The organism is Citrobacter sp. RHB35-C17, assembly GCF_013816795.1.
GTDB classification, from domain to species: Bacteria; Pseudomonadota; Gammaproteobacteria; order Enterobacterales; family Enterobacteriaceae; genus Citrobacter_A; species Citrobacter_A amalonaticus.
Genome location: NZ_CP057150.1, coordinates 4,491,482 through 4,549,152, shown reverse-complemented (window position 1 = coordinate 4,549,152; position 57,671 = coordinate 4,491,482). Strand labels below are relative to the sequence as shown.

Annotated in this window: 55 protein-coding genes and 2 pseudogenes (2 of these 57 running past the window's edge); 30 read left to right on the top strand and 27 right to left on the bottom strand. The window is 53.8% G+C overall.

What is annotated here, in order from left to right:
• Positions 1–487: the 5' portion of an alpha/beta hydrolase gene (locus HVZ37_RS21605; protein ID WP_181627961.1), read on the bottom strand. 440 nt of this gene lie to the left of the window's left edge; the window shows 487 of its 927 coding nt (coding positions 1–487); it begins with the start codon at positions 485–487; its stop codon lies off the left edge, out of view.
• A 207-nt stretch (positions 488–694) separates the two neighbouring features.
• On the opposite strand from HVZ37_RS21605, the gene HVZ37_RS21600 reads away from it, so the two are divergent.
• Positions 695–937 (top strand): CopG family transcriptional regulator, encoded by a 243-nt coding sequence (locus HVZ37_RS21600; protein ID WP_161215612.1) that lies wholly within the window; start codon positions 695–697, stop codon positions 935–937.
• Positions 937–1,323, top strand: coding sequence for a type II toxin-antitoxin system VapC family toxin (locus tag HVZ37_RS21595; protein ID WP_044328134.1), 387 nt, complete (start codon positions 937–939; stop codon positions 1,321–1,323). Before HVZ37_RS21600 ends, HVZ37_RS21595 begins: the two co-directional genes overlap by 1 nt.
• Before the next feature lie 30 nt (positions 1,324–1,353).
• On the opposite strand, the gene fdhE is transcribed toward HVZ37_RS21595, so the two are convergent.
• From fdhE to fdnG, 7 genes are all read right to left on the bottom strand, one after another.
• Positions 1,354–2,283, bottom strand: a complete 930-nt coding sequence (gene fdhE / locus HVZ37_RS21590) for a formate dehydrogenase accessory protein FdhE (protein WP_042998866.1) — start codon at positions 2,281–2,283, stop codon at positions 1,354–1,356.
• A gap of 144 nt (positions 2,284–2,427) precedes the next feature.
• A complete protein-coding gene (locus HVZ37_RS21585; protein WP_042998867.1) occupies positions 2,428–3,114 on the bottom strand; it encodes a response regulator transcription factor in 687 nt (228 codons plus the stop codon).
• Positions 3,115–3,118: 4 nt separating this feature from the next.
• The gene (locus tag HVZ37_RS21580) at positions 3,119–4,615 is read right to left on the bottom strand and encodes a HAMP domain-containing sensor histidine kinase (protein ID WP_181627960.1); all 1,497 of its coding nucleotides are present in this window, start codon (positions 4,613–4,615) and stop codon (positions 3,119–3,121) included.
• Between the two features lie 17 nt (positions 4,616–4,632).
• Positions 4,633–5,970, bottom strand: coding sequence for a VWA domain-containing protein (locus tag HVZ37_RS21575; protein ID WP_155985523.1), 1,338 nt, complete (start codon positions 5,968–5,970; stop codon positions 4,633–4,635).
• Between the two features lie 173 nt (positions 5,971–6,143).
• Positions 6,144–6,779, bottom strand: coding sequence for a formate dehydrogenase cytochrome b556 subunit (fdoI, locus tag HVZ37_RS21570; protein ID WP_181627959.1), 636 nt, complete (start codon positions 6,777–6,779; stop codon positions 6,144–6,146).
• Entirely contained in the window at positions 6,776–7,681 is a 906-nt protein-coding gene (fdoH, locus tag HVZ37_RS21565; protein WP_042998870.1) for a formate dehydrogenase O subunit beta, read from the bottom strand. The genes fdoI and fdoH overlap by 4 nt, the downstream gene beginning before the upstream one ends.
• Positions 7,682–7,693: 12 nt before the next feature.
• The gene (gene fdnG / locus HVZ37_RS21560; RefSeq protein WP_090050648.1) at positions 7,694–10,744 is read right to left on the bottom strand and encodes a formate dehydrogenase-N subunit alpha; all 3,051 of its coding nucleotides are present in this window, start codon (positions 10,742–10,744) and stop codon (positions 7,694–7,696) included.
• 193 nt (positions 10,745–10,937) lie between these two features.
• Here fdnG and fdhD point away from each other — a divergent pair, with 193 nt between their 5' ends.
• Together fdhD and HVZ37_RS21550 are read left to right on the top strand one after the other, a co-directional pair.
• A complete protein-coding gene (gene fdhD, locus HVZ37_RS21555) occupies positions 10,938–11,774 on the top strand; it encodes a formate dehydrogenase accessory sulfurtransferase FdhD (RefSeq protein ID WP_181627958.1) in 837 nt (278 codons plus the stop codon).
• Between the two features lie 128 nt (positions 11,775–11,902).
• Positions 11,903–12,115 carry a DUF1471 domain-containing protein gene (locus HVZ37_RS21550; RefSeq protein WP_042998873.1) on the top strand — a complete coding sequence of 71 codons (213 nt, stop codon included), beginning with the start codon at positions 11,903–11,905 and terminating at the stop codon, positions 12,113–12,115.
• Between the two features lie 54 nt (positions 12,116–12,169).
• On the opposite strand, the gene HVZ37_RS21545 is transcribed toward HVZ37_RS21550, so the two are convergent.
• The 4 genes from HVZ37_RS21545 to HVZ37_RS21530 are packed head-to-tail and all read right to left on the bottom strand — an operon-like array spanning position 12,170 to position 16,880.
• On the bottom strand, positions 12,170–13,918 hold the full coding sequence (locus HVZ37_RS21545) for a putative frv operon regulatory protein (RefSeq protein ID WP_181627957.1): 1,749 nt from the start codon (positions 13,916–13,918) through the stop codon (positions 12,170–12,172).
• Positions 13,918–14,988 carry an aminopeptidase gene (locus tag HVZ37_RS21540; RefSeq protein WP_181627956.1) on the bottom strand — a complete coding sequence of 357 codons (1,071 nt, stop codon included), beginning with the start codon at positions 14,986–14,988 and terminating at the stop codon, positions 13,918–13,920. The genes HVZ37_RS21545 and HVZ37_RS21540 overlap by 1 nt, the downstream gene beginning before the upstream one ends.
• Positions 14,978–16,423, bottom strand: coding sequence for a PTS fructose-like transporter subunit IIBC (locus tag HVZ37_RS21535; RefSeq protein WP_156595527.1), 1,446 nt, complete (start codon positions 16,421–16,423; stop codon positions 14,978–14,980). Before HVZ37_RS21535 ends, HVZ37_RS21540 begins: the two co-directional genes overlap by 11 nt.
• A gap of 10 nt (positions 16,424–16,433) precedes the next feature.
• Entirely contained in the window at positions 16,434–16,880 is a 447-nt protein-coding gene (locus HVZ37_RS21530; RefSeq protein ID WP_181627955.1) for a PTS fructose transporter subunit IIA, read from the bottom strand.
• A 483-nt stretch (positions 16,881–17,363) separates the two neighbouring features.
• On the opposite strand from HVZ37_RS21530, the gene HVZ37_RS21525 reads away from it, so the two are divergent.
• From HVZ37_RS21525 to HVZ37_RS21495, 7 genes are read left to right on the top strand one after another with little or no spacing between them, the layout of a single operon-like run.
• Positions 17,364–18,344, top strand: a complete 981-nt coding sequence (locus tag HVZ37_RS21525) for a 6-phosphofructokinase (protein ID WP_044257191.1) — start codon at positions 17,364–17,366, stop codon at positions 18,342–18,344.
• Positions 18,345–18,355: 11 nt separating this feature from the next.
• Entirely contained in the window at positions 18,356–18,670 is a 315-nt protein-coding gene (locus HVZ37_RS21520) for a PTS sugar transporter subunit IIB (RefSeq protein ID WP_042325486.1), read from the top strand.
• On the top strand, positions 18,663–20,030 hold the full coding sequence (locus tag HVZ37_RS21515; RefSeq protein ID WP_042998879.1) for a PTS sugar transporter subunit IIC: 1,368 nt from the start codon (positions 18,663–18,665) through the stop codon (positions 20,028–20,030). Before HVZ37_RS21520 ends, HVZ37_RS21515 begins: the two co-directional genes overlap by 8 nt.
• Complete coding sequence (locus tag HVZ37_RS21510) at positions 20,017–20,859, top strand: class II fructose-bisphosphate aldolase (protein WP_042998880.1); 843 nt, start codon at positions 20,017–20,019, stop codon at positions 20,857–20,859. The genes HVZ37_RS21515 and HVZ37_RS21510 overlap by 14 nt, the downstream gene beginning before the upstream one ends.
• 59 nt (positions 20,860–20,918) lie before the next feature.
• Positions 20,919–21,188 carry a hypothetical protein gene (locus tag HVZ37_RS21505; protein ID WP_042998881.1) on the top strand — a complete coding sequence of 90 codons (270 nt, stop codon included), beginning with the start codon at positions 20,919–20,921 and terminating at the stop codon, positions 21,186–21,188.
• A gap of 32 nt (positions 21,189–21,220) precedes the next feature.
• Positions 21,221–21,658, top strand: coding sequence for a PTS sugar transporter subunit IIA (locus tag HVZ37_RS21500; RefSeq protein ID WP_044257193.1), 438 nt, complete (start codon positions 21,221–21,223; stop codon positions 21,656–21,658).
• On the top strand, positions 21,655–22,215 hold the full coding sequence (locus HVZ37_RS21495; RefSeq protein ID WP_061069455.1) for an AAA family ATPase: 561 nt from the start codon (positions 21,655–21,657) through the stop codon (positions 22,213–22,215). The genes HVZ37_RS21500 and HVZ37_RS21495 overlap by 4 nt, the downstream gene beginning before the upstream one ends.
• Positions 22,216–22,261: 46 nt before the next feature.
• Here the strand turns inward: HVZ37_RS21495 and HVZ37_RS21490 are convergent, their stop codons facing one another.
• Both HVZ37_RS21490 and HVZ37_RS21485 read right to left on the bottom strand, forming a co-directional pair.
• Complete coding sequence (locus tag HVZ37_RS21490) at positions 22,262–22,585, bottom strand: AzlD domain-containing protein (protein WP_061069456.1); 324 nt, start codon at positions 22,583–22,585, stop codon at positions 22,262–22,264.
• The gene (locus tag HVZ37_RS21485; RefSeq protein ID WP_042998885.1) at positions 22,585–23,244 is read right to left on the bottom strand and encodes an AzlC family ABC transporter permease; all 660 of its coding nucleotides are present in this window, start codon (positions 23,242–23,244) and stop codon (positions 22,585–22,587) included. The genes HVZ37_RS21490 and HVZ37_RS21485 overlap by 1 nt, the downstream gene beginning before the upstream one ends.
• A gap of 98 nt (positions 23,245–23,342) precedes the next feature.
• On the opposite strand from HVZ37_RS21485, the pseudogene HVZ37_RS21480 reads away from it, so the two are divergent.
• The 3 genes and pseudogenes from HVZ37_RS21480 to HVZ37_RS21470 all read left to right on the top strand — a co-directional run.
• Positions 23,343–23,888 (top strand): annotated as a pseudogene (locus HVZ37_RS21480) (XRE family transcriptional regulator); the annotation flags it as partial.
• A gap of 339 nt (positions 23,889–24,227) precedes the next feature.
• Positions 24,228–25,617 (top strand): annotated as a pseudogene (locus HVZ37_RS21475) (carbohydrate porin).
• Positions 25,618–25,692: 75 nt separating this feature from the next.
• Positions 25,693–27,056 (top strand): IS3 family transposase gene (locus tag HVZ37_RS21470; protein WP_249033498.1). Its coding sequence is split into 2 segments (ribosomal slippage): positions 25,693–26,197 and positions 26,197–27,056, totalling 1,365 coding nucleotides; the frame shifts between segments, so codons are not numbered across the junction.
• Between the two features lie 54 nt (positions 27,057–27,110).
• Here the strand turns inward: HVZ37_RS21470 and rhaM are convergent.
• From rhaM to rhaB, 9 genes are all read right to left on the bottom strand, one after another.
• Complete coding sequence (gene rhaM, locus HVZ37_RS21465) at positions 27,111–27,425, bottom strand: L-rhamnose mutarotase (RefSeq protein ID WP_042998889.1); 315 nt, start codon at positions 27,423–27,425, stop codon at positions 27,111–27,113.
• Positions 27,422–28,570, bottom strand: a complete 1,149-nt coding sequence (gene fucO, locus HVZ37_RS21460; protein ID WP_042998890.1) for a lactaldehyde reductase — start codon at positions 28,568–28,570, stop codon at positions 27,422–27,424. The genes rhaM and fucO overlap by 4 nt, the downstream gene beginning before the upstream one ends.
• Before the next feature lie 60 nt (positions 28,571–28,630).
• Positions 28,631–29,635, bottom strand: coding sequence for an ABC transporter permease (locus tag HVZ37_RS21455; protein ID WP_042998891.1), 1,005 nt, complete (start codon positions 29,633–29,635; stop codon positions 28,631–28,633).
• The gene (locus HVZ37_RS21450; protein ID WP_042998892.1) at positions 29,632–30,636 is read right to left on the bottom strand and encodes an ABC transporter permease; all 1,005 of its coding nucleotides are present in this window, start codon (positions 30,634–30,636) and stop codon (positions 29,632–29,634) included. Before HVZ37_RS21450 ends, HVZ37_RS21455 begins: the two co-directional genes overlap by 4 nt.
• A complete protein-coding gene (locus HVZ37_RS21445) occupies positions 30,636–32,141 on the bottom strand; it encodes a sugar ABC transporter ATP-binding protein (protein WP_044265190.1) in 1,506 nt (501 codons plus the stop codon). Before HVZ37_RS21445 ends, HVZ37_RS21450 begins: the two co-directional genes overlap by 1 nt.
• 119 nt (positions 32,142–32,260) lie before the next feature.
• Entirely contained in the window at positions 32,261–33,247 is a 987-nt protein-coding gene (gene rhaS / locus HVZ37_RS21440; RefSeq protein WP_042998894.1) for a rhamnose ABC transporter substrate-binding protein, read from the bottom strand.
• 99 nt (positions 33,248–33,346) lie between these two features.
• Positions 33,347–34,174 (bottom strand): rhamnulose-1-phosphate aldolase, encoded by an 828-nt coding sequence (gene rhaD / locus HVZ37_RS21435; protein WP_042998895.1) that lies wholly within the window; start codon positions 34,172–34,174, stop codon positions 33,347–33,349.
• A 110-nt stretch (positions 34,175–34,284) separates the two neighbouring features.
• Positions 34,285–35,544: an L-rhamnose isomerase gene (rhaA, locus tag HVZ37_RS21430; RefSeq protein ID WP_042998896.1), complete on the bottom strand. Its 1,260-nt coding sequence runs from the start codon at positions 35,542–35,544 to the stop codon at positions 34,285–34,287.
• Positions 35,541–37,010, bottom strand: a complete 1,470-nt coding sequence (rhaB, locus tag HVZ37_RS21425) for a rhamnulokinase (protein ID WP_181627954.1) — start codon at positions 37,008–37,010, stop codon at positions 35,541–35,543. Before rhaB ends, rhaA begins: the two co-directional genes overlap by 4 nt.
• A gap of 300 nt (positions 37,011–37,310) precedes the next feature.
• On the opposite strand from rhaB, the gene rhaS (HVZ37_RS21420) reads away from it, so the two are divergent.
• Both rhaS (HVZ37_RS21420) and rhaR read left to right on the top strand, forming a co-directional pair.
• Positions 37,311–38,147, top strand: coding sequence for an HTH-type transcriptional activator RhaS (gene rhaS / locus HVZ37_RS21420; protein ID WP_044328282.1), 837 nt, complete (start codon positions 37,311–37,313; stop codon positions 38,145–38,147).
• A gap of 140 nt (positions 38,148–38,287) precedes the next feature.
• On the top strand, positions 38,288–39,136 hold the full coding sequence (rhaR, locus tag HVZ37_RS21415) for an HTH-type transcriptional activator RhaR (RefSeq protein WP_042998899.1): 849 nt from the start codon (positions 38,288–38,290) through the stop codon (positions 39,134–39,136).
• Here the strand turns inward: rhaR and rhaT are convergent.
• Complete coding sequence (gene rhaT, locus HVZ37_RS21410) at positions 39,133–40,167, bottom strand: L-rhamnose/proton symporter RhaT (RefSeq protein WP_061069461.1); 1,035 nt, start codon at positions 40,165–40,167, stop codon at positions 39,133–39,135. The two genes, rhaR and rhaT, sit on opposite strands and share 4 nt — an antisense overlap.
• 286 nt (positions 40,168–40,453) lie before the next feature.
• On the opposite strand from rhaT, the gene sodA reads away from it, so the two are divergent.
• Both sodA and kdgT read left to right on the top strand, forming a co-directional pair.
• Complete coding sequence (gene sodA, locus HVZ37_RS21405) at positions 40,454–41,074, top strand: superoxide dismutase [Mn] (protein WP_044257452.1); 621 nt, start codon at positions 40,454–40,456, stop codon at positions 41,072–41,074.
• Between the two features lie 193 nt (positions 41,075–41,267).
• Positions 41,268–42,251: a 2-keto-3-deoxygluconate transporter gene (kdgT, locus tag HVZ37_RS21400; protein WP_042998902.1), complete on the top strand. Its 984-nt coding sequence runs from the start codon at positions 41,268–41,270 to the stop codon at positions 42,249–42,251.
• Between the two features lie 85 nt (positions 42,252–42,336).
• On the opposite strand, the gene HVZ37_RS21395 is transcribed toward kdgT, so the two are convergent.
• Positions 42,337–43,227 carry a dihydrodipicolinate synthase family protein gene (locus tag HVZ37_RS21395; RefSeq protein ID WP_044257454.1) on the bottom strand — a complete coding sequence of 297 codons (891 nt, stop codon included), beginning with the start codon at positions 43,225–43,227 and terminating at the stop codon, positions 42,337–42,339.
• 152 nt (positions 43,228–43,379) lie between these two features.
• Here HVZ37_RS21395 and yiiM point away from each other — a divergent pair, with 152 nt between their 5' ends.
• A complete protein-coding gene (yiiM, locus tag HVZ37_RS21390) occupies positions 43,380–44,054 on the top strand; it encodes a 6-hydroxyaminopurine reductase (RefSeq protein WP_042998904.1) in 675 nt (224 codons plus the stop codon).
• Positions 44,055–44,170: 116 nt separating this feature from the next.
• Here the strand turns inward: yiiM and cpxA are convergent, their stop codons facing one another.
• Both cpxA and cpxR read right to left on the bottom strand, forming a co-directional pair.
• Positions 44,171–45,544, bottom strand: a complete 1,374-nt coding sequence (gene cpxA, locus HVZ37_RS21385) for an envelope stress sensor histidine kinase CpxA (RefSeq protein WP_044257455.1) — start codon at positions 45,542–45,544, stop codon at positions 44,171–44,173.
• Positions 45,541–46,239 (bottom strand): envelope stress response regulator transcription factor CpxR, encoded by a 699-nt coding sequence (cpxR, locus tag HVZ37_RS21380; protein WP_001033731.1) that lies wholly within the window; start codon positions 46,237–46,239, stop codon positions 45,541–45,543. Before cpxR ends, cpxA begins: the two co-directional genes overlap by 4 nt.
• Before the next feature lie 150 nt (positions 46,240–46,389).
• Between cpxR and cpxP the strand changes: the two genes are divergently transcribed.
• The 11 genes from cpxP to HVZ37_RS21325 form a co-directional block, all read left to right on the top strand.
• Entirely contained in the window at positions 46,390–46,890 is a 501-nt protein-coding gene (cpxP, locus tag HVZ37_RS21375; protein WP_043001792.1) for a cell-envelope stress modulator CpxP, read from the top strand.
• A gap of 148 nt (positions 46,891–47,038) precedes the next feature.
• On the top strand, positions 47,039–47,941 hold the full coding sequence (gene fieF, locus HVZ37_RS21370; protein WP_042998907.1) for a CDF family cation-efflux transporter FieF: 903 nt from the start codon (positions 47,039–47,041) through the stop codon (positions 47,939–47,941).
• A 184-nt stretch (positions 47,942–48,125) separates the two neighbouring features.
• Positions 48,126–49,088: a 6-phosphofructokinase gene (pfkA, locus tag HVZ37_RS21365; RefSeq protein ID WP_042998908.1), complete on the top strand. Its 963-nt coding sequence runs from the start codon at positions 48,126–48,128 to the stop codon at positions 49,086–49,088.
• Positions 49,089–49,290: 202 nt separating this feature from the next.
• Entirely contained in the window at positions 49,291–50,280 is a 990-nt protein-coding gene (gene sbp / locus HVZ37_RS21360; RefSeq protein WP_061069489.1) for a sulfate/thiosulfate ABC transporter substrate-binding protein Sbp, read from the top strand.
• Between the two features lie 102 nt (positions 50,281–50,382).
• Positions 50,383–51,138: a CDP-diacylglycerol diphosphatase gene (locus HVZ37_RS21355; protein WP_042998910.1), complete on the top strand. Its 756-nt coding sequence runs from the start codon at positions 50,383–50,385 to the stop codon at positions 51,136–51,138.
• A gap of 265 nt (positions 51,139–51,403) precedes the next feature.
• Positions 51,404–52,738, top strand: coding sequence for an MFS transporter (locus tag HVZ37_RS21350; protein ID WP_042998911.1), 1,335 nt, complete (start codon positions 51,404–51,406; stop codon positions 52,736–52,738).
• 10 nt (positions 52,739–52,748) lie between these two features.
• The gene (locus HVZ37_RS21345) at positions 52,749–53,699 is read left to right on the top strand and encodes an aminoimidazole riboside kinase (protein WP_044265202.1); all 951 of its coding nucleotides are present in this window, start codon (positions 52,749–52,751) and stop codon (positions 53,697–53,699) included.
• 18 nt (positions 53,700–53,717) lie between these two features.
• A complete protein-coding gene (locus tag HVZ37_RS21340) occupies positions 53,718–54,758 on the top strand; it encodes an ADP-ribosylglycohydrolase family protein (RefSeq protein WP_042998913.1) in 1,041 nt (346 codons plus the stop codon).
• A gap of 62 nt (positions 54,759–54,820) precedes the next feature.
• Positions 54,821–55,543 (top strand): GntR family transcriptional regulator, encoded by a 723-nt coding sequence (locus HVZ37_RS21335; protein ID WP_043001793.1) that lies wholly within the window; start codon positions 54,821–54,823, stop codon positions 55,541–55,543.
• A gap of 85 nt (positions 55,544–55,628) precedes the next feature.
• Positions 55,629–56,933, top strand: a complete 1,305-nt coding sequence (locus HVZ37_RS21330) for an SLC13 family permease (protein WP_042998914.1) — start codon at positions 55,629–55,631, stop codon at positions 56,931–56,933.
• A gap of 112 nt (positions 56,934–57,045) precedes the next feature.
• Positions 57,046–57,671, top strand: partial view of a DASS family sodium-coupled anion symporter gene (locus tag HVZ37_RS21325; protein ID WP_090050662.1) — the beginning only. It continues 847 nt past the right edge of the window; 626 of the gene's 1,473 nt are visible here — the first part of the coding sequence; it begins with the start codon at positions 57,046–57,048; its stop codon lies off the right edge, out of view.

The window sequence follows — 57,671 nt, the reverse complement described above, 5'->3', positions numbered from 1 at the left end:
CTGTCACCAGCGCCAGGTGTCCGCCCGCACTGTCCCCGGCAAGCGTGATGTGCTGGCGTTCAACGCCAAGCTGTTTCGCATATTGCCAGATCAGGTTGGCCCCTTTTTCAGCATCGTCATGCGCCGCAGGAAACGTGTGTTCTGGTGCGAGGCGGTATTGTACGGCAATCACCCGGCAACCGCTGGTATACGCCAGTTGTCGCAACTGATTATCATGCGTGGCAAATCCGCCGCTCACGAAACAACCGCCGTGATAGTAAATAACGCAGGGCAGAGCACCCGAAGTATGGCGCGGTGATACGACGCGCAGCGTCATCCCCTCCAGCTCAACATCACTGACCTCTACGCGCGTTTCGGTCTTTCCGGCCAGCGCGGTACTGGCGATATAGCCTGCTCTCCGGTCATCAATGTGTTGCCGACGAACAGAAGGACGTCCCGCCGCGATAAATTCCTCGACCCGTTGTGCAATCCCGTGTTCAAGCGCCATTTTCTTAATCCCTGAAATCTGTATGAATATACAGTGTTATAACCTGGTTTTTCATGAAAGAGAATGGTGGATTTAGGGCAGAGTAAAATTCTGGAAAGCGCCTCGCAAAAGGAAAAGTCACTACGGAGATCGCTTTTTTTCTGCTTGCTGACGGTGTATGTTGTTTGAAAATTATTCGCCAATGATATACTGGAGGTATATGTGAGCATAATGGCTGGAATGGACATGGGCAGAATATTACTCGACTTATCCGATGAGGTGATCAAGCGCCTTGACGATCTCAAGCAGCAGCGCAACCTGCCGCGTGCGGAGTTGTTGCGCGAAGCGGTTGAACAGTACCTTGAAAGGCAGGGCCAGGCTGAAACCACGATTTCCAATGCGCTGGGGCTCTGGCAGGGCTGTGAGGAAGACGGCGTTGAGTATCAGAGGACGCTACGCGAGGAATGGTAATGCAAAAGGGACCCGTGCTGTTCGATACCAATATCCTGATTGATTTATTCAGCGGGCACCAGGAAGCACAGCATGTACTGGAAGCGTATCCGCCGCAGAATGCCATCAGCCTGGTTACCTGGATGGAAGTAATGGTGGGGGCAAAAAAATACCATCAGGAATATCGTACACGTGTGGCGTTGAGTGCGTTCAACATCATCGGCGTTTCACAGGAAATTGCTGAGCGAAGCGTGAATCTCAGGCAGGAATATGGGATGAAACTTCCGGACGCGATCATTCTGGCTACCGCGCAGATTCATCGGTTTGCGCTTGTGACGCGCAACACCAGAGATTTCGCGGGGATACCTGGCGTCATTACGCCTTATCAGTTGCAAGCCGGACGATAAGCACCGCCCGGCATCACCTGTTGAAGGCGTTTACTCCCCTTCTCCCGGGAACAGGAACGGGTTGATGGAACTGCGGGCGAAGCCTTCTTGCTCCATGCGCGCGTCCAGTACCAGCGACGCGAGGTCGTCGGCGACGGCTTCCACTTTCGGGTCTTTTTCCTGATAGAGGATCTTAAGGTAGGTTCCACAGTCACCGCAGCTTTCGGCTTTGATTGCCGCCTGCTCATTGTCCAGTGACCAGTAGTGCAGATCGCGGCTTTGCTCGCAGTTGCTGCATTTAACACGAACCACATGCCACTCGGTTTCACAAAGGTTGCAGTGCAGATAGCGCAGTCCCTGGGTGGTGCCAATTTGCACCATGCTGGAGACCGGCATCGAGCCGCACACCGGGCAGTACTGACGTTGTTCGCCGTATTCCGCGCGGGCTTTACCCGGGATAAGGCTGGCCATTTGCGCCCAGTACAGCGACAGCGCGGCCCAGATGAACGGGGCCTTATCGCTGCTGACCGCGGCGAAATCGGAGGCAAACAGAGCGCTGGCCATCTGTTCCAGTTCCTGTTCGGAGGCTTTTTCCAGATTTTCGATCACCGCCAGCGCCGGGCCGCTCATCTCCGGTTTCAGTTCGGCGATCAGCGAGTGCAGCAGTTTCTGCCAGTGCTTATCGCGTGGCAGAACGTGGATATCCAGCGGCGGCTTACCCTGATCGTTGGCTTCTTTGATGCGTGCAGTGAGATCCATCTGCAACGGATGGTCATACAGCACCACTTCCTGGGCATGGGCGATCAGCGCGGCAAAGCGCAGGTAATCTCCCAGCGGGTTATTCTCAGCCAGTTCGCGCAGACGCTCGGCGCGACGGTTATACAGATTTTTGAGCCGGGGGAATAATAACGGTGGAATCATATCCGTCGCGCGTTTCTCGCTCTTTTCCAGCTCATCTTGCGGGATGATACGAATGCTCATTCAGTCACTTCCTGGTTAGGCAGATTTAGCTAGGTGTAATCCGCTCTGTGAATTGGCGGGCATTTCGCGCCCGCGCTGGTGAATGTCATTAATGATAACCGCAATCGGCCTGCGGGTTATAGCGGTGACATCGCAATGTGTGCGTTACGATACCTGATATCGATACCCCAGACCATGCACCGTTCGGATTAGCTGCGGCTGATTGGCATCCTGTTCGATGACTTTGCGGAGCCGGGAAATGTGCTGATCCAGCGTACGGCTATTGGGCAAATAGTCGTACCCCCACGCCGCATCGAACAACATATCTCGCGTAACCACCTGATTTTTATGACGCTCAAGACAGCTTAAAATGCGAACTTCCCGCAGCGTCAGCTCCAGCTTTTGCTCGCCGCGCCAGGCGCACAGTTCATTCGGGAACACCGTCAGGTCGCCAAAAGCAAAACTGAGGTTAGGCTGCGTGGCGCTATGGTTTAAACAACGACGGGCGATGGTTTTTATCCGCGCCCGCAGTTCATGAATACCAAACGGTTTGCTGATGTAGTCATCTGCACCCAGTTCCAGCCCCACGACACGGTCGATCTCCTCATCTTTGGCGGAGAGAAACACGATGGGAATATGTTCGTTCTGGCGGCGAATTTCCCGGCAGACCGTATAGCCATCCATTTCGGGCATCATGATGTCTAACAGCACAAAGTCCGGTTTGTCGCGGTGATAACTCTCCAGCGCCGCGCGCCCGTCCGGTGCTGCTATGAGCGAATAACCCTCGCGCGACAGAGCATCCACCAGACCCTGACGGATGTTTGCATCATCTTCGGCAATCAGTATCTTCATATTCTCATCCCTGCGGCAGCGTAAGGGTAAAGCGGACGCCGGGTTCTTGCGCCGTTACCTGAATCTTGCCGTGCAGGCGTTGCGCCAGTTGGCAAGCGATGGTGAGCCCAATACCGGTACCTGAAACACCCTCGGTAATGGAGGATTTGACCCGATAAAACGGGCGGAAGATCAAGGACATCTCATTTTCCGCAATACCGGGGCCATAGTCGCGAACGGCGATCTCCACGTTTTCCGCAACGTGTTCAACGGTCAGATCCACGCGCTGGCCCTGCGAAGCGTATTTTTCGGCATTACTGAGAAAGTTGCTGACAATTTGCGTGATCACGTCGCGATCGCTGTGCAATATCAGATTCTCAGGGCAGGACATGTGAATCGTCATGCCTTTAGCCTGCAACGCAGGCGTAAAGATCTGCGTAATTTCTGTCATCAGACGGCGGAGATTGACTGGCTGAAGATGCAGTTTCGGTGCGCGCGTAAAGGTCAGGATATTCTGGATAAGCCGTGATAACCGCTGGCCTTCCTGAGTGATCACATCCACATAGCGTCTCTCATGCGTTTGTTCATCATCCAGCCCTTCGCGCAGCAGTTCGGCATAGAGCGTGATGTTGGTCAGCGGTGTTTTCAGTTCGTGTGACACCTGGCTGACAAAATCGACCTGCTGGCGCGCCTGACGCGCCGCGCGGGTATATTCCCGCCACAGCGAGACGCCCAACAGTGCGACGGCGAGAAGCAGCAGGACGATTAATGCGCCGCCCCACAGCCAGATATGCCAGAGTGGTGCGTTGACGCCGTAAGCGCTGACCTGCCACGTTGTGAGTGGATACGCCAGCGTGCGGGCGTCCAGTAAAGTGAGCCGCCGCAGATCCGCCTGCGCGTTCTGATAAAGCTGACGGCCGTTTTCCGTCACCCTGACAATCTGCTGCGGATCCCCCGGGTTCACCTGTATGCCGTTCGCCATATCCATCATCAGCTGTACCCAGGAGAGGCGAAAGCCGATGATCGCCCCGTCTTTCTGCCGCCAGTAGATCAACAGCGGTTCCGGAGTCTCAAAACTAATAAACCAGCCGGCCTGCGGCGTGTCCTGCTCGCTTTGCGTCATATGACTGGCAAGTTGGCTGGGATCGTTGACCAGCGGGCTGAGCAGGCGTACCCACTCTTTATCCTTGTTGCTCAACGGCTGACGCTCATCGGGGTAAAGGAGATGATTTTTCCGCAGCATAAAGACGTCGGCAATGTCGCTGTCGTTCTCTTTAAGCGCGCTGAGGGTGGCGACCTCTGCGGGGTCGATAAAATCGCCAATCGCATGCAGGCGGGAGGCTTTTTGCTGCAGAATATTTTCGATCCCCCTGGCGACGCTGGCGGTTTGCGATTTCGCCAGGGTTTGGGTCTGGTACTGACGCAACAAGACTTCATGTTCCAGAGTGCGAACGCCCAGGTAAGCAAGCAGAATAAAAAACATCAATGTAATGACGAGATAAATCGGCTTGCGTCTGAACATCCAGCACTCCTTGTGGATCAGTTCGATTTCGAACTCTGGTTTTTGGTTTTATAACTCTGTTCTTTCAGCGACTTGCGCGACGCTTCTTTGCTTTCGCTTTCCATCCTGTCCAGCAACTTAAGATTTTCCTCTGCGCTCGCCTGTGCCTTCATTCTGGCGGCCGGTGCGCTAAGCGGTAACGCGCTGAGTGTACTGGAGTTTTCGCGCAGGATCGCTTTCGCCTCGTCCATTTTGCCTTCATCGATGAGCTGTAACGCCTGCTCATTCTGAATGGCGGATTTCTGAATGGCGGAATCGACGATCACATCCTCCACCTGCGCTTTCTGAACCTCGTTGGCTGAGGCGGTATAGCTGACGGCCATCTTGTCATCCCAACGCTCTTTCTGCCCGGTGGCGAGGTTGTTATAGCTGACGTTGACCTCAGCGAGCGGCTTGCTTTGTGCGGCCTGGCCTTTCGCCGGCAGCACTTCCAGCATGACATATTTCTCCTGATTGGCGTAAAGCTGGTTCAGTTTAACGGTCACCGTGTTGTCGCGGATTTCACCTTCACGCCCCAGCAGGCGAAGTGGCTTAACGTTGTCGGCGACGTTAATTTGCACCACCACATCCTGAGCGACGACGGACATGACATCGCCAAATTCATGGGCAAATGCCTTCTCCAGGGCATCGGTGTTTTGTACAAACACGTGGTTGCCATCGCTGTACTGGGCAATCGCCGCCATCAGATCTTCATTGTAGCCTTCGCCAATACCCATCGTGGTGATGGCAATCCCTTTGCGGGCGGCAATCTTACCCAGTTCTGCCAGCTCGCTGGTGGAGGAAGGGCCGATGTTCGCCTGACCATCAGACAGCAGGATGATGCGGTTAACATGGGCCTTATCGAGGAATTTACTGTTTTCTTTGATACCGCGGCTGACACCGGCAAACAGGGCAGTACCGCCGCGTGCGGTCAGTCGTTCACGGATTTGGCTGATAAGTTTCGCTTTATTGTCGACTTTGGCCGCCGGCACAATGACATCCACGACGTCGTCGTAAATCACCACCGAGAGCGTGTCCTGGGCGCTTAAAGTGTTCACTGCCATTACGGCAGCTTCTGTGGCTTGATCGATACGCTCGCCGCCCATTGAGCCGGAGCGGTCAATCACCAGCGCGAGGTTGATCGGGCTGCGTTTGGTTGCATGCAGCGGGAAACCCGTCAGTGACACTTTGAGGTAGTTTTTGTCCTGGCTGTTTTCCAGCACCAGAGGGGAAGCCAGTTCGGATTTAATCGTCACTTTCGGCGCGGGCGGTTGTGCCGCCGTTGTTGTCGCAAGCAGTCCCATTGCCAGGGCTGCGAAGAGGTGTTTGAGATTCACGGTACGTCTCCTTGTCTTAAGAATCGACTCCATTCTTATGCGACCGTAACGTCGGTTGGTCTGTAATCTGTATAAAGTTGTCAAAACGGCCTGTCAGGCCAAAAATATCCCTTAAAAAAACGCCGGAAACTCAGTCTCCGGCGTTATCTTATCGGTTCACGAACAGCCTTTGCTTACGACTGGGTCTTATCCTGCTTTTCGCGAACTTCACGGTACCAGCGCGGGTGATGCTTCTTCGCCCAGGAGCGGGTTACCCAGCCCTCTACCATCGCGGTAATAGTACCTTTTACCCACAGCGCGGCGTAAATATGCACCATGATAACCACAATCAGCGCGACGGCGGCAAATGAATGCAGCATTAACGCGAAGCGGATCACCGGAATGGAGAACGCTGGCGCAAAGTACGGACGCCAGATGATCACACCGCTCACCAGCAGCAGCACCAGGAAGATAATCGCCGCCCAGAACACGCATTTCTGGCCGAAGTTATACCGCCCGGTGTCACCCACCTCTTCGTTGACGACAATCTTGCGAATGTTCTTCGCCCAAAAAATGTCATCCCGGTTAATCAGGTTGTGGTGCCAGTAACGGAAGAACATGATGATGAACGAGGCAAACATGATGATGCCCACAAACGGGTGCAGAATACGCGCCAGTTGCGGTGTGCCCATGATTTGCATCAGCCAGTTGAAGGACGGGAAGAAAAAGCCCAGTCCGCTCACCGCCGCCAGCACGAAGCAGAAGGCGGTGACCCAGTGGTTGATGCGTTCCGGCGCGGTGTAGCGCACGATGGTGTCACGTCTTTTCATTTGCGCACCTCATCGTCTTTCTCTTCATGCAGGTTGTTCTCTTCCTCATCCGCACGGTTTGGACCGACACCGACGTAGTGGAAGATGCTGGCCGCAAAGGTCGCGGCAAAGCCGACCGCTGCAAGAGGCTTCCAGATCCCTTTCCAGAATTTCACGGTGGCGCTGATTTCCGGGTTCTCCGGCAGACCGTGGTACAGATTCGGTTTGTCGGCATGGTGCAACACATACATCACGTGCGTCCCACCTACGCCCGCCGGATCGTACAGGCCAGCATTGTCGTAACCACGGGTTTTCAGTTCTGCCACACGCTCGCCAGCCAACGTTTTCATGTCCTCTTTGGAACCAAAGTGGATAGCACCCGTTGGGCAGGTTTTCACGCAGGCCGGTTCCTGGCCGACGGTCACGCGGTCAACGCACAGCGTACATTTATAGACGCGGTTGTCTTCCGGGTTGAGTCGCGGCACGTCGAACGGGCAACCGGCGATGCAGTAACCACAGCCGATGCACTGCTCGGACTGGAAGTCGACAATCCCGTTGGCATACTGAATGATAGCGCCTTCTGCCGGACACGCCTTCAGGCAGCCCGGATCGGCGCAGTGCATACAGCCATCCTTACGGATCAGCCATTCCAGTTTGTCGTTCTGCTCCACTTCCGAGAAACGCATCACGGTCCAGGATTTAGCGGTTAAATCCGCCGGGTTATCATAGACCCCGACGTTGCTGCCGATCTCATCACGGATGTCGTTCCACTCTGAACAGGCCACCTGACAGGCTTTACAGCCGATGCAGGTGGTGACGTCAATGAGCTTCGCCACTTCTTCCTGGAAGTCCCGCGCCTGAGGCGCGGGGGTGAGACCGTTAGTCGCGGAACGACGGATAATGTCTTGCGATTGATAAGCCATAAGTCGTCTCCGTTACACCTTTTCCACGTTCACCAGGAAGGACTTAAATTCCGGCGTTTGTGAGTTGGCATCGCCCACCGATGGCGTCAGGGTGTTCGCAATAAACCCTTTCTTCGCCACACCTTCATAGCCCCAGTGAATCGGAATACCGATAGTATCGATATCCTTACCGTCTGCCTTCAGCGTGCGAATACGCTTAGTCACCACTGCTTTGGCTTTGATATAGCCGCGGTTAGAGGAGACTTTAACAGTGTCGCCATGGGCGATACCGAGCTTGTTCGCCAGCGTCTCGCCGATCTCCACAAATTGTTCCGGCTGCGCGATAGCGTTAAGCAGCGCATGCTTGGTCCAGTAGTGGAAGTGCTCGGTCAGACGGTAAGTGGTTCCGACGTACGGGAACTTATCGGCTTTACCCAGCGCTTCGGCGTCGGCCTTAAAGATACGGGCGGCAGGGTTGGAGATCACGTTCGGGTGCAGCGGGTTGGTACCCAGCGGCGTTTCAAACGGTTCGTAGTGTTCCGGGAATGGACCTTCCGCCATCTTGTCGAGAGCGAACAGACGTCCCATCCCTTCCGGTTGCATGATGAACGGCCCGACGTCGCTGCCTGGCGCGGCGGCGCTGTAGTCCGGAATGTCCATCCCGCTCCATTTTGCGCCGTCCCATTTCAGGATCTGACGCTTTGGATCCCACGGATTACCCTGCGGGTCAGCGGAAGCACGGTTGTACAGGATGCGGCGGTTCAACGGCCATGCCCATGCCCAGCCCAGCGTATTGCCCAGACCGGACGGATCGGCGTTATCGCGACGCGCCATCTGGTTGCCTTCCGGCGTCCAGCTACCGGCGAAAATCCAGCAGCCACTGGAGGTGGTGCCGTCGTCACGCAACTGAGCAAACGAGCTGAGCTGTTGGCCTTTCTTGACGATCACTGCGCCCGTAGCCGGGTCGATGAGATCGGCCAGCGCTTTCCCGTTACTCTCCATCGCCACTTCTTCCGATGCCGGTTCATGTGGGGTGGAGTAGTTCCAGGTCATGCTCAGCACCTGTTCCGGGTTGGCACCGCTCTGCTCAGCATACATTTTGCGCAGGCGCAGGAAGATACCGGCCAGGATTTCGCCGTCGGTGACCGCGATCCCCGGGGCGTCTGCGCCTTTCCAGTGCCACTGCAGCCAGCGACCGGAGTTCACGATCGAGCCGTTCTCTTCGGCGAAGCAGGTGGACGGCAGGCGGAACACTTCGGTCTGGATTTTCGACGGATCCACATCGTTCGACTCACCGTGGTTTTGCCAGAAGGTGGAGGTCTCGGTGTTGAGCGGATCGATCGTCACCAGGAACTTCAGTTTGGACAGTGATGCGATCGTCTTGTTTTTGTTCGGGAATGAGGCAACCGGGTTGAAGCCCTGGCAGATATAGCCATTGACCTTACCCTCTTTCATCATCTCGAAGTACTGCAGCACGTCGTACCCTTTGTCCCACTTCGGCAAGAAGTCAAAGCCCCAGCTATTTTCCGCTGTCGCTTTATCGCCGTAGAAGGCCTTCATCAACGAGACGAAGAATTTCGGGTAGTTGCCCCAGTAGTTGACCTGGTCTTTCAACAGCGGTTTTGGCGTGTTCGCGGCCAGATACGTTTGCAGGTCCGGCTGTTTTTCATTCGGTAGCGTCAGGTAACCCGGCAGGCTTTGTGACAGCAGGCCTAAGTCTGTCAGCCCCTGAATGTTGGAGTGGCCGCGCAGGGCGTTAACGCCGCCGCCTGCCATCCCCATGTTGCCAAGCAGCAACTGGATCATCGCCATGGTGCGAATGTTCTGCGAACCGATGGAGTGCTGTGTCCAGCCGAGGGCATACAGGAACGATGCGGTTTTGTCTTTCGCGCTGGTTTCCGCAATGTACTCGCAGACTTTCAGGAAGTCGGCTTTTGGCGTACCGCAGATATTTTCCACCACGTCCGGCGTGTAGCGGGAGACGTGCTGTTTCAGCAGGTTCCAGACGCAGCGCGGGTGTTGCAGGGTGGTATCGCGTTTGGCAAAGCCCTCTTCGTCCAGCTCATAGTTCCAACTGGTCTTGTCGTACTTGCGTTGATCCGCGTTATAGCCAGTGAACAGGCCATCTTCGAAGCCGAAATCTTCACGCACGATCAGGCTGGCGTTGGTGTAGGCCTCGGTGTATTCGCGGTTATATTTTTCGTTCGTCAGCAGGTACAGCATCACGCCTGACAAGAAGGCAATGTCAGTACCAGAACGGATTGGGGCATAGAAATCGGCCACCGACGCCGTACGCGTGAAACGCGGATCGATCACAATCAGCTTCGCGCCGTTGTGAATCTTCGCTTCCATCGCCCAGCGGAACCCGACCGGGTGTGCTTCAGCGGCGTTACCGCCCATCACCACGACGAGGTTGGCGTTCTTAATGTCGACCCAGTGGTTGGTCATCGCACCGCGACCAAATGTTGGAGCAAGACTTGCTACCGTTGGTCCGTGTCAGACACGCGCCTGGTTGTCGACCGCGAGCATACCGAGCGCGCGGGTGAATTTTTGCGTTAAAAAGCCGGTTTCGTTACTGGACGCGGAAGCACACAGCATCCCGGTAGACAGCCAGCGGTTAACGGTAACGCCTTCAGCGTTTTGCGCAATGTAGTTGGCATCGCGGTCTTCTTTCATCAGTTTCGCGATGCGGTCAAATGCCTCATCCCAACTGATTTGTTGCCATTTATCCGAGCCTGGCGCGCGGTATTCCGGGAATTTCAGGCGACTTTCGGAGTGGATGAAGTCCACCAGACCGGCCCCTTTCGGACAGAGCGCACCACGGTTGACCGGATGGTCCGGGTCACCTTCGATATGGAAGATTGACGCTTTGGCGTTTTTTGCACCGTCGCCGAGGCTGTACATCAACAGCCCACAACCAACGGAACAGTAAGTGCAGGTATTACGGGTTTCGCGGGTGCGCAGCAGTTTATATTGCCGGGTTTCCGCGAGCGCTACGCCGGGCGCGAAGCCCAGTGCTGCCGCCGTGGTGCCTGCCATACCGCCAGCGCAGATCTTAAAGAACTGCCTTCTGCTGACCTGCATGGTTTGCTCCTTTTTCGACATTGTCACATCCCTTTCACATTCATATTGGTGAGCGCTCAGGGTGTGGTTGTTATTTTTCTTTGCGGACGGGACCGCAAAGGTCCAGAATTGGGTTAATTCCCCCCCATCCAGGAGGGGCTTGCGACAGAATACCACAATGTTGGTACGTGTGTTCTTATACGGTTAAAAGAAAGTGAATAAGATACATCCAAAAGAAGTCGGAAATGTGATTAATGTCACAAGCTCTCGCCAGGTTAACCTTTGGAAGCGTGAGGATTTGCATCACCCTCAGCCGGATGAGGTAGCTGAAGAGGTGCCCGTGGCGCTGGTTTATAACGGCATTTCTCATGTTGTCATGATGGCCTCGCCGAAGGATCTGGAACATTTTGCAGTCGGTTTTTCCTTGTCTGAGGGGATCATTGACAGCCCGCGCGAGATCTATGGCATGGATGTGGTTCCCTCCTGTAATGGACTTGAAGTCCAGATCGAGCTTTCCAGTCGCCGTTTTATGGGGCTGAAAGAACGCCGTCGCGCGTTGGCCGGACGCACCGGCTGTGGCGTGTGCGGGGTTGAGCAGCTCAATGACATCGGTAAACCGGTGCAGCCGCTGCCGTTCACCCAGACTTTTAACCTCTCCAGACTTGATCACGCATTAAGACATCTGAAAGATTTTCAGCCTGTGGGGCAGCTCACCGGGTGTACGCACGCTGCGGCGTGGGTGATGCCATCGGGTGAACTGGCGGGCGGACATGAAGATGTCGGTCGGCATGTTGCGCTGGATAAACTGCTGGGGCGCCGTGCCGCCGAAGGCGAAAGCTGGGGGCCGGGAGCGGCGCTGGTTTCCTGTCGCGCAAGCTATGAGATGGTGCAGAAGTCTGCGATGTGCGGCGTTGAGATTCTGTTTGCGGTCTCTGCTGCCACCACGCTGGCGGTGGAAGTCGCTGAGCGCTGCAATCTGACGCTGGTGGGGTTCTGTAAGCCAGGCAGGGCGACCATTTATACTCATCCGCAGCGTTTAATCGCTGAGTGATTTTGATTCAATTAATTTGAATGAGACGGGCAAATCCTTCCGCTTTTAGTTGTCTGAGTAACGGCCTATTATTTATCACATCAAGGCACGGTGCCTTACTTAAACAACTAAGTTAAAGGGTTTATATCATGAAAAGCATCAAAACTTTTGTCGCAGTTATCGCTCTCGCTACCTCTTTCGGTTCTTTTGCTGCCCAGTCTGTGACCGCGACCGGTTCTACTCTGGAAAGTGCTGAAGCAAAAATCGCCGCTCAGGCTGAACAGGCTGGTGCAAGCTCCTATAAAATCACTCAGGCTTACACCGGTAACCGCGTGCACATGACGGCGGAACTGCTGAAATAAGTTCATCTCCATTGTCGAAAGAGCGCCCTTGAGGCGCTTTTTTTGTGTCTGTCATTATTGTTTTAACAACGACATAAACGCGTCATATCCCGTTAACTCACAAATGGTTTCGGCGGGATGCTGACACAGCACGCTGGCCAGATAGCTGAAGATCTTTAATTCGTGACGTGCGTCAGCGGCAGCGCAAGCAATCAGTACATGGCTGACCGGTTCATTATTGACCTGTACGGGATGCGCCAGAGTAATAAAGAACCCGCGAAAGTGACGCTTCTGTTCGCTCCAGCAGTGGGGGATCGCCAGATGATTGATAATCAGGTTTTCGCCTTCATCTTCGCGGGCGCATATCCGCAGTGCTTCATCACGGGTGATATGTTCCTGCGCCACGAGTTTGTCGCAAATCTGATGGGTAATGTGATGCCAGGTTTCGTCGGCGAGATTCATATAGTGAAAGCTGCCCGGCTCAGAGAAGAAGCGCTCCGGTTGCTGACGAATAAACGCCGTGGCAAGAAAATTTTTGATTTGTTCGGACCCGACTGCGGAAATAATATTTTTAATAGTCAGGACATTTTTTAATGAGTCATCCAATAAATAGTGGCTGTTATTGACGATCAACAGGGGATCAACTTCTTGTCTTATCGCGTACACATCACTGGGAGTGCGTGCAATGATCACCCGACAATTCAATACATCACGTTCAATAGCCTGCTGATTTATGGTGGCAATCGCATTTTGATCGGATAATAAAATGATGGGTTGACGCTCATTTTGGTGCCGCTCCAGCGCACAGGCGAAATAGAGCCCGATCAGATCACTGTCAAACAGCGGAATTTCTAACTGTTCCCGCAGTAGCGCAATGAAGCGCAGGCTCATGTCAAATGCAGCGGGCCAGGCCGCTTTCAGGTTATTCATGCTGCTCTGGCGATGTTCCGGTACCCAAACGGGGGCCGAAACGCATCTCAGCAGGTGACCCGTGATATTTTCAACCAGTTGCGTATCGATAAGGTTCAAAGTGGCGACGCCAGGTACGCGTTGTAGTAAAGCAATCACGGTATCGGCAGACAGGGTCATGGCCTGTTGTTGCTGTTTATCCAGCAGTCCGTGCAGCGTTTTTAACGCGTTCTCGCCAAGATAGATCCCGCCTTGTTCTACGGCATTTTTTAACATTGTATGTCGACATTCCGGCCATGTGTCCGAGAGTTGATTACGCAGTGCATAGACCGCCAGCACCAGACTGGCGAGGTATTCTCCCGACATCAGTGGGAACTCAGCAAGAAGATGTTCACATGCGCTGGTAAGTCGTTCGACAGTGTCTCGCGTCACGCCGGGGAGAGGAATTAACAGCGGGTCTTTTTTGAGCAGATTCGCCAGCAGGACAATCCGTTTTTCTTCTGGTTCATCAACGAAATGGCCCACACCGGGGCGGCTGGAAAGACAAAATGCACGCTCATAGCGTTGCTTCAGTCGCGACAGACGGTCTGCGACCCAGGTTTCCGGCAAATTAAGCGAAGAAGCCAGTTGTACGCGGGGGGTAAAGGTATTGAGCAGCAGAAGTGCCAGCAAACGATCGTCGTTATCATGGCGTTGTAAAAGCTGAAAAAAGCTGCGCCGGTCGATAATGTCCAGTTGGTAACCCGCACTGCCACCAGGCTGAATGCGCGCTTTCCCGCTGAGGGTGAAATTGATGTAATCAATATCGCGCAGGATTGTTCTACCCGAAACGCCAGTTTGCCGCGCCAGCTCGCTGAGTGAGTTAGGCCGTTGTTCAAGAAGGTCGACAAGCGTTAACTGGCGTTCACTGAGCATCAGATCACCCGGCGAAAGTCGGTGAAAGTTTTGATCTGATCTGCCGTCAATGAAGTCAGCAGCTCACGGACTAACGTAAACAATGCATCATAATCTTTTGCAGAAATCATGCCGCTATTGGCATGCAGATAGCGGGTGGGCAAACAGAGTGCTGCAACGGGGCGCCCGCCACCCATCACATTGTAGCGTCCACCGTCTGTTGCTCCGGTTTTCATGGTACAGAACTGTAAAGGGGCGCCACTGTTTTCTGCACTCGTCCTTAATGCAGCGACCAGCTGTTGATTTGGGAAATAACGTTTATCAAACAGCATGAGCCCTGGACCTTCACCCAGTTTCAATGGGTATTTGGTGTTGTCGATTCCAGGGACATCACCAGCAACAGCAGTATCCAGGACGATAACCACGTCGGGCCTGATGTGTTCTGCTGAGGTTTGCGCGCCGCGCAGCCCCACCTCTTCCTCCACACTGCCCACGCCATAGAGGGTGATATTAGGATTATCGACGGACTGCAAAAGTTCTGCCATCAGGGCGCAGCCGACACGATTATCCAGTGCTTTGCCGACGATTTTGTCGTCGCCCCAGCAGGCAAAGTTCGCCTCTGGGCTAATGAAGTCACCGATCGCAATACCGCGCTTTTCTACCTCTTCGCGGCTGCTCGCGCCAATATCAATGAACATTTCGTCAAATGTCAGTGGTTGATGTTTCTGTTTTTCGGTGAGGGCATGCGGTGCAACGGAACCGATAATACCAGGGATTTTAAATCGCTTGCGGGTACAAATAGTGACCCGGTGGTTCAGCATCGACTGACTCCACCAACTCCCAATTGTCGTAAAATGCAGAAAACCGCTATCGTCGATATGTGTGACCATAAAGCCGACTTCATCCATATGACCGACGACTGCCACCTTTGGCCCACAATGACCTTTACGAGCAACAAAACTGCCGAGGCCGTCAAACGTCATTTCATCCACGCAGGATTCCAGCTCATTGATGAGAATTGCGCGCACTTCTTGTTCATCGCCACTGACCGCGCTGGCTTCGCATAATTGCTGAAGTAACTTAATGTTCATGTGCATGTTCCTGTTGCGCGGTCTTGCGTCTCAGCCACAGCCCTTTCAGGATGATAATCAACGCAATGTTCAGTGCGAGGCCAATAGCCAGCACCAAGTAAAAGGAGCCTACCGGCGACATCAGGCCAATCAGCGGATCAAAAATACCTAATCCCGGCGCGAGGCGTTTGATTCCGAAAGCGATCACCAGCATTCCGGTAATACCACCGGAGAGTGTATTGGCGGTAATCATTGGCAGCGGTGCGGCCAGGGCATAAGGAATTGCGGGTTCGGTGGCGACAGTGGCGCCGACCACAATCGCGCTGCTCGCGGCGGCCTTCTCCTGTGAGGTAAACAGTTTGGGTGTCAGATACGTGGCAATGCCTGCCGCGACGGGAGGCATTAGCGCCACTACGCCGACGATGGCGTACCAGTCATAGATATGTTTTTCCAGCAGTGAGAAGCAGAAAAACCATGCGGTTTTGTTGATGGGCCCACCCATATCAAATGCCAGCATCGCGCCAACGAGGAAGGCGGCGCCCATTTTCATGGACGGGGGGATCGTGTTCAGGAAGTGCAGCAGGCTGCTCATCAGATCCGACATCACCGGACCAATAACGTAATACGTCAGCACGCCAAACACCAGCAAAGTGGCGAATGGGATTAGCATCGAGCCAAGCAACGGCTGGAGCGCTTTGCCGAGACGGACTTTGCGAAACCACAGCACGAAATAGCCGATTGCCAAACCCAGTACCACCGCGCCGAGAAAACCAGCACCAGACTGGGTGCCGAGCAATCCTTTGTCGTTAGCCAGATAGCAGACCAGAAACGCCGGGGCAAATGCGGGTTTGTCGGCAATCGACCACGCGATATACGCCCCCATAATGGGGATCATAAAGGTGAAGCCCAGATAGCCGATGGATTCGATAATCCAGGTAAATGACGGCGCACCCTTCGACATATCGGTATACGGCAAGCCGAACTGCACCAGCATATTCGCGATGGCGACCAGGATACCGCCACCGATCACAAACGGGAGCGCAGCGGAAACCCCCGCCATCAGGTGGCTCATTACACTGCCTTGCTGGACATCCTGTTTACCGAGTTTAACGCTACTATCTGCGGTAAACATCTGCGAATGAGAAGGCAACTGTGTGAAAATCTGGTCGATATTTTTTAGCGCCTGGGAAATGGCGATCTCATAGACTTTTTTCCCGGCAAATCGCGCCCGATCGTCACCACTTAAGCCACGCCCGGTGGCTAAAATCACGTAATCGGCGGCGGCAATGTCATCCTGCGTCAGGCGGTTTTCTACACCACTTGCCCCCTGGGTTTCGATTTTAATCGTATGACCGAGCGAGCGTGCTTTTTGCTCAAGCGCTTCGGCCACCATATAAGTGTGGGCGATGCCGGCAGGACAGTTGGTGATTGCTACTAAACGTAAGGATGACTCCATAGCCGCTTCCTTATGAAGTTAAGGTCTGATTGAGCAAAGTCAGTACCCGAGTGGCGTCACCTTGCTTCAGTTGATTGATGAAATCCTGATGGATAAGTTTGCGACACAGGGTGCCGATGATTTTGACCTGATCGTCTTCGCCGGTTTGCGGTATGCCGAGGCAGATCCAACAGTTAACGGCTTCGCCATCGCTGGACTGCCAGTCCACTCCGTGAGTTTTACGGGCAAACAGTACAAAGGGGTGTTCTACGCAGGCGCTTTTGCCATGGGGCACAGCGATACCTGATCCGAATCCGGTAGAATGCAGTTTTTCCCGCATCAGCAGCGTTTGTAAAAACAACTGGCGATCGGTGATCGCGCCATTCCGAAACGCCATTTCCGCGAGTTGTTTCAGAATGGAATAAGTGCTGTTGCCCTGAATATTCAGGTCAATACAACGTACCGTAAGCTCTGACATAGAGAGACTCCGTTAAAACCTCTTTTCTACGATTTTAACGATGCTTTCGTATTGAGATGAGCGGCAATATGTCTGAGCGGAGTGACATAATGTGGGCTAAGCATCAACAGGCTTTGTGCACGAGGCCACATTTTGCAACGCGACGCAGAAAGAAATAATGCGCTGATAAACCTCCCGGACGCAAAAAAATGCGATATTTCTCACATTTCTCTCTTTTTATAAACTCGATATGACGTACAGAATAGGGGCGCGTAAAAAGGATGAGGGGGGCTTCAATTAACTAAATGATAATTAACGGAATTAAAAAATCACGCTTTGATAAATTTCATTTTTATATGTGATTGGCATCACAAAAATTGACCATGCAATCAGTCTGTCAATATTACTCGCCTCTGAATTTATCAGCATAATGTGATCTTCGTTGCAAATAGCAGACTTGAAGTCAGGGAAAAATGTTTCCACGGGTGCTTCGGAGGAAACGCAATGAAAATTGGTATTGTCATTAGTGGGGGCGATGTGTCTGGAATAAATAATTTCATATTCCAGATTGCCCGACTCGCGGATGCAAAAATTACCTTATTCAATGGTGGTATTCCCGGCTTGCTGGAGAAAAATCATCATGACGTGGCATGGCGCGATTTGGTCGATTTTTCTATCGCGGCAATACCTCTCATTACCTCGGGAAGAACGACCCGTAAGTTGCAGCGTAGCGAATATGAAACGATCGCCAGAAAACTCAAGTCGCTGCACATTGATGTGTTAATTATGGCGGGCGGTGACGGCAGTTTACAGTTTCTCAATACCCTGAGCGAATTTGATATTAATTGTTTTGGCGTGGGGATGACTATCGATAATGATGTTTATGGCAGTCATTATACGATTGGTTTTTCGACCGCCTGTGAACAGATTATTAAGGAGGTTTCTCGTTTACGAAATACGGGCAGAGCGCTACCTGGTCGCGTGTTTATGGTGGAATTATTGGGGGGATATTGTGGTGAATTAACGCTGCAATCCGCAATTAAATGCAATGCGGATATCGCCCTGATTCCGGAATGCCAGATGTCGCTTGATGCCTTAGCGGAACGGGTAAGGCAAAAACTGACCGTCCAGAATAGCGTGATTATTCTGTGCTCAGAAGGCTACACCAGAGAATATTCTCCCGGTTTTCAGGGGGCGATTGACACCATGATAAAACAGCTCGAACCACGTATTGGCGAGCGCATTCGTAAAACGATTGTTGGTTACGGTTTACGTAATGGCGATCCGACCTGTGAAGAAATTTATCAGGGCACCATCATGGCGAGCGAAGTGGTTCGATGCATCCAGTCAGGGATGAAAAATAAAGCGATTATTATAAATCAAAGCAATAAACCTATTCCGATTGATCTCGTAAGTATGAAAAAACGTCTGGTCGATACAGAAGGACATCATTACAAACTTGCCAAACAACTCAATATTATTTGAGGAGACCTTACATGCTGAAAATTCTTTGCGTATGTGGCTGCGGCCTCGGTTCAAGTTTTGCTATTGAAATGACGGCGAAAGCGGTTTTAAAGAAACTGGAAATTCCTGCGCATATCGAACATACCACGGTATCTGAAGCAGGGGCGTTTAAATCTGACATGATCCTGACGCAAAAAACCTTTGCTGACATCTTAACGGCGGATGCCAGTGAAGAAGAAATTAAACGGGTCGTGGTTCTGAATAAGCTCACGGACAAAGACGAAATTGAAGCCAAAATCGTCGCGTTTTTAAAAGAGCGGAATCTGAAGGTAGCTCATTATGAATAGCTTCGTTGAATTCATCGTTAAAGATTTGCTCGGTCAGGCGTCGATATTAATCGCCTTTATCGCGATGCTCGGACTGATCCTGCAAAAGAAATCACCGGGAAAAACCGCAGAGGGGACTTTTAAAACGCTGCTCGGTTTTTTAATCATGATGGCCGGGATCAATATTATTGTCGCCACACTGACCTTCCTGAACGATATTTTTACTCAGGGATTTGGTATGAAGGGCTACATTACCGATGTGGCTGCCATCGCTGGGTTAGCTAACCGTGAGTTGGGCTCAGAAGTGGCGTTAACCCTGATGGTGATTTTTGCCGTCAATATCATCATCGCGCGTCTGACACCGCTGAAATACATCTTCCTGACCGGACAAGCGTTGTTGTGGATGGCGACCATTGGCGCGGTCATTGGCTATAAATCGGGGCTCACCGGACTGCCGTTGATTCTGACCGGCGGGGTTTTTGGCGGCGTGATGGCGGTGCTGATGCCTGCGCTGGCGCAACCGGTGGTCAGGCGCATCACCGGCTCGGATGATGTGGCGCTGGGGCACTTTTGTACTATTGGCTATCTCGTGCAGGCGGCGGTGGCTAAAGTGGTGGGCAAAGGATCTCGCTCCACGGAAGACCTTGAATTACCCGATAATTTCAAGTTCTTACAGGATACCTATCTCGCCATGGCGGTAGTGATGGTGCCGATGTACCTCATTCCGGCGCTGGCGGCGGGTCCGGAATATATCGCCCAGTTCTCCGGCGGCGTGAACTATCTGATGTATGCCTTCATGCAGTCCATTCAGTTTGTGGCCGGTGTCTTCGTGCTCTACAGCGGCGTGCGCTTACTGCTCAACGAACTGGTTCCGGCATTTCGCGGTATCGCTATGCGTATCGTGCCGGATGCAAAGCCCGCGCTGGATTGCCCGGTTCTGTTCCCTTATGCCCCCAACGCGGTGATTGTTGGGTTCCTGGCGACCACTGTCGGTTCCATCATCGGTATGCTGGTGTTCCCGATGTTTGGTCTGGCGATGATCCTGCCGGGTCTGCTAACTAACTTTTTCGCCGGGGGGACCGCGGGTGTCTTTGGCAACGCGCTGGGCGGCCGTCGTGGCGCGATGATCGGCGGCGTAGTTCACGGGCTGTTCATCACCTTCCTGCCTGCGATTCTGGTGCCGATGCTGGAAACCTACGGTTTCACCGGCGTCACGTTCAGCGATTCTGACGTCATCAGTTCCGGCCTCGTTTTAGGCCACGCCTTCCAGAATAACTGGCTGTTTGTCGCGTTGTTCATTGTTTTTGTTGCCGCACTGGCATGGTTCGTAAACGGTAAATCCGCTAAGCCAAAAGGGGAAAATGTTCATGAGTCTGTATAATTTCAACGAGATCCTAAAAATCGGCCAGGAAAGAAATTTCAAAGCGATTGGATCCTTTAACCTGCACTGTATTGAAATGCTGCCTGCGTTTTTTAAAGCGGCGCAAAAAACGAATAGCCCGTTAATGATTCAGATTTCAACCGGGACGGCAGAATATCTGGGTTATCGCCTGCTGGTTGATGCGGTGCGTTCGCTGGCGGAGAGCGAGAATGTCCCAACCTGTCTGCATCTGGATCACTGCTCTGATATCAGCGCCATTGAGACGGCGATGAATGCCGGATTTTCCTCGGTCATGTATGACGGCTCGCACCTGGAACTGGAAGAGAATATCGGTAATACCCGCATCGTGGTGGAGATGGCCAGACCGCGCAATATTACGGTGGAAGGCGAGCTTGGGGCTATTGGTGGCTCAGAGGATGGTAAAGCAGTGGCGGCAGAGGATATCTGCTTTACGACGGTAGAAGATGCCAAACGCTTCGTTGAGGAAACGCGAGTCGACATGCTGGCGGTGTCGGTGGGGACGGTACACGGCTTGTATACCGGCAAGGCACAGATTCAACATCAGCGGCTGCAAGAGATCAGCGCCGCGACCGGTGTTCCACTGGTATTACACGGGGGAACGGGGGTGAGTGATGACGATATGCGCCTGGCCGTCACTGAAGGCATTAATAAAGTGAATGTCGGCACGGAAATGAACGTACAGTGGGTCGACCAGTGTAAAAATACCTTTGAGAAAGGCAAAGTGAATGACAGCGTACGTAAGTTTTTAATTCCGGCAAATAATGCCGTCACCCAGGTATTAATGGAAAAGATCGCGTTATTTAAATAACTCCGTTATTAATAAATGATGTTTTGTTGCCCTGTTGTCCATCAGGGCGGGGGATCGCTATGTTTGAATCTTTGAAATCGTTATGGAAAAAAGAAACACGCCCGCCGGAAGATTATGATGAACAGTCCCGTGTTCTGGCAGGAGAAATCGCCAGGCTGGAAGGTGAACTGCAGGGCAACCCGGGTAATGGTGAAATACAGAAAGCATTAATGCTGATCTATAACCGGGCGCTGTCGGTCTATGCCAAAAGCCAGACGCACCGGCAGGATATTGATTCGCTTTTTGTGCGTATAGATGAGTTGCGTAATGTTATTCGCCGGAATATTTAGCGTCGGGTTTATTAAGCGCTTAGGGAGTCGTCATGACGATAAAAGAATTACTGATCGAGGCCGATGCCATTCAGGTTGGCGTCGCGGAAAACGACTGGCAGAAGGTGATTCAACTGGCGGCCAGACCGTTGGTCGCAAAAGGGTATATTTCAGCGGAATACGGTCAGGCAGTTATCGACAACACCCTCAGTCATGGGGCGTATTATGTATTTGATGAAGGGGTTGCGATCCCCCATGCCCGTCCAGAATGTGGGGTGAAGCGCAACTGTTTTAGCATGGTGCTGTTGGATAAGCCCATTCAGTTTGCCGACAGTGAAGCCGCCGACATTGTCATTATGTTTGGTGCACAGGACAGTAATGCGCATATTGAAGAGGGCATCCGCGCCATTGTCGCCTTACTCGATAACGATGAACGCATGGCGAAGTTGCGGGCGGCACGTTCCCAGGAAGAGGTGGTCGCGTTGCTATGAAACGACACCTCTCGCCGGACTGTAAAACAGTGATTCTGATTAACGGGATCCCCGCTTCAGGTAAAAGTACCATTACTCATCAGCTCTCCAGGACCTTCAGTCTGCCATTGCTGACGATTGATGGGATCAAAGAGCCGTTTATGGCGCGCTTTACGGATATCGACCGACCTTTCAACCGGCAGTTGGGCTGTGCGGCCTATGAGGTGATCTGGTCTATTATCGGCCACGCTCCGGCGAACGTTGTCTGGCTGGTTGATGCCTGGTTTGGCTTTCAGCCTCGCGAGAGGTTGCAACAACTCTTGCAGCAGGCGGGCGTTGAGAAGGTGTTGGAAGTGTGGAATCAGATCACGCCTGAGCTGGCCGTGACGCGCTATGCCACCCGCTTACAGGATCGCAAACCGGGTCATCCCGGTGAGGAGTATCTACCCGAACTGGCGCAACTGGCAGAACGCGCCGAACCGATGCGGCTCGGGCCGGTGTTTACGGTAGATCAACAGCAAACGCTGGATATTGAATCCGTTATCGCCTGGATAGACGAACAGATAGACAAAACCTGAACGGTAGAGTGTCGTTACCCCTTCAAGGGCGCCCGCGGGCGCTTTTTTAGTGTATCCCTACCATTCGCAGCAGCGCGGTCACCACGGCGGCGGCGACGATCACCACAATCAATGGCATCTTACGCCAGGCGAGAAAGACCGCGAACGCCACGCCGAGAACGCGTGCCATGCCAGCAAAATGCACGCCTTCATAAAAGGTGGTGGCCAGGGCGACGGAAAACAGCAGTACCGTGGCGGCATCGGATAACAGTGCCTGAGCGCGTTCAGAGAGCGCCAGGCGACTGCCCAGTCTGGCGCCGCCGAGGCGCATTAAATAGGTGCCTGCCGATAAAATGGCGATACCGACGATAAACAGCGTCATGTTACCCATTACTTTTTCCTCGTCAGTAAGCCCAGCAGGGAGAGCAGAACTGGCAGCCCGACCGGCGCGAAAGGCACGGCGGCGAGCGACACGGCGGCTCCGCTCAGGCCCCGAATCAGAGTGGTACGGTTTTTAAACGCCGGGACGACGAGAGCCAGCAGGATAGCCGGGAACACGGCGTCCAGCCCGATGGTTTCCGGGGCTGGCAGCAATTGACCCACCACGGTGCCCAGCAGGGTCCCCAGCGGCCACAGAATGGCAACGCCGAGGCCACATAGCCAGTAGGCGGCTTTGCGCTGCTCTGGGGTTTTCTGCGACAGGCCGAACACGACGCTTTCATCGTTCATAATATGGCAGCCGAAAAAACTCGCCGCGCGGGTGCCGACCAGATCCCGTACCGTCACGCCAAACGGAACATGGCGGGCGTTAACCAGTAAACCGGCTGCGGCAGCGGCTAACGGATTACCGCCGCTGGCGACAATGCCGATAAACATAAATTCGGATGCCCCTGCCAGCACACAAATAGAGAGTACAAACGGCACCCACACCGGGAAGCCATAAGCCATCGCCAGTGAACCGTAGGACATCCCAACCACGCCTACCGCCAGGCAGACCAGAAAGATTGCTTTTATCGTGTCTGCCTTCAGACAGGAGAAGAAGTGCGCCATGATTTAGCCATATCGAACGAATTTCCATTATAATGAACGCAACATCAGTGTTTGACAAGATGAACGATTCGTTCGATATAAAAAACATGGAGTCGGGTATGACACAACCCATCAGCGTGATCGCCAAAAGTCTGGTTCGCGAGCGTCAGCGGACGGGTCTGTCGCTGGCAGAAATCGCCCGACGGGCGGGGATCGCCAAGTCGACGCTTTCCCAACTGGAGGCGGGGAACGGTAATCCTAGCCTGGAAACTCTCTGGTCGCTTTGTGTGGCGCTGGATATTCCCTTTGCGCGACTGCTGGAGCCGCAGGTGCAAAAAACGCAGGTGATCCGGTGCGGTGAGGGTACGAAAGTAGTGGCTGAACAGGCGCACTATCAGGCGATTTTACTGGCTGCCTGCCCGCCTGGCGCACGGCGTGATATCTATCTGTTGTTGACCCAGCCAGGAGCCGACCGCATTTCTCAGCCGCATCCACCGGGCTCGATCGAGCATATTATTGTCACGAAGGGAAAAGCGCTGGTCGGGCTGACAGAAGCGCCAGAAGTGTTAGGTGAGGGCGACTATATTTGTTATCCCGCCGATCAGGAGCATATCTTCCAGGCGCTGGAAGCGGATACCCAGGCGATTCTGGTGGCCGAGCAGAGTTTAGCGAACCTGGAATTTCACCGTTATGGTATGCAAAAGGCTCCCCCGAATGATTACTTCTAATTATTTTTTCTCTTAATGCATATTTAATTGTTTTTATGATATTTCGTTTATTTTAGCCCTTTTGTTATATTCCTCACGAACTGAAAGCTTTCTGCGTTTACACAAAGAAAGCTGCATGTTAGTAATTGCTGGCCTGCGGCGCGGTAACAGTTGATTATTATCGTCAATTGTAGCCGTTATTAAATATAAAAATAACACATACTATTTTGTTATTCATTTTGCGTATTTCTCAAAGAAATACGCTGTCCATTATTTATTTTCAAGGAGCGCAAATAAATGAGGAAATCGACGCTGGCTTTAGCAATAGGTCTGTTATTAATCGCTAATAATGGTTTTGCTAAAACGCAAAAAATGACGCTGGAACAACGGCTCGAACAATTGGAAGCGCGACTGGAGGCCGCAGAATATCGGGCGGCAAAGGCGGAAAATCAGGTTCAGCAATTACAGACCCAACAGGCAACCGAAATCCGTGAAATTAAGGCGGCACAGGGCAACACGCCAGTTAACGGCCAAACCCCTCCTGATGAGACGAAAAAGAATGCCGCGACACCGAATCTGCTGCTTTCCGGTTATGGCGATCTGAAAATCTATGGTGATGTTGAATTCAACATGGATGCGGAAAGTAATCATGGCTTGCTGGCAATGACCAATGCCAGTGTTGACCATGACCCGACTAACGAACAGTGGAATATTAATGGCCGGATTTTACTGGGCTTTGATGGTACACGTAAGCTGGGTGAGGGTTATTATGCCGGATTCTCCGCCCAACCGCTGGGGGATATGACCGGTACGGTGAATATCGATGATGCCGTCTTCTTCTTTGGTAAAGAGAATGACTGGAAAGTGAAGGTGGGGCGCTTCGAAGCCTACGATATGTTCCCACTGAATCAGGATACCTTTGTTGAACATTCGGGGAATACCGCCAACAATCTGTATGACGACGGCAGCGGTTACATCTATATGATGAAAGAAGGCCGCGGTCGTTCTGATGCTGGCGGTAACTTCCTCGTCAGCAAGCAGGTGGATAACTGGTACTTCGAGTTAAACACTCTGCTGGAAGAAGGCACTTCACTCTATAACGATGACGAATTCCACGGTCGGAGAATGGATCAACAGAAAAACGTTGCCTATTTGCGTCCGGTTATTTCATGGTCGCAGGATGCGTTCTCGGTAGCTGCCGCGATGGAGTCGAACGTCGTCAATAACGCCTATGGCTACACCAACTCAAACGGTAAATTTGTCGATCAGTCGGACCGTACCGGTTACGGTATGACGATGACATGGAATGGTTTAAAGAGCGATCCGGAGAATGGCATGGTGGTTAACCTGAATACCGCTTATCTTGATGCCAATAATGAAAACGATTTTACCGCCGGGCTGAACGCGCTTTGAAACGTTTTGAATTAGGTTATATCTACGCGCATAACAAAATTGATGACTTTGAAGGGGTGTGTGTGATGACGGCTGCTGGATTAATAATAAAGGCACCTATGACATTCATACCATTCACGCGTCGTATCAGTTTGCTAATGTGATGAATATGCAAAACTTCAATATTTACCTTGGCGCATATTACTCAATTCTGGATAGCGAAGGCGATAACGTGAACGGCGACGATTCTGATAATCGTTATGGTGGTCGCGTTCGCTTTAAATATTATTTCTAAACGAAAAAGGCCCGGTAGCGCCGATGGACTGCCCCCCAAAAGTTGGACACTCAACTGAGTAAGGTGCAGTTTTTTATGGCAAAGCCAAAATATTCCCCTGAAACAAAACTGGCTGTGGTTAATCATTATTTGTCCGGAAAAGACGGAGAAGAGCGTACAGCCGACCGTTTTGGTGTTGAAAGAACTTCCGTCCGTCGCTGGGTCAGGGCGTGGCAACTCCACGGTATGGAAGGGCTGTCAGGGAAAAATAAACATCATTCAGCTGAATTTAAACTCGTCGTCGTCCGGGCGGTTATCCGTGACCACCTGACGATGCGTGAAGCAGCTGCCCGGTTTAATCTCTCTGCAGAAACGCTTGTCCGACACTGGGTCTGCGTGTACAACGATGCCGGAGCGGAAGGACTGCTAAACATTCAACGCGGACGGCCTGGAAAAATGACAAAACAAAAAATCCCCCCATCCCCTACAGATAAAGAACTGGAAAAACTCTCCCCCGAAGAACTCCGGGCTGAACTCCGTTACCTGCGGGCAGAGAATGCCTATCTAAAAAAGTTGAAGGCCTTGGTTCAGAGCGAAAAAAACGGCAGCAAGCCCTGATAATCAGTGAACTGAGGCATAAGCACGCTCTGCGAGACCTCCTGCGCGCGGCAGGCATGTCCCGCAGTACATGGTATTACAATATGAATGCCCTGAAGCAGGTGGACAGGCATGCCGGGCTGAAAGATAAAATCCGTGAGATATACGCCTGGCACAAAGGCCGTTATGGCTACCGCAGGATCACGCTTTCGCTGAGAAAGCAGGGTCTGCTGGTGAACCATAAAACCGTGCAGCGGCTGATGACAGAGCTGTCGCTCCGGTCTCTGATAAGGGCGAAGAAATACCGCTCATGGAAGGGGGAAACAGGCAAGGCAGCCCCCAATATCCTGAGCAGGAACTTCAGTGCATCAAAAGCCAATGAAAAATGGGTTACGGATGTTACAGAGTTCTCGCTGCAGGGTAAAAAGCTGTACCTGTCGCCGGTACTCGATCTTTTTAACCGGGAAATAATCTCCTACAGCCTGTCGGAAAGGCCGGTGATGGAGATGGTTAATACCATGCTGCGGGATGCGTTCTTAAAGCTCGGACCAGACGACGCCCCCTTGCTGCACACAGATCAGGGCTGGCAATATCGGATGGCAGGCTATCAGGCAAAGTTAAAGGCGCAGGGCATGACGCAAAGTATGTCCCGAAAAGGAAACTGTCTGGATAATGCCGTGATGGAAAACTTCTTCGGGACGCTGAAATCGGAGTGTTTTTACCTGAGTCAGTTCAGCAATATCAGCGAACTGAGGAAGGCGATAGAGGATTATATCCGTTACTACAACAACGAGCGGATAAGCCTGAAACTAAAAGGCCTGAGTCCGGTAGAGTACCGGGCCCAGGCTCTGAAGGCCGCTTAATATAAACTGTCCAGATTTATGGGGTCAGTCCACGAGGTCTACCGGGCTCATCGATTACTCCAGATAAAACACGTTTTTCAGCTCTGCGCTCACCGGGCTGTTATCCGGATTTGCGGGCATGACGTCGCGCATATGCTTCCACCAGCGCTGACAAACGTCAGTGTTGGCAACGGCGTTCCAGCGTTCTTCGGACTCAATCTCTACGGTCGCAAACAGCAAATTACGCGGCGCATCGAGATAGATCGCGTAATGATGCGCCCCGTGCGCTTTCAGCACAGCTTCCAGCTCCGGCCAGATGGGATTATGCCGACGCTGGTACTCCTCATGTGCGTCGGCATTCACCTGCATCACGAACGCTTTGCGGATCATAATGCCTCCAGATACAGCTCGCGTACTTCGTCACGGCTGGCAGTCCGCGGGTTACACGGCGCACAAGGATCCGCCAGCGCTTTGTCCAGCCAGCCTTCGATATCCTCTTTAGTGACGCCAAGCTGGCTGAAACCAGCCGGAATACCGACACGTTTGCTTAATGCGCGGATGGCGTTGATCGCTTCCATACTTGCTGCTTCATCGCTCATACCACGGGTATCGACACCCATCGCCTGCGCGATGCGGGCAAAACGCGCCACTGCGTTCGGGCGGTTAAAGTTTTCGATAATCGGCAGCAGGATGGCGTTACAAACGCCGTGCGGCAGGTTATGCGTGGCGCCCGGCTGGTGCGCCAGGGCGTGAACCAGCCCCAGGCCGGCGCTGTTGAACGCCATCCCCGCCAGATACTGACCAAACGCCATTTGCTCGCGTGCTTCCAGGTTGTGGCCATCATCGACCGCTTTTGGCAGCCACAGGTTGATCAGGCGAATCGCTTCCAGCGCATTGGCGTCAGTCAGCGGGTGTGCACCAACAGAAACATATGCTTCCACCGCGTGGGTCAGCGCGTCCATACCGGTTGCTGCCGTCACGGAGGCCGGGATTTCCAGCATCACGCTGGCATCGTCCACGGCGATATCCGGGATAATGTTCGGATCGATGATAACCTCTTTCACCTGGCGTCCGGAGTCGATGATCACGGCGTTGCTGGTCATCTCGGCAGCGGTTCCGGCAGTGGTGTTAATGGCAACCAGCGGTACGCCTGGGTTTTTCACTTTCCCCACGCCGGAGTAAGCGGTGGAAGGCCCCGGGTTCGCGGTGAGGATTTTCACGGCTTTAGCGGTATCGATCGGGCTGCCGCCGCCAAAGGCGATGAGGTAATCACAGTTCGCGTCCTGATAAGCCGCGTAGCCTTTTTGCACCAGCGCTTCGGTCGGGTTCGGGAACACCTCATCGAACAGGTGGTACGACATTTTGTGCTCATCCAGCGCCGCAAACAGACTGTCGAGCAGGCCCAGCTTAACCAGTTGACCGTCGGTGACGATCAGCGCTTTTCCCCATTGCTTATTCGCTACGAGGTTCACCATATCGCCAATCGCGCCCGCGCCGTGCAGACTGATTTTCGGAAGTGCCAGCATAAAGCTCATGTTGTTTCTCCTTAAAGTGATGATATTTCCGGCGGCAAAACTCCATGTCGCCGGAGGGATTCAGATTCGTCGTCGTTGCATCATTCGGCGGGTAAGAATCGGCAGCGAGATCACCACGATCAGCATCGCGCCGATAATGATCGACATCACGATGCCCGGCACGTTGAGCAGGCTCAGGCCGAAGGTCACCAGCCCCATCAGGAACGCTGCGATGATGACGCCAGTCATGCTGCCGGAGCCGCCGAGAATATTGACGCCACCCAGCACCGCCATTGTTACCACGGCCAGCTCCCAGCCCATCGCGATGGTGGGACGCGTACTGCCGAGTCTGGAGGTGAGCAACACGGCGGCCAGTCCCGCCATGAGTCCGACCAGAGCGAATAAAATCAGGTTGTGACGTTTCACGTTAATGCCGGAGTACCACGCGCCCACCGGGTTATTACCGATGGCGTAGGTGCGGCGACCAAAGTTCGTTTTGTGCAGCAGGAAGGTGAACACGATCGCCAGTACGATAAACAGAGCAAACTCGAACGACAGCGCGCCCCAGACGTAGCCCTGACCAAACCACGTAAAGCTTTCCGGGTAAGCATTCAGCGCCTGATCGCCGAGTAAAATGTAGGTTATGCCTCGATACAAACTCATGGTGCCGATGGTGATCACGATGGATGAGAGATTAAACCGCGTCACCAGGATGCCGTTCAGCAGCCCGCACAAGAGTCCGGTTCCCAGCCCGACGCAGACCAGCAGGGGCGTATCCATTCCCGCTGCCGCGCAGAACCCCATGGCCGTCGAACTCAGCGCCAGAGTTGACGCCACCGAGAGATCAATTTCCCGGGCGATAATCAGCATCGCCATGGGCAGCACGATGATCGCTTTTTCGGTGAAGTTGAACGTTGCGTCGGAGAGATTCCAGATATTAAGGAAGTACGGCGAGGCCAGCGCGTTGACGATAAATACCGCCAGGGTGACGGCGAACAGAAAACCCTCCCAGCACAACAGGCGTTGCCAGACCGCGCGCGTATCGGGGGCGCGTTCGATCGCTTCAGACGTCATCACTTTATTCATGAGTTCACCGCCTGTTTTTGCCGTGCCAGCGCTGCGTTGCGCAGAATTAACCGGCCTTTGTGTTTATTGCTGCGTTCGTTGAGCAGAACGGCAATCACGATCACCGCGCCGGAAATAGCCATCTGCCAGAAGGGTGAGATGCCAATGACGGGCAATGCGTTATTGATCACGCCAAGGAACAATGCGCCACACAGGCAACCGAGAACGCGACCGATTCCTCCCATCGTACTGATACCCCCAATCACACAGGCTGCCACAACCTGTAACTCAAAACCGTTAGCTACATCGACATAGGCAACAGCGAATCGGGAAATCCACAGGTAGCCGCAGAAACCGGCGAGGGCACCCGACAGGCAGAAGCTGATGAACTGCATTTTCCCGGCGTTGATCCCGGTGTAATACGCCGCAGTGGCATTCCCGCCTGCGGTGTACAGCGCTCGTCCTGTGCGGCTGTAGCGCAGGAAGTAGCTGACTACGATAACGGCGGCGATGGCGCACCAGCTCAGTACCGGCAGGCCAAGCAGAGCAAAACGAGGAAGGGCGAGGAAGCTGTCGCTCATCTGATGCGAGTTAATCCAGCCGCCGTTCGACAGCAAAAAGATAATGCCGCGATAAATGCTCATGGTACCGAGCGTGACCACTATCGCCGGGATACCTAATTTCCAGACCAGCAGACCGTTGATCATTCCCATCACCAGACCGCAGGCGGTTGCCAGTAATATCAACGCCCAGACGGGGATCTCAGGATGCTGGAAGTTGAGCAGGGCGACGATCATCCCGGTGAGCGCCAGATTGGCGGCCATCGACAGATCGATACCTTTGGTCAGTAGTACCATCATTTGCCCGAGCGCGAGGATGATCAGAATCGAGGTGTCATTGAAGATTTCAGCCAGGTTGCCAGGAGAGACAAACGACGGGACGCGACTGCCGATGGCGGCGATCATCAGGAGAATAACCGCTGCCAGCAGGGCTTCGCGGTGTTTGAGCAGGCGCTGAATCATTATGCTGCCTCCTTATTGATGCCGCTGGCGGCGCTGACAATGGCCTCCGCTGTGGCTTCACCGGCGCGGTATTGCGCGACCATCAACCCTTCGTGCATGACGATAATTCTGTCTGCCATGCCCATCACTTCCGGGAGTTCAGAGGAGACCATAATCACCGCCAGCCCTTGCGCCACCAGCTCGGACATAAACTGGTGCACCGCCGCTTTTGAGCCGATATCGATGCCTTTGGTCGGTTCGTCGAGAATAATCACTTCAGGATGGGTGGCGAGCCATTTACCGATCACCACCTTTTGCTGATTGCCGCCGGAAAGCGTTTCGACCGCCTGACGCCAGCTAAACGCTTTGACCTGCAGGCGTTTAGCATAGCTGTCCGCCAGTTGCCACTCTCGCGCCGCATTGAGCACGCCACGCGGATTCAGCTTACTCAACTGCGGCAGGCTGATGTTCTCGGCGATACTCATTTCAATGATTGCCCCCTGTTTTTGTCGTTCTTCCGGCACGCAGACAATACCAGCGCGAATCGCATCGGCAGGCTGATGAAAATGAATGGCCCGTCCGTTGAGACGGATTTCACCGTGAGAAGGCCGGGATACGCCGGACAGTGCCTGCATCAACTCGGTCCGTCCTGCCCCCACCAGCCCGTAGAAACCGAGGATCTCCCCTTTTCTCAGAGTGAAATCAATGTGGGCAAATTCAGTGGGATGGCAGAGATCTTTCACCTCCAGTACCGTCTCGCCTTTCTCGCAGGCCACTTTCGGGAAAGTCTGGGTAATCGCGCGTCCTACCATCATGGCGACCATCCGCTCTTCGCTAATCTCATGAATGTCGCCGGAACTGACGAATACGCCGTCGCGTAGAATGGTGTAGTGATCCGCCAGCTCAAAGATTTCATCGAACTTGTGGGAGATAAACAGAATCGCTTTGCCTTCCTGCTTCAGGCGCTCAACGATTTGATAGAACTCCAGAATTTCGTGTTGCGACAGTGCGGCGGTCGGTTCATCGAGAATCACTACCTGGGCCTCAAAGGAAAGCGCACGGGCAATGGCCACCATATGGCGCTGGGCGATGCTCAGGGTTTTCAGCGTGGCGCGCGGATCGATCTGCACCTCAAGGCGGGTGAGGATCGCCTGCGCCCGACGGTGCATTTCTGGCCAGTCGAGCTTTTTGAAAAAGCCTTTATACAGGTATTGGCCGACAAAAATATTCTCAGTCACCGACAGCTCATCGAACAGCACCGTTTCCTGATGAATCGCGGTAATGCCGACTTTATGCGCCGCTTCCGGCGTCGGGAGCTGAACAGGAATAGCCTTGTAGAGGATTTCCCCCTCATCAGGCTGATAGATGCCGGTCATGACTTTGACCAGCGTGGATTTCCCCGCACCGTTTTCGCCCACCAGCGCGGTCACTTTGCCTGGCCAGAGATCGAGCTGCACGTTCTCAAGGGCGCGCACGCCGGGGAATATCTTGGTGATCCCATGAAGTTGCAATAAAGGGGTGGACATGTCAGTTCTCCTCTTCATGTAGTGTTGCCGGATGGCGCTAACGCTTATCCGGCCTACAAAACGTATCGGTACCCGCAGGCCGGATAAGCACAACGTCACCCGGCGGCGTGACCCAGGGATCAGAAGATTTTTGAGAACTTATCAATGTTGCTGGCATCGTAGACGAATGGCTTAGCCATCGCCCCATTGCCGTCGGCATCCAGTTGCACTTTACCCAGTTTCCCCATATTGGCTTCGGTTTTGCTGGCGGTGCCTTTAACCAGATCGTCCGCCAGATACGTCGCCGCATAGCCCAGATCGATAGGATTCCAGATCGCAAAACTTTTCGACGCGCCTGACTTCACCGCGCCTGCCATTTCGGATGGCAAGCCGAGACCCGTCACATACACTTTGCCAATTTTGCCCTGATCCTTCACTGCCTGCGCCGCGGCGACAATGCCGACGGAAGACGGGGAGACGATCACTTTCAGATCCGGGTAAGATTTGAGCAGCCCTACTGCTTCGCGGTAGCTCTTGTCTGAGAGATCGTCGCCATAAGCCACGGTCACCAGGTTGATAGACGGATACTGCGGAAGCACCTTTTTCATCTCCGCAATCCAGATATTCTGGTTGGTCGACGTTGGCGTGGCGCTCAGGATCGCCACATCGCCTTTCTCCACGTTCAACGCCTTCAGCGCATCGGCGGCGAGTTTGACGTTGGTTTCGCCGATCAGGGCATTATTTGACGGGTTAAGGTGGATCTGCCGCCCTGCAGGCGCGACGCCGGAATCCCATGACACGACTTTGATACCACGCTGCATCGCTTTCTTCAGGACGGGTACAACGGCATCGGGATCGTTGGCAGAGATGGCGATCGCATCAACGCCCTGGGCGATCAGCCCATTCAATACTTCGATCTGCGCTTCAGCGGTAGTCGTGGTGGGACCGGTGTAGATCACTTTGACATCACCGATCTCTTTGGCGGCTTCCTGAGCGCCGACGTTTGCCGCTTCGAAAAATCCATTACCTAACGATTTCGCCACCAGGGCGATTTTTACTTCAGCTAAAGCGGAACCGGACAACGCCAGAGCGGCAACGGTGAGGATCAAGCTTGTCTTTATATTCATTGCTTTTACTCCACATCATGTTGATTCCCATGGGGAATGGTTTGGATTTGCAGGTGACAGAGTTCGCCCCGTCTCAGTGAGCGGGGCGCGATGTTGTTATCAATACAGTTCTAATGCACTGGCGAGCGGGGTGACGCCAAAGCGTTTACCCAGCGCGATCAGTTCTTCGCGGCTGATGGTTTGCTTCATACCGCCCATCGACAGCACTTTGACTAACACTTCGGCGGACTTCTCGGCGGTATCGATCAGTCCAAACGTTTCATCCAGCGTCGGGCCGCTGCCGAATACGCCGTGGAACGGCCACAACACCAGCGAATGTTTCTGCATTTCCTGCGCGGTGGCCTGGCCGATTTCATCGGTGCCCGGCACCATCCATGGCAGAATGCCCACGCCATCCGGGAAGACCACCAGACACTCGGTACTGCCTTCCCACAGTTTGCGGGTAAAAAGCGCGGTGCTGTTTTCCAGCACGTAGGTCAGGGCGATCAGGTTGGTGGCGTGGCAGTGCATGATCACGCGATCTTTACCTTGCGTGGTCTGGATACGTTCGCAGTGCGACAGGAAGTGTGCCGGCAACTCAGAGGTGGGCACCGCCTCGTTCGTCAGCCCCCATAGAATGTGGTAGCCCGCTCCGTCGCTGTCCACTTTCACGATGCCCAAATTGGCGGCGGGATCGAGTTGTACGTTGCGGAAGAATTTACCAGAGCCGGTCACGATAAACGGCGTGTTCGCCAACAGCGGCATTGGCTGGCTCAGGGCAATGTAGCGTGGTGCAGGATGGAAATCGGCGCTGAAAGGGGCAATATCCGCGTCATCGAGACGCAGCGTCAGGTTGCCGCCATTGCGCTCGTCCCAGCCTTTCAGCCAGGCGTCGGAGGTGGCTTTAATCATCCCCTGGACAAACCAGGCGTCGAGAATATTTTGCATAAAAGGTCTACCTGTTTTAGTCAATGCCCGATGGCAATGCGCCTATCGGGCCTGCGATGTTGAATGTGTCAGTAGGCCGGATAAGCGCAGCGCCATCCGGCAATAATGTGTTAACCGCGTTTGCTCAAAATCTCTTTCTCATAGGCGCGAACGCTCTCGAGCCACTGGCTGCCAGCGGGCGTGTCATGACGCTGGCAATACATTTCCCATACCGCCTGCCACGGCAGCGATTTTTGCTCTTCCAGCAATGCCAGGCGTGCGGTGTAATCGCCACTGGCTTCCAGTTGGCGCAGATGTTCGGTGGGTTCCAGCAGGGCGCGCAGCAGCGCTTTTTTCATATTGCGGGTACCGATGACCCATGCCGCGATGCGGTTGATGGAGGCGTCGAAGAAGTCGAGACCGATGTGGACGCGGTCGAACAGGTTGTGGCGTACGATCTCGCTGGCAATCGCCTGGGTTTCATCATCCAGCAGTACCACGTGGTCGCTGTCCCAACGCACCGGGCGGCTCACGTGCAGCAGCAGACGCGGCACATACAGCATGGCGGCGGAGATTTTGTCGGAGATCACTTCTGTCGGATGGAAGTGGCCCGCATCAAGACACAGCGCGGTCTGGCGGCTGGTGGCATATCCCATGTAGAACTCGTTGGAGCCGACGGTATAGCTTTCTGCGCCGATGCCAAAGAGTTTGCTTTCAACGGCGTCGATATGGTGCGCCGGGTTCAGTTTTTCACTGATGACTTCGTCCAGCGCGTCCATCAGACGCTGACGCGGGGCCAGGCGGTCCACGGTGACATCTTTCATGCCGTCCGGGATCCAGATATTCATCACCGACGGCGTGCCCAGTTGCTCGCCAAAGTAGGCGGATACGCGGCGGCTGGCCTTGCAGTGGTCGATCCAGAACTGGCGGATTGTGTCGTCGGCATGCGCCAGCGTGAAGCCGTCAGCGCTCAGCGGATGCGAGAAGCAGGACGGGTTGAAATCCAGACCAAGTTGATGCGCTTTTGCCCACTCTACCCAGTTTTTAAAGTGTTCCGGTTTGATTTTGTCACGGGCGACCGGGGTATCGGATTCCAGATAGATGGCATGCAGGTTCAGGCGTTTAGGCCCAGGGATCAGGCTAAGCGCCTGCTCCAGATCGGCGCGTAGCTCATGGGCATTACGCGCTTTACCCGGGTAGTTACCGGTGGCCTGAATACCGCCGGTGAGCGATCCTTCCGGGTTTTCGAAACCGGCTACATCATCGCCCTGCCAGCAGTGCATTGAGACCGGCAGACGATCGAGCTGGCGCAGCGCCTCCTCGACATCAATACCTACTGCGGCGAAGCGTTGTTTCGCCAGTTCCCAGGCTTGTTCCAGTTGAGTGGTCATGCGCAAAGCTCCTTTGTCTGTCGTTTTGAATGAAATTGCGTCACATAGCGGGCAATCTCACTGTCAGGATTGGGGGTAAACGTCGTCAGGTTGTAATTAGCGGTGACCACCTGGCGGAAGTCATCGACGTTGTTGAGTTCATCCAGCGTCATCAACTGGATACCGATGTTGCCGAGCGTAGAGGCTTCAACAGGCCCAGCCATGACGCGAATACCGCAGGCATCGGCGCACAGTTGGTTCAGCAGGGCGTTCTGGCAGCCACCGCCGACAATGTGCAACTGGCTGAAGGTCTCGCCGCGCAGCGTCGCCAGTTCTTGCAACACATCGGCGTACAGCAGCGCCAGACTGTCGAAAATACAGCGCGCCAGTTCTGCATCGCTATCAGGCACCGGCAGTCCGGACTCGCGACAGGCGGCCTGAATTTCAGCGCTCATGTTGGCGGGGTTGATAAAGCGATCGTCATTCGGGTTGATCAGAAAACGGCAGGCGGGCAATGCGTGCGTGGCGGCAATCAGTGCGGACAGGTCGTCCACCTGGCGCTCTTTCAGCACGCGCTGCAGCAGCCACAGACCCATGATATTTTTCAGTACCCGATAACGCCCTTCCGCGCCGCCTTCATTGGTGATGTTCGCCGCCAGCGCGGCGTCGTTGGTGTAAGGCGTTCGGCTTTCAAAGCCCATTAACGACCAGGTGCCGGAGGAGAGATACGCACTGTGTTTATCAGCCAGCGGCGAGGCGATCACCGCGCTGGCGGTGTCGTGACTGGCGACGGCCACCACGGGGATCTGATTCTTCTGCGGGCAAATCCAGTAACCAATCACGTTGCCCGGATGCGTCGGGTGACCAAACCAGCCGTTGTCTGCCCCCGTCCATGCCAGCAGCGTCTCATCCCAGTCATCGCTGTTGATGTTTACCAGTTGCGTGGTGGTAGCGTTGGTGTATTCCCAGTTCAACTCCCCGGTCAGACGGAAGCTGAAGTAGTCGGGGATCAGCAAGGCATGTGCGACCTGCGAAACCCACTCCGGCTGCTGTTCAACCAGTGCACGCAGCTGGTAGAGCGTGTTGAACGGCAGAAACTGGATCCCGCTGCGTTGATAAATAGTGGTTTTACCGAGCTGTTCCTGTGCGCGTTGCATTACGCCTGTGGTGCGGCTGTCACGATAAGAAACCGGTAGCCCGACGCGTTGGCCTTGTTTATCGATCAGGACATAGTCCACGCCCCAGGTATCAATGCCGATACTGTCAATGCGGATGCCTTCATCGCAGACTTTTTCCAGCCCCAGGCGAATGGCGTCTTCGAGACTGTCGAGATCCCAGGTGTCGAAACCGTCCTGCTTTTGCAGGCAGTTCGCGAAGCGATGGATTTCACGCAGCGTCAGGGTGCGATGTTCACTGTCATAGCGCGCCAGCATTACGCGTCCGCTGGAGGCGCCAAGATCGACAGCGACACAATGGCGAAAAGTCATAGTGAGGTCCTTCTGAGTTTCATTAAGCCCAGTCTAGAAAACCTCGTTATGGCTCACCTTCTTGTTACTGACAGGCAAAATTGGCCGCTGGCAAGAAAGCAAAGGTGAACGTGATAACGTTCACAGTTTCCGGTAATAGGCGCGATTTCCCCTGATGTGACGCCGTCCGCATTTCCGGATCTTTCCCGTCTTTTCTTGAAAAATTGACCTTGTTTGCACGGTTTTATGTCAAAAATTTAAGGTGAGGTGGCTAACCCTTAATTACTATTTCTGACATGTTCATTTGACCTGGATGCCATCATGACCGTACTGCACTGCGTGGATTTTTTTCCATCAGGTAAAGCGCCTGTGGCCATTGAGCCCCGCTTACCTCAGTCCGCTTTTCCAGAGCATCATCATGATTTTCATGAGATTGTGATTGTGGAACATGGCACCGGTATTCATGTATTCAATGGACAGCCCTATACCATCAGCGGCGGTACGGTTTGCTTTGTCCGCGACCATGACCGGCACTTGTATGAGCATACGGACAATCTTTGCCTGACCAATGTGCTCTACCGTTCGCCCGATGCGTTCCGCTTTCTGGCAGGGTTAGATCAGTTACTGCCGCAGGAACAGGATGGCGTGTATCCCTCTCACTGGCGGGTGAATCAGAGCGCGCTACAACAGGTGCGCCAACTGGTGGCAAAAATGGAACAGGACGGCGATGAGAGCGATCTCCCCGGCGTCGCCAATCGTGAAATTCTGTTTATGCAACTGCTGGTGCTGTTGCGCAAAAGTAGCCTGATGGAAGGGGCGGAAAATAACGATGCGCGCCTGAATCAGTTGATGGCCTGGCTGGAAGATCATTTTGCGGAGGAGGTCTGCTGGGAGGCGTTGGCCGATCGCTTCTCGCTTTCCCTGCGCACGCTGCACCGCCAGTTGAAACAACAGACTGGGCTGACGCCGCAGCGCTATCTTAACCGTCTGCGCTTAATCAAAGCCCGCCATCTGTTGCGTCATAGCGATGAAAGCGTCACAGAAATCGCCTATCGCTGTGGTTTTGGCGACAGTAACCACTTTTCGACTCTGTTTCGCCGTGAATTTGACTGGTCGCCGCGCGACATTCGCCAGGGACGGGATGCGTTACTTCAGTAACGCGAATGCTATCAACGTTTTTCGCCGCCAGAATGTTAATAATCATCGATCTGTGATGCCGGAAATCTTATCCGGCCTGGGTGTTGACGTAATTTGCGGGTCGGATAAGGCGAAGCCATCATCCGGCAAGGAATATTCAGGTGGCGAATCAACTGATTCTTCTAAAAGATGACTTCTTTGCGAATGCCGGACAGGCCGTCGCTGTCGCCGATCGCTATCCGCAGGATGTGTTTGCCGAACATACGCATGATTTTTGTGAGCTGGTGATCGTCTGGCGCGGCAATGGTCTGCATGTGCTCAATGACCGTCCCTATCGCATCACCCGTGGCGATCTGTTTTATATTCGCGCCGAAGACAAGCACTCTTACACCTCCGTTAACGATCTCGTGTTACAGAACATCATCTATTGTCCGGAGCGGCTAAAGTTGAATCTGGGCTGGGAGAGCGCGATCCCGGGTTTTAACGGCACACCGCGACAGCCGCACTGGCGACTGGGTAGTGTGGGTATGACGCAGGCGCGCCAGGTGATAAGCCAGCTTGAGCATGAAAGTAACCAGCACGATCCGATCGCCAACGACATGGCGGAGCTGCTCTTTGGCCAACTGGTGATGACGTTGAAGCGTCATCGCTATGCGACCGACACGCTGCCAGCGACCTCCAGCGAAACGCTGCTGGATAAACTGATTACCGCGCTGGCCGCCAGTCTGGAGCGTCCGTTTGCGCTGGATGTCTTCTGCGATCGGGAAGCGTGCAGTGAACGCGTGCTGCGCCAGCAGTTTCGTAGCCAGACCGGAATGACGATTAACCAGTATCAGCGCCAGGTTCGCGTCTGTCATGCGCAATATTTACTTCAGCACAGCCGTCTGATGATCGGTGAGATTTCGATGAAGTGTGGCTTTGAAGACAGTAATTACTTTTCTGTGGTGTTTACGCGGGAAACCGGGATGACGCCCAGTCAGTGGCGTCATCTCAGTAATTCAACGGATTAGCTTGCCATACCCAGACCGACAATGTTGGCGGCGATGATGATCACCACACATCCCAGACTCAGGACGCTGACAGGACGACGCCCGGCGTTGTTCCACTCTTTCAGTACCAGACCGACAATACCACCGCACAGCACGTAGAAACTCATGTGCAGCATCCAACTGATGTAGTCATATTGCGCCGGAATGCGCGCGTGGCCCCAGGCGTAGAAAAAGAACTGCAAATACCACATCAGGCCACCCAGTGCGGACAGCAGCACGTTGGTGATGATAAGCGATTTTGCCAGCGAGAAGTCGGCTTTTACCGACAGGCTCTTCACTTTTGCCAGACGAATAAAACAGAAACCCAGATTGACCAACGCGCCGCCGCCCATGATCACTACATAGCTTGGCAGTGCGACATACAGCGGGTCTACACCCAGTGCCGCGGCGGCTTCATGCATCGGCTTCGCCGCGTTCATCGCAAACGACATGCCTGCGGAGAAAATGCCGCACATTACCGCCAGCAACAGCCCTTTTTTCAGGTTGAATTCTTCGGCTTTGATGCCCATTTTACGCTCTTTGAGCTGGCCCGCGCGTGTGACGATCCCGACGCCAATCAGCGCAACCAGCACCCCGAGCAGCGTCATACGCCCGCCTTCGGTGTTAATCAACACATCAAAATTGCCGTTGATGATAGGGGTCATCAGCGTACCGACAATCAGCGTAATGCCGATGGCAATGCCAATCCCCATCGACATGCCGAGGTAGCGCATGGTCAGACCGTAGTTGATATTGCCGATGCCCCACATGGCGCCGAACAGAAACACCGGCAGTAGAGTGGAAAGGCTGAATGAACTGTAGTAGGCCCAGAAGTCAGGCAGCAGCATGGCGCTGATGGTCCACGGGAGGATCAGCCACGAGACAATCCCACCGACCGACCACATGGTTTCCCATGACCACTGTTTCACTTGTTTGAACGGGGCATAGAAACAGGCTGCACTGGCCGCACCTATCAAATGCCAAAAAATACCCATCGTAATCGCGTTACTCATCACATCATCCTCATTGTTTTTATCGTCGTTTCTAGCCTTCCGACGTCATGAGTTTAAAAATTGCGCAGATGTATAACCTTTTGCCGATTGCCGTGATTTTCCCTTTCTGGCAAAGACCCGGTTAAGTGGGTGATATGGCTCACATAATCAGCAATAGACGTTAATGTAATAACCTTAGTAAAAGTACGGCATTGATAATCATTTTCAATATCATTTAATTAACTATAATGAACCAACTGCTTACGCGGCGTTAACACCCGGCCGCTCGACAATAATGGAGATGATTATGAGTTATACACTGCCATCCCTGCCGTACGCTTATGATGCGCTGGAACCGCACTTCGATAAGCAGACGATGGAAATCCACCATACCAAACACCACCAGACCTATGTAAACAACGCCAACGCGGCGCTGGAAAGTCTGCCTGAATTCGCTAACCTGTCTGCTGAAGAGCTGATCGCTAAACTGGATCAGGTACCGGCCGACAAGAAAACCGTTCTGCGTAATAATGCGGGCGGTCACGCTAACCACAGCCTGTTCTGGAAAGGCCTGAAAAAGGGCACTACCCTGCAGGGCGATCTGAAAGCGGCTATCGAACGTGATTTCGGCTCTGTTGATAACTTCAAAGCAGAATTCGAAAAAGCAGCCGCCACCCGTTTCGGTTCCGGCTGGGCCTGGCTGGTGCTGAAAGGCGACAAGCTGGCGGTCGTTTCAACCGCAAACCAGGATTCCCCGCTGATGGGTGAAGCGATTTCTGGTGCGTCTGGCTTCCCGATTGTGGGCCTGGACGTGTGGGAACACGCTTACTACCTGAAATTCCAGAACCGTCGTCCGGACTACATCAAAGAGTTCTGGAACGTGGTGAACTGGGACGAAGCGGCTGCGCGTTTCGCTGCAAAAAAATAAGTCTTATTTAACAAGACATCGCGTTTATATGACCCCGTCGGCGTGGCCGGTGGGGTTTTTTTGTGATCAAAATCGAATGAAAAACAGTGATCCACAAAAATTGAAACATTGTTTTATTGTGTGGTTGGGATCACTTTTATTATTGTGCTGAATGTCTATCGTTGACACATCTTTACATCGGAAGGTGATGGAAATGCAGATTAAACGCACGATAGAAAAAATCCCTGGTGGCATGATGCTCGTCCCTCTGTTCCTGGGCGCGTTGTGTCACACGTTCTCTCCTGACGCGGGGAAATATTTTGGCTCATTCACCAACGGGATGATCACCGGCACGGTGCCTATTCTGGCCGTGTGGTTCTTCTGCATGGGGGCCTCCATCAAGCTAAGCGCGACGGGTACCGTCCTGCGTAAGTCCGGGACGCTGGTGGTGACTAAAATTGCCGTGGCGTGGGTAGTGGCGGCGATTGCCTCGCGGATTATTCCTGAACATGGCGTGGAGGCAGGATTCTTTGCCGGGCTGTCGACACTGGCGCTGGTTGCGGCAATGGACATGACCAACGGCGGGCTGTACGCGTCCATTATGCAACAGTACGGCACCAAAGAAGAGGCCGGGGCATTTGTTCTGATGTCGCTAGAGTCCGGACCGCTGATGACGATGATCATCCTCGGTACGGCCGGGATTGCGTCGTTTGAACCGCATGTGTTTGTCGGCGCAGTGCTGCCTTTCCTGGTGGGCTTTACGCTGGGTAACCTTGACCCGGAACTGCGTGAATTCTTCAGTAAAGCCGTCCAGACGCTGATCCCTTTCTTCGCCTTTGCGCTGGGTAACACCATCGATCTGAGCGTGATAGCACAGACCGGTCTGTTGGGTATTCTGTTGGGTGTGGCGGTGATTATCGTCACCGGTATTCCGCTGATTATTGCCGATAAACTGATTGGCGGCGGCGACGGTACAGCAGGGATTGCGGCGTCCAGCTCAGCAGGAGCTGCAGTGGCGACACCGGTACTGATCGCAGAAATGGTGCCCGCGTTTAAACCGATGGCACCGGCTGCAACTTCGCTGGTCGCCACCTCGGTGATTGTGACATCAATCCTGGTGCCGATTATCACCTCCATCTGGTCGAAGAAGGTCAAAGCAAAAGTGGCGGCAGTCGACATCCAGAATGCAGTGAAATAATACAATAATGCCGGATGGCGCTACGCTTATCCGGCTTGTTTTTGCGTCATAAAAAGGCCTGGTGAATCTCACCGGGCCTTGTCTATTAACGACCAAACACCTCATCAATCGTCCGGCAATCGTGTTCGTTCAACTCGCCGCCCGCATTGCGTGAAACCCCTGTGCAATAGCCAAACTTGCGCGATACCACCGTCTTGATGGTGGTGACGAAATCTTCGCCGATGGCATAAATCGACATGTATACGCCAATTTTCTGCTGAATGTCGCGAAGGGCCGCCAGGTCACCGGCCTTGAACGCCTCACGCGCGCTGACAAACAGCTCCGGCATCACATTGTTCAGCCCAGAGATAATCCCCGCGCCGCCAGCCAGCAGATTGGGAATGAAGTACTCGTCATAGCCTGAAAGGACGGCAAAGTCGTTACGCACGGCCTGCGTTGCCTCGATCATTCGGCGGGTATGCGACTGACAGTCAACAGTATCTTTGATCCCGGCAAAGTTCGGGAACTCGCTGGCAAGCTGGGCAACCAGATCCGGCGTTAAGTCGCTGCCGGTGCGCGGCGGGAAGTTGTAGGCAAACCATTTCCCGCTGAGCTTTTGCCCCAACTGGCGGAAGTAGCTCAGCAGTTGCTTCGGCGTTTGACCGTAGTAATAGGGTGGCAGAACCATCACTGCATCGTAGCCTGTGCGATACGCTTCCTGCGCCATCCGCAAGACATCGTGGATGCAGGTGGAGGAGACGTTAGCCACCATCTTCAATGGGCTCATGCCGCGCGCCTCGCGAATCAACAGCAGGCGTTCGTCAAGGGTGAAGGAAGCGAACTCTCCGATACTGCCCATCAGCAAAATCACGTCGATTTTTGCGTCAGTGAGGCGTTGAAGGTGTTGGCTCAGACCGTTGAGATCGATATTACCATCCTGATCCATTGGCGTAATGGAGGGGCACCAGACGCCAGCAAACTGCGTTTGACCTGTCACGTTGTTGACTCCTTATTATGAAATGCCGTTTCAAAATCACTTCCATTGATAGCATGGATATTTGCGCGTCGTGTGAACCTTGCTCTCATTTTGCGCGGTTGAGGTAAAATAATTGTGGTTAAATAAGGCAAATTGATCAGGGAGAGGGCCAGATGCGATATCCAGTAGACGTGTTCAGCGGCAAGATTCAGGACTACGCGGGAAGCCGCCCCAGTGCAATTGGCAAAATTCAGGTCGATGGCGAACTGATGCTGACGGAACTGGGTCTGGAAGGTGATGAACAGGCAGAAACGAAAATCCACGGCGGGCCCGATCGTGCGCTGTGCCATTATCCGCGCGAACATTATCTGTACTGGGCGCGGGAGTTCCCCGATCAGGCGGATCAATTCGTGGCCCCGGCGTTTGGTGAGAACCTCTCTACCGATGGCCTGACGGAACACAATGTCTATATTGGCGATATTTTCCGTTGGGGCGAAGCGCTGATTCAGGTCACACAGCCGCGCTCACCGTGCTTTAAGCTTAATTTCCACTTTGGTATTAGCGATATGGCGAGCCTGATGCAGAACTGCGGCAAAACGGGCTGGCTGTGTAGTGTGATTGCGCCAGGCATGGTGTCAGCCGATGCGCCACTGGAGCTGGTCTCCCGCGTTAGCGACGTCAGCGTACAGGAGGCGATCGCCATAGCCTGGCATATGCCTTTTGATGATGAACAGTACCATCGTTTACTGTCAGCGGCGGGGCTGTCGAAGAGCTGGACGCGAACGATGCAAAAGCGCCGTTTAAGCGGCAAAATCGAAGATCAATCCCGGCGTTTGTGGGGCAAATAAGCGCTGCTATCCGGCAACGGAAAAAATGCCTGATGGCGCAACGCTTATCCGACCTACCGTTCGTGGAGATTTGTCGGCCGGATAAGGCGTTTACGCCACTATCCGGCACAATACCGTTACGAACGTTTATACAACGGCAACCAAATCACCAGCCGTAAACCGCCCAGCGGGCTGTCTTCGGCTTTCACCCAGCCGCGATGCTGCTGAATGGCGGTTTCTACAATTGCCAGACCCAGACCGGTGCCGCCGGATTCGCGATCGCGTGCTTCATCGGTGCGATAGAACGGGCGGAAAATCTGCTCACGGTCTTCCGGGCTGACGCCAGGACCATCATCATCCACCGTGATCGTAATTCCGTCTTTATCCACTGCGAAGCCGACTTCAATCTTCGAGTGTGAATAGCGCAGGGCATTACGGACGATGTTTTCCAGCGCACTTTCCAGCGCGTTCGGGTTTCCGTACAGCGGCCACGGTCCCGGCGGGAAATTCACCGTAAGCGATTTGCCCATCTGTTCGGCTTCAAAGGCGGCATTATCCAGCACCTCACCCCACAAATGATTGGCTTTCATCGTTTCGCTGACCAGCGCATTTTTCTGCTGATTGCGCGACATGACCAGCAGATCGTTGATCATGCTGTCCAGACGCTGCGCTTCCGTCTCAATACGCTCCAGCTCCTTACTTTCGCCGCTGCGACGACGCAACAGCGCGGTCCCCAGTTGCAAACGGGTGAGCGGGGTTCTCAGTTCGTGTGAGATATCAGACAACAGACGCTGTTGCGTGGTCATCATCCGCTCCAGCGCGGTCACCATCTGGTTAAAGCTGGCGCCTGCGGCAAGAAATTCCTGCGGACCGGCTTCCAGTTCCGGATGCTGACGCAGGTTACCCTGAGCCACCTCATCCGCCGCGTTTTTCAACTTACGTGCCGGTTTTGCCAGGCTCCACGCCAGCCATAACAACAGCGGAGAACTGACTAACATCGTGACAATCAGCAACAACAGCGGGCGGTCAAACAGCAGGTTGATAAAATCGGATTGGGAACTGCTGGCTGGTCGAATCAGGTAAAGCTGGTAGTTATCTTCCCCGTCTCTGACGGAGAAGGGCCCCACCATTTCAACGCGACCGTACTTTTTCTTCTGCGGATGATCGGCGTTATCCGCCTGACCAATAAAGTTACGAATGATCTGCATTTCGCTGCGTTCAGCGCCGATCACGCGTCCTTCTGTAGTCACAAGCAATAACCGCTGTCCTGGCGGCGCCCACTTGTCAATCGCACGGAACAGGCGACGCCACCACATCAAATCATTGGGTGGATCGTTCGCGAGTTCAGCTTCTACGTGTTGCTCAATCATTAACCCCTGGCGCTGTTCGCTGTCCAGTAGCTCGGTCATCTGGCGTGAGTCGAGCTTGGGTAACATCAGTACCAACATCAACACCAGTGCCAGCGTCAACCAGAAGATGGCAAAGATGCGCGCGGTTAAGCTCCCTATCATGAAGCGGAAACCATCAGATAGCCGCGACCACGCAGAGTTTTAAACCACGGATGCCCGTCTTTCCGCTCCGGCAGTTTGCGCCGCAGGTTGGAGATATGCATGTCGATGGCACGGTCGAAAGGCGTCAGGCGTTTACCCAGCACTTCCTGGCTCAAATGTTCACGCGATACCACCTGGCCGAGATGCTGCGCCAGCAGATAGAGCAGGGTGAATTCGGTACCAGTTAACTCCAGCGTCTGACCATCAAAGCTGGCTTCCTGGCGGCCCGGGTTAAGGCTAAGGGCATCCACTTCCAGCGTCGGCGAGCCGTTATCGCTGCTCTGCTGCTGCTCGCTCCAGTGCGAACGACGCAGGATCGCGCGGATACGGGCGACCAGTTCACGATCGTTAAACGGTTTCGGCAAATAGTCATCTGCACCCAGCTCAAGGCCGAGTACGCGATCCAGTTCGCTACCGCGGGCGGTCAGCATAATTACGGGCGTCTGGTGTGTCTGGCGAAGCGCTTTCAACGTATCGATACCGTTTTTCTTCGGCATCATCACATCAAGCAAAAGTAAATCAATGCTGTCGTCCAGAAGCTCAAGCGCCTGCTCCCCGTCATGGGCAACCAGCACATTGAAGCCTTCCATTTCGAGCAGCTCCTTTAACAGGGAAGTCAGCTCTCGGTCATCATCAACTAACAGGATTTTATTCATTGTTTAAGTACCTCCGAGGCAGAAATTACGTCATCAGGCGTCGCTAATCCATGACTTTACGTTGTTTTACACCCCCTGACGCATGTTTGCAGCCCGAATCGTAAACTGTCTCTCGTTGAATCGCGACAGAAAAGATTTTGGGAGCAAATGATGCGCAAAGTTACCGCTGCCGTCATGGCCTCAACGCTGGCACTCAGTACGGTTAGCCATGCAGCTGAAGTCGTTACAGGCGATAACTGGCACCCGGGAGAATCCTCTGCGCCGCGCACTGTACAGAGCCATATGTTTGACGGCATAAGTTTAACCGAACATCAACGTCAACAGATGAGAGATCTGATGCAACAGGCCCGCCATGAGCAGCCGCCTGTTAATGTTAGCGAAATGGAGACGATGCATCGTCTTATTACTGCAGAAAATTTTGATGAAACCGCTGTGCGCGCTCAGGCAGAAAAAATGGCGCAGGCACAGGTTGCCAGACAGGTCGAAATGGCCCGCGTTCGCAACCAGATGTATCGCCTGCTTACCCCCGAGCAGCAAGCGGTTTTAAACGAGAAGCACCAACAAAGAATGGAGCAGTTGCGTGACGTGACGCACTGGCAAAAAAGTTCTTCGTTGAAGTTATTGAGTAGTAGCAACTCACGTTCCCAGTAGTAAACCCTGTTTTCCTTGCCATAGACACCATCCCTGTCTTCCCCCACATGACGTGGGGGTTTTTTTTGCCTGTAAATTGTCATCGTCATAATCACTGATTGTCTTACACCATCCGTTATACTACCGGCATGAAATGGCAGGAGTGTTTATGAATCAATCCTATGGGCGGTTAGTCAGTCGGGCGGCCATTGCCGCGACAGTGATGGCATCGCTGTTACTTTTGATCAAAATTTTTGCGTGGTGGTACACCGGGTCGGTGAGTATTCTGGCGGCCCTGGTCGACTCGCTGGTGGATATTGCCGCGTCGCTCACTAACCTGTTAGTGGTGCGCTATTCGCTGCAGCCCGCGGATGATGAACATACCTTTGGTCATGGCAAAGCGGAATCACTGGCTGCGCTGGCGCAAAGCATGTTTATTTCCGGTTCGGCGTTGTTTTTATTTTTAACGGGTATCCAGCATCTGATTACACCGACGCCGATGAACGAACCCGGCGTGGGGGTTGTGGTTACCATTATCGCCCTGATATGTACTGTGGTGCTGGTCTCGTTTCAGCGCTGGGTGGTGAAGCGGACGCAAAGCCAGGCAGTACGGGCGGATATGCTTCATTATCAGTCTGATGTTATGATGAACGGTGCGATTCTCGTGGCGCTCGGTCTGGCCTGGTACGGCTGGCATCGTGCAGACGCGTTGTTTGCTTTGGGGATTGGCATCTATATTTTATATAGCGCGTTACGCATGGGTTATGATGCCGTGCAGTCGTTACTGGATCGCGCATTACCCGATGAAGAACGTCAGGAAATTTTTGACATCGTGACATCATGGCCGGGCGTCAGTGGTGCTCACGATCTCCGTACGCGGCAGTCAGGGCCGACCCGCTTTATTCAGATTCATTTGGAAATGGAAGATAATCTGCCGCTCGTTCAGGCGCATGTTGTGGCTGAACAGGTAGAGCAGGCGATTTTACGGCGTTTTCCGGGCTCCGATGTCATTATCCATCAGGACCCGTGTTCCGTCGTACCCAGGGAAGGCAAAAGGTTTGAGCTTTCGTAAGTGAGCGTAAAAAAGAGAGCCAGGCCCGCATTTTGTGTATAAATTACCGCCATTTGGCCTGACCTGAATCAATTCAGCAGGACGTGATTGTTATACTATTTGCATATTCGTTGGATCGTCTCGCTATGCAGGATCGACTTCCGGCAACAGACTTCATTTTGCATTCCAAAGTTCAGAGGTAGTCATGATTAAGAAAATCGGTGTGTTGACAAGCGGCGGTGATGCGCCGGGCATGAACGCAGCAATCCGTGGTGTGGTGCGCGCAGCACTGACGGAAGGACTGGAAGTCATGGGGATTTATGATGGCTACTTGGGTCTGTACGAAGACCGTATGGTGCAGCTCGACCGTTATAGCGTGTCCGACATGATTAACCGCGGTGGTACCTTCCTGGGTTCCGCTCGTTTCCCGGAGTTCCGTGACGAAAATGTCCGCGCCGTGGCTATCGAAAACCTGAAAAAACGTGGAATCGACGCGCTGGTGGTGATCGGCGGTGACGGTTCTTACATGGGTGCGAAACGCCTGACTGAAATGGGCTTCCCGTGCATCGGCTTGCCTGGCACTATCGATAACGATATCAAAGGCACTGACTACACCATCGGTTACTTTACGGCGCTGGGCACCGTGGTTGAAGCGATTGACCGTCTGCGCGACACCTCGTCTTCTCACCAGCGTATCTCTATCGTTGAAGTGATGGGGCGTTACTGTGGCGACCTGACGCTGGCGGCAGCGATTGCCGGTGGCTGTGAGTTCGTTGTGGTACCGGAAGTGGAATTCAGCCGTGACGATCTGGTTGCTGAAATCAAAGCGGGTATTGCGAAGGGTAAGAAACACGCTATCGTGGCAATCACTGAGCACATGTGCGATGTCGACGAACTGGCGCATTACATTGAGAAAGAGACGGGCCGTGAAACCCGCTCGACCGTACTGGGTCACATCCAGCGCGGCGGTTCTCCAGTGCCTTATGACCGCATCCTGGCTTCCCGTATGGGTTCTTACGCCATTGAACTGCTGCTGGAAGGTCACGGTGGTCGTTGCGTCGGTATTCAGAACGAAAAACTGGTTCACCATGACATCATCGATGCTATCGAAAACATGAAGCGTCCGTTCAAAGGTGACTGGCTGGATTGCGCGAAGAAACTGTACTGATTCTTCTCTGCGCCTGATGGCGCTACGCTTACCCGGCCTACAGATCGCAAGACTTGTAGGCCGGATAAGGCGTCAGCCGCCATCCGGCATACGCCCTCCATATATTCCCTCTCGTTATAGCCAATCTTTTTTTATTCTTTAATGTTTGGATACCTTTCTGGCACGCTTTGCTCATCACAACACAACATAAGAGAGTTGGGCGATGAACAAATGGGGCGTAGGGTTAACTTTGCTGCTGGCATCCAGCGGCGTTCTGGCAAAGGATATTCAATTACTGAACGTGTCTTACGATCCAACGCGTGAGCTGTACGAGCAGTACAACAAAGCGTTTAGCGCACACTGGAAGCAAGAAACGGGCGATAACGTGGTGATTCGTCAGTCACACGGCGGGTCAGGCAAACAGGCGACCTCGGTGATTAACGGCATTGAGGCGGATGTGGTGACGCTGGCACTGGCCTATGATGTGGATGCGATTGCCGAGCGTGGTCGTATTGATAAAAACTGGATCAAACGCCTGCCGGACAACTCTGCGCCTTACACCTCCACCATTGTGTTCCTGGTGCGTAAAGGCAACCCGAAGCAAATTCATGACTGGAACGATCTGGTTAAGCCTGGCGTTTCGGTGATCACGCCTAACCCGAAAAGCTCCGGCGGTGCACGCTGGAACTATCTGGCTGCCTGGGGTTATGCGCTGCACCACAACAACAACGATCAGGCAAAAGCGCAGGACTTTGTGAAGGCGCTGTTTAAGAATGTCGAAGTGCTGGACTCTGGCGCACGCGGTGCGACCAATACCTTTGTCGAACGCGGCATCGGCGACGTGCTGATCGCCTGGGAGAACGAAGCGCTGCTGGCGACCAATGAGCTGGGCAAAGATAAATTTGAAATCGTGACGCCGAGCGAATCCATTCTGGCTGAACCGACGGTCTCCGTTGTGGATAAAGTGACCGAGAAGAAAGGCACTCAGGCCGTGGCGGAAGCCTATCTAAAGTATCTCTACTCACCGGAAGGTCAGGAGATTGCGGCTAAAAACTACTACCGTCCGCGTGATGCAGAGGTGGCGAAGAAATACGAAAATGCGTTTCCGAAGCTGAAACTCTTTACCATTGATGAAACGTTCGGCGGCTGGACGAAAGCGCAAAAAGAACACTTCTCGAATGGCGGAACGTTCGATCAAATCAGCAAGCGTTAAGAGCTGGCAGGAGAAGAAGCCCGGGGTATTTACCGCCGGGCTTTTTTATTTGTCATCATTTTGCGTTACTCTTGCAGGCCGTTGAGATACAGGGAACGCGTTATGAAAAAAACAGGCTATGGACTACTGGCCGTTGTCGTTATTGCCGCTGCGGCAGGTTTTGGCTACTGGAAGCTGGCCGGAAACCCGGATGCGTTGCGTAAGATTGTGCTTGAGCAATGCCTGCCCAACCAGTTGCAGCATCAAAACCCTGCGCCATGTGTCGAAGTGAAGCCCGATGCTGGATATGTGGTCTTTAAAGATCGCAATGGTCCGCTGCAATATCTGCTGATGCCGACTTATCGCATTAATGGCACCGAGAGTCCGTTGCTGGTGGAACAATACACGCCGAATTTCTTCTGGCTGGCCTGGCAGGCGCGCGATTTCATGAGCCAAAAGTATGGCAAGGATATTCCGGACAGCGTCGTGTCGCTGGCAATCAATTCGCGCAGCGGACGGACGCAAAACCATTTCCACATCCATATTTCCTGCCTTCGTCCTGATGTCAGAGCGCAACTGGACGCTAACCAGACCAAAATCAGCACCCGCTGGTTACCGCTGCCGGGCGGACTGCGCGGGCATGAGTATCTCGCCCGTCGCGTGACAGAAAGCGAACTGGCGCAGCGCAGTCCGTTTATGATGCTGGCCGAAGAGGTGCCGGAAGCGCGTGAGCGAATGGGCAGCTATGCGCTGGCGCTGGCGCGTCAAAGTGATGACGCTTTTGTTCTGTTGGCCACGCAGCGCAACATGCTGGCGTTTAACCGGGCGTCGGCAGAAGAAATTCAGGATCACGACTGTAAGCTCCTGACTCAGCCCTGATCGCCACGCCGACGGTTGTCGGCGTTTTTTTGCACAATCTCCCACTTCAGGCCAGCGAAGATGTATCGTTGGTTAAAATAATGTGAATTCGATCAAAAGATATAAAGGTATACCTTTATATCTTTTGTGGTTCCATTACACTCCCTCATAACGCCTGATCCTGGTTTTCTGGGTCATGCGTTAATCATAAAAGCTTTTATTTCACGTAGTTACGTCATCCTTTTTTCGACATTCTTGCGCTGAACGGCGCAAAAGGAATACCGATATGAAATTGTCTATCGTGGAAAAAATAGGTTTCGGCGCCGGGGATATGGCGATCAACGTAGTGATTATTGCCATGCAGCTTCTGCTGGCATATTTCTACACGGATATTTACGGTTTACGGGCAGCGGATGTGGGTGTGCTGCTGGTGGTGGTGCGGATGATCGATGCCATTATCGATCCGGCAATGGGAATGCTGACCGACAAAGTGTCGACCCGCTGGGGACGCTATCGTCCATGGTTGTTATGGTTTGCCATTCCATTTGGCTTCGCCGTCTATCTGATGTTTATCACGCCGGATATGGCGTATATGGCGAAGCTGGCATGGGCCTATTTCACTTACATTCTGATGACGCTGGTTTATACGGCGATCACCATCCCTTATATCTCTCTGATTGGCGTTATCACGGACGATCCGGGCGAGCGTCTGAGCGCCAACGGGTATCGTTTTGTGATGACCAAAATCGCCGCGTTTCTGGTGACGATTGTGGTTCCCATGCTGGCGGTCTGGCTGGGACAGGGCAATAAAGCGCTGGGTTATCAGCTCTCTATGGGCCTGATGGGGGCGATGGGCGCCGTGCTGTTTATCTTCTGCTTTATGACCACCCGCGAACGCAGCGAGCCTGAATTGCCGTCACTGTCCGTCAAACAGCAGTTTGCGAATTTACTACGTAACGACCAGTGGCTGATTCTGGGCGTGGTGATTATGTTGCTGATGTGCGGCTACGTGATCCGCGGTTCGGTCGCGGCCTATTACGCCAAATATTATCTGAATGGCGGTGACAGCCTGATTTCACCGTTCCTGACCGTCGGCGTGGTGGCGTCTATTCTGGCGATGATTGCGACCACGTGGGTGACTAAGTTCTGGGACAAAATAAAAATGTTCCGCTACACCCAACTGATGACCTTCGCGCTGAGTATCGGCATGTATCTTTGCGTCGGGCAGCAGAACCTGATCCTCGCCTTTGTCTTTTACTTTCTCATCAACTTCTTCTGCGACATGCAAATGCCGGTGTTCTGGTCTTCCATCGCGGAGGCCGTCGATTACGGCGAGAAGAAAACCGGGCTGCGCGTTTCCGGACTGGCTTTCGGCGGCATTCTGTTCTTTCAGAAATTCGGGATGGGGATTGCCGGCGGCGTCCTTGGCTTCCTGCTGAGCCACTTCGGCTACCAGGCGGATGTCCAGCAGAGTGCAAGCTCGCTGACCGGGATTGCGCTGATGATGACGCTCATCCCTGCCGTCTTCCATCTGGTGGTTGGCGTGGTGATGAAAAAGTATCTGATCAACAACGATTATTACCGCGATATCCAGAGTGAACTGGCGCAGCGTCAGGCGTGAGGAGGAGCAGATGAGTCATCTCAAAAAAGTCTGGGTGATTGGCGACGCGTCCGTGGATCTGGTGCCGGAAGGCGCGGACACCTACCTGAAATGTCCGGGGGGGGCATCGGCTAACGTCGCCGTTTGCATCGCGCGACTGGGTGGCGACTGTGAATTTATCGGCTGTCTTGGGGAGGATGACGCCGGACGTTTTCTCCGCCAGACGCTGGCAGAAAACGGGGTAGGTGTGGGGTCATTGCGCCTCGACCCACAGCAAACCAGCGCGGTACTGATCGTCAATCTGACGCCAGAAGGCGAGCGCAGTTTTACCTATCTGGTACATCCCGGCGCGGACACTTTTGTCTCGGTGCAGGATTTACCGACTTTCAGCGCCAACGAGTGGTTTTACTTCAGCTCGATTGGCCTGACCGACAGTCCGGCGCGTGAGGCGTGTCTGGAAGGCGCCAGACGCATGAAGACGGCGGGAGGGCACGTCATGTTCGACGTTAACCTGCGCGTCAGCATGTGGCGGGATATCCAGGAAATCGTCCCCTTACTCGCACAATCTATTGCGCTGGCCTCCATCTGCAAGGTCTCTGCGGATGAGCTGTGTTGGCTGGGTAAGGTCGAACGCTGGCAGGACGCACGCTATCTGATGCGTGAACTTGGCTGTGAAACCACCGTTATCTCATTGGGCGATGCAGGGGCGTACTTGGTGACGCCAGAGGGCGAATGCGCGTTCCCGGCCGCGAAAATTTCCGTGGTGGACACCACCGGAGCGGGCGATGCCTTTGTCGGCGGGCTGCTTTATACCCTTTCACAGGCCGCTTCCTGGGACAGTCACTTGCTTGCGCAGGCGATCGGTACAGCCAATGCCTGCGGCGCGATGGTGGTCACGGCAAAAGGGGCGATGACCGCGCTGCCTTATCCTGAACAGCTCGCGGCTTTTCGCGCCAGTCATCCACTGGAAAAAATATGCTAAACCGTTAAGGAGTCATTCATGCACGTTGAAATTAACAAAATACTGGGCTGCCTGATTGGTGCCGCTGCGGCGGACGCGATGGGCGCAGCGACCGAAGTGCGTACTCAGCAACAAATTCGCGAATACTTTGGTGGCTGGGTGACCGGTTTTGAGAAACCGCCCGCCGATACGTTTGGTCGCTGTAACGAAGCCGGAATGTGTACCGATGACTTTATTCAGGCGAAGTACATCATGGACGCCCTGCTACAGCACCATCGTCAGGTGAGCGATGAAGCAATGCGTGAAGCCTTCCAGCGCTGGCTGGCCTATCCGTACTACGCCAATTTTACCGGGCCAACCACCCGAGCCGCGATGAAAGCCATCTTTAACGATAATCGCGTGTCCCTGCAGGGGGAACTGGAAGGTGAGAAACAGTCGGTACAGATTATCAATAAGGGGAATGCGGAAGCCACCAACGGCGCGGCAATGAAGATTTGGCCTGCCGCCGTACTGCATCCTGGCGACATAGAAAAAGCGATTCAGACTGCGCTGGAAATCTGCCGCTTTACCCATAATAACGTACTGGCGATGTCTGGCGCAGCGGCGATGGCGGCAGCAACCAGCGAGGCGTTACAGTCCGTGGCGAGTGCGGAAAGCATTATTGCGGCCGGGATTTACGGCGCTGACAGGGGTTATGCGCTGGCGGCAGAACAGGGCGCGATGATGGTTGCCGGGCCGTCGGTGGCGCGTCGTATTGAACTGGCGGTAGCGATCGGTAAGCGGCACGCCCATTGGGAGACGGCGATTGTTGAGATTGCCGATATCATCGGGTCCGGGTTGCACGTCAGCGAGGCGGTTCCGGCCGCGTTTGGTCTGTTCGCGTGTTGTCCGGATTCGGCCGTTGATGCTATTATTTCCGCCGTTAATATCGGCAATGACACCGATACCGTCGCCACCATGGTTGGGGCACTCTCCGGCGCCTGGCACGGTGCTGATGCTTTTCCTGCCGACTATTTAACTACCGTTAATCGTATGAATCATTTCGATTTGGCTGAACTCGCCAGACAGATTAAAGGGTAGTGCGCTGCCCTGCGGGGGCGGCGACAACCGTCCCCGACTGGCAGACTTTCGAGGTAAATGGCTTGCAGGTTGATAAAACGAGTTTCACTCCGCTGTATAAGCAGTTGTTTTATATCATCTGCCAGCAGATCCAGAACGGGACCCTGCCGCTGGGGAGTCAGTTGCCAACGCAAAAAGCGATCGCCCAAACCTATAATGTGTCGCTGATCGTCGTGAAGCAGGCGTGGAGTGAGTTGATCAACGCCGGTGTGATCACCTCTCAACGCGGAAGTGGTTCCGTGGTGAGCGCGGTGCCGGAAGGCGTCAGCTATGGTCATACCTTTCGCGGGATCACCAGCGACCTGCGTGATGCCAGCGTGGCGGTTGAGAACCGCATTCTGGAAATCGCCACACGCCGGGCGCGCGACGCGCAGGAAGATGGTTTAAGCCTGCCGGCCCATCATCACTATCTCTATATTTCTCGGGTGCGATACCTGAACGATCGCCCGTTTAACCACGAGAAAATTTATCTCGATCTCTCCTTCTTTCCGGGATTAACCCTGACAGCGGATGAACTGGCCCATACCTCGCTTTATCACCTGTTGAATGTGAAAAGCGACTCAGCGATCGAAAAGGTCGATGCCATTCTGCCCAGTCCTGATTTATGCGAGAAGCTGCAGATTGCTGAGAACAAACCACTCCTTTCCGTGGCGCGCCAGACGTTTATGGCGGGGGAAGCGCATCCCTTTGAGTATTGCCGCTACTATGTGCTGTCTGACTACTTCGGCGAAATCCATTATCACTGACCCTCTGCTTTTTTAGGGGGAGACGCGCGTTTACAGAAGGGGGATGCCCCCGTATTCTTGTTGAAAAAAACAACAGGAGACAGGCATGTCGCTCTGGTTTTCACACCCTCTGTTTCTGCCCTCGTTGGTGGTGATTGTCACCATCCTGCTCTGGGCAACCTCGCTATTACCGGAATTTATCACTGCGCTGCTGTTCTTCACGGTGGCGATGGTGGCGAAAATCGCCCCACCGGACGTCATCTTTGGCGGCTTTGCCTCCTCGGCGTTCTGGCTGGTATTCAGCGGCTTTGTGCTGGGCGTGGCGATCCGCAAAACCGGACTGGCGGACAGGGCGGCAAGAGCGTTGTCATCACGGCTGACGGAATCCTGGCCGCTGATGGTCTCAAGCGTGGTGCTGCTGAGCTATGCACTGGCGTTTGTAATGCCCTCCAATATGGGACGTATCGCGCTGCTGATGCCCGTTGTTGCAGCGATGGCGAAGCGTGCCGGGATCCTTGATGGCACCCGTGCGTGGTATGGCCTGGCGCTTGCTGTGGGTTTTGGCACTTTTCAGCTTTCCGCCACCATTTTGCCTGCTAACGTGCCGAATCTCGTAATGAGCGGGGCGGCGGAAGGATCGTACGGTATCCATCTGAACTATCTGCCTTATCTGCTGCTGCATACGCCGGTATTAGGCTGGCTGAAAGGCGGACTGTTGATTGCGCTGATCTGCTGGCTGTTTCCCGGAAAACCCCATGCGCCACGTGAATTCTCACCACCGGAGCCAATGAGCCGCGACGAAAAACGACTGGCCTGGATGCTGGCAGTCGTGCTGGTGATGTGGGTCAGCGAAAGCTGGCATGGCATTGGTCCGGCGTGGACCGGGCTGGCGGCAGCGGTCATCACCCTGTTACCGCGTGTCGGGTTCATCAATGGAGAGGAGTTTTCCACGGGGGTTAACATCCGTACCTGCATTTATGTTGCCGGTATTCTTGGACTGGCGAGCGTTGTGACGCAAACCGGTATTGGCGATGCGGTCGGTGAAGCGCTGCTGCACGTGATGCCGCTGGATCCGGAGAAACCGTTCACCAGTTTTCTCGCCCTGACCGGCATCACCACTGCGCTTAACTTCATTATGACCGCCAACGGCGTTCCGGCGCTGTATACCACTCTGGCGCAGAGCTTTTCTGAGGCAACGCAATTCCCGCTGCTGTCGGTGATTATGATTCAGGTGCTGGGCTATTCAACGCCGCTACTGCCGTATCAGGCATCACCTATTGTGGTGGCGATGGCGTTAGGCAGGGTGCCAGCGAGAGCCGGGCTGCTCCTGTGTCTGGTGCTGGCGCTGACGACGTATCTGATCCTGCTGCCACTGGACTATGCATGGTTTAATCTATTAGGAAAATTGTAGTGTTAATTGCCTGATTATTTTAGTTTTGTGAGAGGGTGGTGAGTTTTACCTGCACGAATGACGGTTAATACTGAAACGCATACTTATGCGCAGGATACTCAAGGATTGAACCATGGATAGATTGACCCCCATTCGCGGTTGGCCCGCCATCATCTCGATGGTTATCACACTGACCATCTGGTTTATCATCCCTTGTCCTGCTGACGTGACGCCACAGGCATGGCATCTGCTGGCGCTGTTTATCGGTACGATTGCGGCCATTATCGGCAAAGCGATGCCCATCGGGGCGATTGCTGTTGTGGCGATCATGCTGGTGGCGATGACCGGTGTGACGAATCCCGGTAAGCCTGCGGCAGCGCTTAACGATGCGCTGAGTGGCTTTTCCAACCAACTGATTTGGCTGATCGGTTTATCGATCATGCTGTCGCAAAGCTTGCTGAAAACAGGACTTGGGGCGCGTATCGGCTACGGATTTATTGCGTTGTTTGGTAAGCGAACCTTAGGTATCGCGTGGGCATTAACCCTCGCGGAAACGCTGATTGCCCCCGTCACCCCAAGTAACACGGCACGCGGCGGCGGCATTATTCACCCGGTGATGCGCGCCATTGCCGACAGCCTTGGATCGCAGCCCGGCAATAGCGAAAATGGCTCAACGGGGCGCTATCTGGCGCTGGTGAATTACAACATTAACCCGATCAGTTCAGCGATGTTCATCACCGCAACCGCCCCTAACCCCCT

Excerpts from the sequence above, each read along its gene's own strand:
- rhaA (WP_042998896.1), bottom strand. The coding sequence starts at position 35,544 with ATGACCACTCAACTGGAACAAGCCTGGGAACTGGCGAAACAACGCTTC.
- HVZ37_RS21350 (WP_042998911.1), top strand. The coding sequence starts at position 51,404 with ATGAAATTGTCTATCGTGGAAAAAATAGGTTTCGGCGCCGGGGATATG.
- HVZ37_RS21455 (WP_042998891.1), bottom strand. The coding sequence starts at position 29,635 with ATGAATAAAGTGATGACGTCTGAAGCGATCGAACGCGCCCCCGATACG.
- rhaD (WP_042998895.1), bottom strand. The coding sequence starts at position 34,174 with ATGCAAAATATTCTCGACGCCTGGTTTGTCCAGGGGATGATTAAAGCC.
- HVZ37_RS21330 (WP_042998914.1), top strand. The coding sequence starts at position 55,629 with ATGTCGCTCTGGTTTTCACACCCTCTGTTTCTGCCCTCGTTGGTGGTG.
- HVZ37_RS21540 (WP_181627956.1), bottom strand. The coding sequence starts at position 14,988 with ATGAACATTAAGTTACTTCAGCAATTATGCGAAGCCAGCGCGGTCAGT.
- rhaM (WP_042998889.1), bottom strand. The coding sequence starts at position 27,425 with ATGATCCGCAAAGCGTTCGTGATGCAGGTGAATGCCGACGCACATGAG.
- HVZ37_RS21505 (WP_042998881.1), top strand. The coding sequence starts at position 20,919 with ATGTTTGAATCTTTGAAATCGTTATGGAAAAAAGAAACACGCCCGCCG.
- HVZ37_RS21545 (WP_181627957.1), bottom strand. The coding sequence starts at position 13,918 with ATGCTCAGTGAACGCCAGTTAACGCTTGTCGACCTTCTTGAACAACGG.
- fdhE (WP_042998866.1), bottom strand. The coding sequence starts at position 2,283 with ATGAGCATTCGTATCATCCCGCAAGATGAGCTGGAAAAGAGCGAGAAA.
- HVZ37_RS21580 (WP_181627960.1), bottom strand. The coding sequence starts at position 4,615 with ATGTTCAGACGCAAGCCGATTTATCTCGTCATTACATTGATGTTTTTT.
- HVZ37_RS21490 (WP_061069456.1), bottom strand. The coding sequence starts at position 22,585 with ATGGGTAACATGACGCTGTTTATCGTCGGTATCGCCATTTTATCGGCA.
- yiiM (WP_042998904.1), top strand. The coding sequence starts at position 43,380 with ATGCGATATCCAGTAGACGTGTTCAGCGGCAAGATTCAGGACTACGCG.
- rhaS (WP_044328282.1), top strand. The coding sequence starts at position 37,311 with ATGACCGTACTGCACTGCGTGGATTTTTTTCCATCAGGTAAAGCGCCT.
- rhaT (WP_061069461.1), bottom strand. The coding sequence starts at position 40,167 with ATGAGTAACGCGATTACGATGGGTATTTTTTGGCATTTGATAGGTGCG.
- HVZ37_RS21585 (WP_042998867.1), bottom strand. The coding sequence starts at position 3,114 with ATGAAGATACTGATTGCCGAAGATGATGCAAACATCCGTCAGGGTCTG.
- HVZ37_RS21495 (WP_061069455.1), top strand. The coding sequence starts at position 21,655 with ATGAAACGACACCTCTCGCCGGACTGTAAAACAGTGATTCTGATTAAC.
- HVZ37_RS21520 (WP_042325486.1), top strand. The coding sequence starts at position 18,356 with ATGCTGAAAATTCTTTGCGTATGTGGCTGCGGCCTCGGTTCAAGTTTT.
- sodA (WP_044257452.1), top strand. The coding sequence starts at position 40,454 with ATGAGTTATACACTGCCATCCCTGCCGTACGCTTATGATGCGCTGGAA.
- HVZ37_RS21530 (WP_181627955.1), bottom strand. The coding sequence starts at position 16,880 with ATGTCAGAGCTTACGGTACGTTGTATTGACCTGAATATTCAGGGCAAC.
- HVZ37_RS21595 (WP_044328134.1), top strand. The coding sequence starts at position 937 with ATGCAAAAGGGACCCGTGCTGTTCGATACCAATATCCTGATTGATTTA.
- HVZ37_RS21450 (WP_042998892.1), bottom strand. The coding sequence starts at position 30,636 with ATGATTCAGCGCCTGCTCAAACACCGCGAAGCCCTGCTGGCAGCGGTT.
- HVZ37_RS21525 (WP_044257191.1), top strand. The coding sequence starts at position 17,364 with ATGAAAATTGGTATTGTCATTAGTGGGGGCGATGTGTCTGGAATAAAT.
- cpxP (WP_043001792.1), top strand. The coding sequence starts at position 46,390 with ATGCGCAAAGTTACCGCTGCCGTCATGGCCTCAACGCTGGCACTCAGT.
- fieF (WP_042998907.1), top strand. The coding sequence starts at position 47,039 with ATGAATCAATCCTATGGGCGGTTAGTCAGTCGGGCGGCCATTGCCGCG.
- rhaB (WP_181627954.1), bottom strand. The coding sequence starts at position 37,010 with ATGACTTTTCGCCATTGTGTCGCTGTCGATCTTGGCGCCTCCAGCGGA.
- HVZ37_RS21500 (WP_044257193.1), top strand. The coding sequence starts at position 21,221 with ATGACGATAAAAGAATTACTGATCGAGGCCGATGCCATTCAGGTTGGC.
- HVZ37_RS21550 (WP_042998873.1), top strand. The coding sequence starts at position 11,903 with ATGAAAAGCATCAAAACTTTTGTCGCAGTTATCGCTCTCGCTACCTCT.
- HVZ37_RS21445 (WP_044265190.1), bottom strand. The coding sequence starts at position 32,141 with ATGTCCACCCCTTTATTGCAACTTCATGGGATCACCAAGATATTCCCC.
- HVZ37_RS21355 (WP_042998910.1), top strand. The coding sequence starts at position 50,383 with ATGAAAAAAACAGGCTATGGACTACTGGCCGTTGTCGTTATTGCCGCT.
- HVZ37_RS21515 (WP_042998879.1), top strand. The coding sequence starts at position 18,663 with ATGAATAGCTTCGTTGAATTCATCGTTAAAGATTTGCTCGGTCAGGCG.
- fdoH (WP_042998870.1), bottom strand. The coding sequence starts at position 7,681 with ATGGCTTATCAATCGCAAGACATTATCCGTCGTTCCGCGACTAACGGT.
- pfkA (WP_042998908.1), top strand. The coding sequence starts at position 48,126 with ATGATTAAGAAAATCGGTGTGTTGACAAGCGGCGGTGATGCGCCGGGC.
- HVZ37_RS21485 (WP_042998885.1), bottom strand. The coding sequence starts at position 23,244 with ATGGCGCACTTCTTCTCCTGTCTGAAGGCAGACACGATAAAAGCAATC.
- fdoI (WP_181627959.1), bottom strand. The coding sequence starts at position 6,779 with ATGAAAAGACGTGACACCATCGTGCGCTACACCGCGCCGGAACGCATC.
- HVZ37_RS21345 (WP_044265202.1), top strand. The coding sequence starts at position 52,749 with ATGAGTCATCTCAAAAAAGTCTGGGTGATTGGCGACGCGTCCGTGGAT.
- kdgT (WP_042998902.1), top strand. The coding sequence starts at position 41,268 with ATGCAGATTAAACGCACGATAGAAAAAATCCCTGGTGGCATGATGCTC.
- HVZ37_RS21510 (WP_042998880.1), top strand. The coding sequence starts at position 20,017 with ATGAGTCTGTATAATTTCAACGAGATCCTAAAAATCGGCCAGGAAAGA.
- cpxA (WP_044257455.1), bottom strand. The coding sequence starts at position 45,544 with ATGATAGGGAGCTTAACCGCGCGCATCTTTGCCATCTTCTGGTTGACG.
- HVZ37_RS21535 (WP_156595527.1), bottom strand. The coding sequence starts at position 16,423 with ATGGAGTCATCCTTACGTTTAGTAGCAATCACCAACTGTCCTGCCGGC.
- sbp (WP_061069489.1), top strand. The coding sequence starts at position 49,291 with ATGAACAAATGGGGCGTAGGGTTAACTTTGCTGCTGGCATCCAGCGGC.
- fucO (WP_042998890.1), bottom strand. The coding sequence starts at position 28,570 with ATGAGCTTTATGCTGGCACTTCCGAAAATCAGTCTGCACGGCGCGGGC.
- rhaS (WP_042998894.1), bottom strand. The coding sequence starts at position 33,247 with ATGAATATAAAGACAAGCTTGATCCTCACCGTTGCCGCTCTGGCGTTG.
- cpxR (WP_001033731.1), bottom strand. The coding sequence starts at position 46,239 with ATGAATAAAATCCTGTTAGTTGATGATGACCGAGAGCTGACTTCCCTG.
- HVZ37_RS21340 (WP_042998913.1), top strand. The coding sequence starts at position 53,718 with ATGCACGTTGAAATTAACAAAATACTGGGCTGCCTGATTGGTGCCGCT.